At 66.0% G+C, this 48,275-nt stretch carries 43 protein-coding genes, 1 tRNA gene and 1 pseudogene (1 of these 45 only partly in view); 16 read left to right on the top strand and 29 right to left on the bottom strand.

Annotation, left to right across the window (positions count from 1 at the left end; all coding sequences use genetic code 11):
- Positions 1-134 (top strand): annotated as a pseudogene (locus BrevBR_RS16240) (5-aminolevulinate synthase); the annotation flags it as partial.
- A gap of 46 nt (positions 135-180) precedes the next feature.
- Here BrevBR_RS16240 and BrevBR_RS16235 read toward each other — a convergent pair.
- From BrevBR_RS16235 to BrevBR_RS16195, 9 genes are all read right to left on the bottom strand, one after another.
- Positions 181-765: an alpha-ketoglutarate-dependent dioxygenase AlkB gene (locus BrevBR_RS16235; protein WP_340001640.1), complete on the bottom strand. Its 585-nt coding sequence runs from the start codon at positions 763-765 to the stop codon at positions 181-183.
- Positions 766-772: 7 nt separating this feature from the next.
- Positions 773-979 (bottom strand): hypothetical protein, encoded by a 207-nt coding sequence (locus BrevBR_RS16230; RefSeq protein ID WP_340001639.1) that lies wholly within the window; start codon positions 977-979, stop codon positions 773-775.
- Between the two features lie 4 nt (positions 980-983).
- Positions 984-1,196 (bottom strand): hypothetical protein, encoded by a 213-nt coding sequence (locus BrevBR_RS16225; RefSeq protein WP_340001638.1) that lies wholly within the window; start codon positions 1,194-1,196, stop codon positions 984-986.
- 2 nt (positions 1,197-1,198) lie between these two features.
- Positions 1,199-1,378, bottom strand: a complete 180-nt coding sequence (locus BrevBR_RS16220) for a hypothetical protein (RefSeq protein ID WP_340001637.1) — start codon at positions 1,376-1,378, stop codon at positions 1,199-1,201.
- Between the two features lie 33 nt (positions 1,379-1,411).
- Complete coding sequence (locus BrevBR_RS16215; RefSeq protein WP_340001636.1) at positions 1,412-1,555, bottom strand: hypothetical protein; 144 nt, start codon at positions 1,553-1,555, stop codon at positions 1,412-1,414.
- 2 nt (positions 1,556-1,557) lie between these two features.
- Complete coding sequence (locus BrevBR_RS16210; RefSeq protein WP_340001635.1) at positions 1,558-1,716, bottom strand: hypothetical protein; 159 nt, start codon at positions 1,714-1,716, stop codon at positions 1,558-1,560.
- The gene (locus tag BrevBR_RS16205) at positions 1,716-1,895 is read right to left on the bottom strand and encodes a DUF3606 domain-containing protein (protein WP_340001634.1); all 180 of its coding nucleotides are present in this window, start codon (positions 1,893-1,895) and stop codon (positions 1,716-1,718) included. Before BrevBR_RS16205 ends, BrevBR_RS16210 begins: the two co-directional genes overlap by 1 nt.
- 234 nt (positions 1,896-2,129) lie before the next feature.
- Positions 2,130-2,888 carry a Crp/Fnr family transcriptional regulator gene (locus tag BrevBR_RS16200; RefSeq protein ID WP_340001633.1) on the bottom strand — a complete coding sequence of 253 codons (759 nt, stop codon included), beginning with the start codon at positions 2,886-2,888 and terminating at the stop codon, positions 2,130-2,132.
- Positions 2,885-3,190 (bottom strand): hypothetical protein, encoded by a 306-nt coding sequence (locus BrevBR_RS16195; protein WP_340001632.1) that lies wholly within the window; start codon positions 3,188-3,190, stop codon positions 2,885-2,887. Before BrevBR_RS16195 ends, BrevBR_RS16200 begins: the two co-directional genes overlap by 4 nt.
- 406 nt (positions 3,191-3,596) lie before the next feature.
- On the opposite strand from BrevBR_RS16195, the gene BrevBR_RS16190 reads away from it, so the two are divergent.
- Both BrevBR_RS16190 and BrevBR_RS16185 read left to right on the top strand, forming a co-directional pair.
- A complete protein-coding gene (locus BrevBR_RS16190; protein ID WP_340001631.1) occupies positions 3,597-3,821 on the top strand; it encodes a hypothetical protein in 225 nt (74 codons plus the stop codon).
- Between the two features lie 185 nt (positions 3,822-4,006).
- Positions 4,007-4,082, top strand: a tRNA-Thr gene (locus tag BrevBR_RS16185).
- Positions 4,083-4,268: 186 nt separating this feature from the next.
- On the opposite strand, the gene BrevBR_RS16180 is transcribed toward BrevBR_RS16185, so the two are convergent.
- Both BrevBR_RS16180 and BrevBR_RS16175 read right to left on the bottom strand, forming a co-directional pair.
- On the bottom strand, positions 4,269-5,951 hold the full coding sequence (locus tag BrevBR_RS16180; protein WP_340001630.1) for a recombinase family protein: 1,683 nt from the start codon (positions 5,949-5,951) through the stop codon (positions 4,269-4,271).
- Between the two features lie 7 nt (positions 5,952-5,958).
- Positions 5,959-6,399 carry a DUF2924 domain-containing protein gene (locus tag BrevBR_RS16175; protein WP_340001629.1) on the bottom strand — a complete coding sequence of 147 codons (441 nt, stop codon included), beginning with the start codon at positions 6,397-6,399 and terminating at the stop codon, positions 5,959-5,961.
- Positions 6,400-6,951: 552 nt separating this feature from the next.
- On the opposite strand from BrevBR_RS16175, the gene BrevBR_RS16170 reads away from it, so the two are divergent.
- Both BrevBR_RS16170 and BrevBR_RS16165 read left to right on the top strand, forming a co-directional pair.
- Positions 6,952-7,305 carry a hypothetical protein gene (locus BrevBR_RS16170; RefSeq protein ID WP_340001628.1) on the top strand — a complete coding sequence of 118 codons (354 nt, stop codon included), beginning with the start codon at positions 6,952-6,954 and terminating at the stop codon, positions 7,303-7,305.
- 134 nt (positions 7,306-7,439) lie between these two features.
- Complete coding sequence (locus BrevBR_RS16165) at positions 7,440-8,039, top strand: hypothetical protein (RefSeq protein WP_340001627.1); 600 nt, start codon at positions 7,440-7,442, stop codon at positions 8,037-8,039.
- A gap of 126 nt (positions 8,040-8,165) precedes the next feature.
- On the opposite strand, the gene BrevBR_RS16160 is transcribed toward BrevBR_RS16165, so the two are convergent.
- Genes BrevBR_RS16160 through BrevBR_RS16145 form a run of 4 tightly spaced genes read right to left on the bottom strand, consistent with a single transcriptional unit; the run spans position 8,166 to position 11,402 of the window.
- Positions 8,166-8,987, bottom strand: a complete 822-nt coding sequence (locus BrevBR_RS16160; protein WP_340001626.1) for a hypothetical protein — start codon at positions 8,985-8,987, stop codon at positions 8,166-8,168.
- 39 nt (positions 8,988-9,026) lie between these two features.
- The gene (locus tag BrevBR_RS16155) at positions 9,027-9,485 is read right to left on the bottom strand and encodes a very short patch repair endonuclease (protein ID WP_340001625.1); all 459 of its coding nucleotides are present in this window, start codon (positions 9,483-9,485) and stop codon (positions 9,027-9,029) included.
- A 32-nt stretch (positions 9,486-9,517) separates the two neighbouring features.
- Positions 9,518-10,390, bottom strand: coding sequence for a NaeI family type II restriction endonuclease (locus tag BrevBR_RS16150; RefSeq protein ID WP_340001624.1), 873 nt, complete (start codon positions 10,388-10,390; stop codon positions 9,518-9,520).
- 46 nt (positions 10,391-10,436) lie between these two features.
- Complete coding sequence (locus BrevBR_RS16145) at positions 10,437-11,402, bottom strand: DNA cytosine methyltransferase (RefSeq protein WP_340001623.1); 966 nt, start codon at positions 11,400-11,402, stop codon at positions 10,437-10,439.
- Positions 11,403-11,593: 191 nt separating this feature from the next.
- Between BrevBR_RS16145 and BrevBR_RS16140 the strand changes: the two genes are divergently transcribed.
- The 3 genes from BrevBR_RS16140 to BrevBR_RS16130 all read left to right on the top strand — a co-directional run bounded on the left by BrevBR_RS16140 (position 11,594) and on the right by BrevBR_RS16130 (position 21,996).
- Positions 11,594-14,665: a hypothetical protein gene (locus BrevBR_RS16140; RefSeq protein ID WP_340001622.1), complete on the top strand. Its 3,072-nt coding sequence runs from the start codon at positions 11,594-11,596 to the stop codon at positions 14,663-14,665.
- Between the two features lie 117 nt (positions 14,666-14,782).
- On the top strand, positions 14,783-20,047 hold the full coding sequence (locus BrevBR_RS16135) for a DEAD/DEAH box helicase (RefSeq protein ID WP_340001621.1): 5,265 nt from the start codon (positions 14,783-14,785) through the stop codon (positions 20,045-20,047).
- Positions 20,044-21,996 carry a hypothetical protein gene (locus tag BrevBR_RS16130; RefSeq protein WP_340001620.1) on the top strand — a complete coding sequence of 651 codons (1,953 nt, stop codon included), beginning with the start codon at positions 20,044-20,046 and terminating at the stop codon, positions 21,994-21,996. The genes BrevBR_RS16135 and BrevBR_RS16130 overlap by 4 nt, the downstream gene beginning before the upstream one ends.
- A gap of 104 nt (positions 21,997-22,100) precedes the next feature.
- Here BrevBR_RS16130 and BrevBR_RS16125 read toward each other — a convergent pair whose 3' ends face one another.
- The 5 genes from BrevBR_RS16125 to BrevBR_RS16105 form a co-directional block, all read right to left on the bottom strand.
- A complete protein-coding gene (locus BrevBR_RS16125; RefSeq protein ID WP_340001619.1) occupies positions 22,101-23,123 on the bottom strand; it encodes a hypothetical protein in 1,023 nt (340 codons plus the stop codon).
- The gene (locus tag BrevBR_RS16120; RefSeq protein ID WP_340001618.1) at positions 23,116-25,236 is read right to left on the bottom strand and encodes an ORC-CDC6 family AAA ATPase; all 2,121 of its coding nucleotides are present in this window, start codon (positions 25,234-25,236) and stop codon (positions 23,116-23,118) included. Before BrevBR_RS16120 ends, BrevBR_RS16125 begins: the two co-directional genes overlap by 8 nt.
- Positions 25,236-26,489, bottom strand: coding sequence for a metallophosphoesterase family protein (locus tag BrevBR_RS16115; RefSeq protein WP_340001617.1), 1,254 nt, complete (start codon positions 26,487-26,489; stop codon positions 25,236-25,238). The genes BrevBR_RS16120 and BrevBR_RS16115 overlap by 1 nt, the downstream gene beginning before the upstream one ends.
- Before the next feature lie 331 nt (positions 26,490-26,820).
- Positions 26,821-27,120 carry a hypothetical protein gene (locus BrevBR_RS16110; protein ID WP_340001616.1) on the bottom strand — a complete coding sequence of 100 codons (300 nt, stop codon included), beginning with the start codon at positions 27,118-27,120 and terminating at the stop codon, positions 26,821-26,823.
- Between the two features lie 6 nt (positions 27,121-27,126).
- Complete coding sequence (locus tag BrevBR_RS16105) at positions 27,127-27,363, bottom strand: DUF2188 domain-containing protein (protein WP_340001615.1); 237 nt, start codon at positions 27,361-27,363, stop codon at positions 27,127-27,129.
- A gap of 299 nt (positions 27,364-27,662) precedes the next feature.
- Between BrevBR_RS16105 and BrevBR_RS16100 the strand changes: the two genes are divergently transcribed.
- From BrevBR_RS16100 to BrevBR_RS16090, 3 genes are all read left to right on the top strand, one after another.
- Complete coding sequence (locus BrevBR_RS16100) at positions 27,663-28,595, top strand: HEPN domain-containing protein (protein WP_340001614.1); 933 nt, start codon at positions 27,663-27,665, stop codon at positions 28,593-28,595.
- 730 nt (positions 28,596-29,325) lie between these two features.
- Positions 29,326-31,062 (top strand): hypothetical protein, encoded by a 1,737-nt coding sequence (locus BrevBR_RS16095; protein WP_340001613.1) that lies wholly within the window; start codon positions 29,326-29,328, stop codon positions 31,060-31,062.
- 453 nt (positions 31,063-31,515) lie between these two features.
- Positions 31,516-31,962 carry an RNA polymerase sigma factor gene (locus BrevBR_RS16090; RefSeq protein ID WP_340001612.1) on the top strand — a complete coding sequence of 149 codons (447 nt, stop codon included), beginning with the start codon at positions 31,516-31,518 and terminating at the stop codon, positions 31,960-31,962.
- 224 nt (positions 31,963-32,186) lie between these two features.
- On the opposite strand, the gene BrevBR_RS16085 is transcribed toward BrevBR_RS16090, so the two are convergent.
- The 3 genes from BrevBR_RS16085 to BrevBR_RS16075 form a co-directional block, all read right to left on the bottom strand.
- Positions 32,187-33,509, bottom strand: coding sequence for a tyrosine-type recombinase/integrase (locus tag BrevBR_RS16085; RefSeq protein ID WP_340001611.1), 1,323 nt, complete (start codon positions 33,507-33,509; stop codon positions 32,187-32,189).
- 242 nt (positions 33,510-33,751) lie between these two features.
- A complete protein-coding gene (gene feoB / locus BrevBR_RS16080; protein ID WP_340001610.1) occupies positions 33,752-35,623 on the bottom strand; it encodes a ferrous iron transporter B in 1,872 nt (623 codons plus the stop codon).
- Positions 35,623-35,931 carry a FeoA family protein gene (locus BrevBR_RS16075; RefSeq protein WP_340001609.1) on the bottom strand — a complete coding sequence of 103 codons (309 nt, stop codon included), beginning with the start codon at positions 35,929-35,931 and terminating at the stop codon, positions 35,623-35,625. The genes feoB and BrevBR_RS16075 overlap by 1 nt, the downstream gene beginning before the upstream one ends.
- Positions 35,932-36,078: 147 nt before the next feature.
- On the opposite strand from BrevBR_RS16075, the gene BrevBR_RS16070 reads away from it, so the two are divergent.
- Positions 36,079-36,588, top strand: coding sequence for a c-type cytochrome (locus BrevBR_RS16070; protein WP_340001608.1), 510 nt, complete (start codon positions 36,079-36,081; stop codon positions 36,586-36,588).
- A gap of 131 nt (positions 36,589-36,719) precedes the next feature.
- On the opposite strand, the gene BrevBR_RS16065 is transcribed toward BrevBR_RS16070, so the two are convergent.
- The 4 genes from BrevBR_RS16065 to BrevBR_RS16050 all read right to left on the bottom strand — a co-directional run bounded on the left by BrevBR_RS16065 (position 36,720) and on the right by BrevBR_RS16050 (position 42,777).
- Positions 36,720-39,944 (bottom strand): efflux RND transporter permease subunit, encoded by a 3,225-nt coding sequence (locus BrevBR_RS16065; RefSeq protein ID WP_340001643.1) that lies wholly within the window; start codon positions 39,942-39,944, stop codon positions 36,720-36,722.
- The gene (locus tag BrevBR_RS16060) at positions 39,944-41,095 is read right to left on the bottom strand and encodes an efflux RND transporter periplasmic adaptor subunit (RefSeq protein WP_340001607.1); all 1,152 of its coding nucleotides are present in this window, start codon (positions 41,093-41,095) and stop codon (positions 39,944-39,946) included. The genes BrevBR_RS16065 and BrevBR_RS16060 overlap by 1 nt, the downstream gene beginning before the upstream one ends.
- A gap of 127 nt (positions 41,096-41,222) precedes the next feature.
- A complete protein-coding gene (locus tag BrevBR_RS16055) occupies positions 41,223-42,002 on the bottom strand; it encodes a hypothetical protein (protein ID WP_340001606.1) in 780 nt (259 codons plus the stop codon).
- 10 nt (positions 42,003-42,012) lie between these two features.
- The gene (locus BrevBR_RS16050) at positions 42,013-42,777 is read right to left on the bottom strand and encodes a class II aldolase/adducin family protein (RefSeq protein WP_340001605.1); all 765 of its coding nucleotides are present in this window, start codon (positions 42,775-42,777) and stop codon (positions 42,013-42,015) included.
- Between the two features lie 127 nt (positions 42,778-42,904).
- Between BrevBR_RS16050 and BrevBR_RS16045 the strand changes: the two genes are divergently transcribed.
- From BrevBR_RS16045 to BrevBR_RS16035, 3 genes are all read left to right on the top strand, one after another.
- The gene (locus BrevBR_RS16045) at positions 42,905-44,047 is read left to right on the top strand and encodes a DUF2336 domain-containing protein (protein ID WP_332638949.1); all 1,143 of its coding nucleotides are present in this window, start codon (positions 42,905-42,907) and stop codon (positions 44,045-44,047) included.
- A 55-nt stretch (positions 44,048-44,102) separates the two neighbouring features.
- The gene (locus tag BrevBR_RS16040; protein ID WP_332638988.1) at positions 44,103-44,861 is read left to right on the top strand and encodes an NAD kinase; all 759 of its coding nucleotides are present in this window, start codon (positions 44,103-44,105) and stop codon (positions 44,859-44,861) included.
- A 65-nt stretch (positions 44,862-44,926) separates the two neighbouring features.
- Entirely contained in the window at positions 44,927-45,403 is a 477-nt protein-coding gene (locus tag BrevBR_RS16035) for an Hpt domain-containing protein (RefSeq protein ID WP_332638950.1), read from the top strand.
- Positions 45,404-45,460: 57 nt separating this feature from the next.
- Here BrevBR_RS16035 and BrevBR_RS16030 read toward each other — a convergent pair whose 3' ends face one another.
- Together BrevBR_RS16030 and BrevBR_RS16025 are read right to left on the bottom strand one after the other, a co-directional pair.
- Positions 45,461-46,603, bottom strand: a complete 1,143-nt coding sequence (locus tag BrevBR_RS16030) for a DUF2336 domain-containing protein (protein WP_340001604.1) — start codon at positions 46,601-46,603, stop codon at positions 45,461-45,463.
- A gap of 75 nt (positions 46,604-46,678) precedes the next feature.
- Positions 46,679-47,476: a transglycosylase SLT domain-containing protein gene (locus BrevBR_RS16025; protein WP_340001603.1), complete on the bottom strand. Its 798-nt coding sequence runs from the start codon at positions 47,474-47,476 to the stop codon at positions 46,679-46,681.
- A gap of 194 nt (positions 47,477-47,670) precedes the next feature.
- Here BrevBR_RS16025 and BrevBR_RS16020 point away from each other — a divergent pair, with 194 nt between their 5' ends.
- On the top strand, positions 47,671-48,275 hold the 5' portion of the coding sequence (locus BrevBR_RS16020; protein ID WP_332638953.1) for a TonB family protein. It continues 121 nt past the right edge of the window; only the first 605 of its 726 coding nucleotides appear in the window; its start codon is at positions 47,671-47,673; its stop codon lies off the right edge, out of view.

Below are 48,275 nucleotides of genomic sequence, written 5' to 3'. Positions count from 1 at the left end.
TGCCCAAGGGCACCGAGCGGCTGCGCTTCACCCCCTCGCCCAACCACACCGACGCCATGATGGACGACCTCGTCCGCGCCATGGACGCCCTGTGGACCCACTGCAACGTGGCGCGACTGCCTGTTGCTGCCTGAGGCGTCAACAGACCGGGCCAGGATCGAGCGACTGAGCGGACGACTGTCAGCGCAGCGTCCGGAAAGTTACGGAGTATCGTAGCCGGTCCCCCGGCATGATGCTGTGCTGCCAGTGCTCGCGCACCTCTCCGTCCAGCAGATAGACTGAGCGAGGCTGGAGCAGGACGCTCTCTCGCCGCCAGCCATCGCCGTGCGGGCGGCGGAACCGGAGGATGCAGGCGCTCGCGAACGAGATCCCAATGACCTTGCCGTATTCGGGCCGGTCGCGGTGCCAGCCGATCCCCGCGCCCGGCGGGTATTCGGTGACCAGGGCCTGAACCAGGGCGTCGTCGTCAATGTCCGCAACCGCCGCCGCGCGCGCCTTGAGAGGCCGCAGCCACTCCGGAACGGTCTCGGCCGTCTTCACGCGACTATGAGTGAAATCGTATCGGGAGCCGAACGCCACAGTCTGGCGGTTGCCCTTGAAGCCGCGGAAGTCGAACGGCTCGAACGGCAGCTTTTCAAACCGCCCCACAAGCGCTGCCTCCTCGTCCCGAGAAACCAGATCGGGCCGATAAACGAACCCCGGGGGCGCACGCGCCGCATCCTCGAACAGGGGGAGGGTCGCGGCGGATTCCGATTCCGGCGGCATGCGCGGTTCAGGCGTGGGGCCGACCAAACGGAGCAGGCGCCGCTTGGCCGCTCCCGGCCTCGGCCTTGTGCTCGATCCGCCCGGTCTCGACCTCGGTCCGTGAGAAGACCTCCTCCTGGCCGTCCTCCAGCAACTCCTTCCGTGACCCGCCCTGACCCCCGACCACGAGGCCGGGGGTGTCGTCGACCGGGGATGTCTTCCGTTGGTCCGACATGGCGTCAGACAGGCTGATCGGGGTGGGTCTGAGTGCCGGCCGGCAAGGCGTCGACGTCCTGATACGGGTCGTCGGTCTCTTCGATGGACAGGATGGTCTCGCCTTCCGACATCCGGGTCATGGCGGCGTCGCCGGCCTGGACGTCGGTCTTCGAGGGAACCTTGAGAAGGCGGGTTTCACCGCCGGGACGCCCGACCGTGACTTCGTAAATGCGCATGGTCATGTCCCGAACCCACCGGGCCCGCCGGCTCCCGCCGCGCCCTCCCCGCCCGTAGCCGGTCCCTTGTCGGTCCGGGCGGGCGCGGGGGCGCCGTCCGATCCCTGGTCCGGGCGGCGTTGTCCATCGCCCTGCTCGCCATCGCGTCCGATGGCGTCGGACCGGGGTTGAGTGTCAGTCATGGGTTGCTCCGTAAGTTTATTGCTCGTTTGAAGTCACCCTCGCCGCCGGCCGAGCAATGGCAGGCCGAACAGGAGAGGCAGGGCGAAGAAGACGAGATGCCCACCGGTCGCCAGATAGACCAGGACACTGATCAGAATGGCGGCGAGAGCGACCAGCAGCAGGGTCGTGCCCCTCATTTTCAGTGGTGTCCCGTCATGCCCTTGGAAGGGTCGTCAGAGGGGGTGTCGGGGTCGAGCTGGTCGTCCGCCTTGCGGCTGCGCAGCCACGCCCAGATGGCCACCGCGAAGATGAGCAGCGGACCGCCGACGGTGACCAACGCCCAGGGAAAGGCCTCCATCACCGACCCCGCAGCTCGCGTTCGACGTCGTCCGCCATATTGCCGACCTTGCCGACGGCTGCGCGCAGACGCTCCTCGCTGACGCCATACTTCTGGCTCCAGTCGCGGACCTCATAGTCGTCGGACAGGCTGATCCGCTGACGGTCCTGGCCTCCGGTCTGGTTCTTGTCATCGCTCATGGCGAAGCCTCCGATCGTGTAGATTCCGGCCATCGCATAGACGGGGACGCGGGCATCGTGTTCCGGGACGGCCATGGGACTGAAACGGGCGGGAAGCGTGCCGGTTCTGTCGCAACCCGGACACAAGGTTCGATTCATTGGGTCCGGGCAGTCCGCTTCTGTCGCGTACGGGACGCAGGAATCGTCGATCCGGTCGCCCGGCCCGAAACGCCGCCCGGATACTGAGGCCCGCGGTCAGGCCGGGTCCAGTCCGAGCGCCCGCGAGCGATTGCGCTGCATTTCGTAGCATTCACACGAGGTCCGTTCGAGGAGTGTCCGGTCCGTGATGCGGATCGCGCCTCTGAGATAGTCGATCGCGCCGGCGGCCTTCAGCTCCCCGGCGGCTTGATTGATCGTCGTGCGCTGCATTCCCATCAAGGCGGCGAGATCCTGCTGGGTGATCTCCAGCCTGGTGCCCTGGCTGCGATCGTCGAACATCAGAAGCCACCGCGCCAGCTTGGCCGTCGAGCGGTGAACGGTGTTGCATGCCGCCGTCTGCGCCGACTGGGCCTGGTAATCGTGCACCAGCCGCACCAACAGGGCGCGCAGATCGGCGCTTTCCCGGGCCTGGCTGCGCAGTACTGCGGCGGGGAGCGCCAGAGCCGAGCCAGGGATCTGGACGACCACCTGCCAGGCGCACGGCGCATCCGCGAGAAAGGGCGCCAGACCCGACATGCCCTCGGAACCGACCACCGCGGTCTCGACGCTTCGCCCGTCCGTGAAAATGGTCAGGTTGCACAGCTGTGCGGACAGCGGAAAATGCACCTCCTCGACCGCGGACTCCTGCTCGATGAGTACCTGACCCTTGCGCAGTTCCACCTCCCGCATCCGGGGGAGCATGGCGGCGAGGTCTTCCGGCGCGATAGCCGAGAGGAATTTGTTTCTCAGGACGGCGGCCATCAGTGAACCTTCCGCGTCCGCGGGGACGGACTCCATAAAGCGTGACAGCTTCATGGGTTGCCCATCGGTCCCTGCGCGGTGAACCCGGCGGCGCGGTCCGCAAGGCCCGGCACGCCCGGAGGCAGGACGTCGTCGTCCTCGCCCGCGGGCGGCACGCACAGGAAGCAGCCGGCGCAGACGCCCGAGTGGAGTCCGAGTTCCAGCTCGGCCGTCTCCCCGGCTTTCGCCCGTCGGCGCGCCAGACCCTTGCCGGCGTCTTCCGCCGCGCGGCCGGATCGGAAGACCATTGGATTGTCCGCGCCGGGTGTCTCGACGGCCCAGCCGTCAGCCAGCGGTCTGACCAGTATTTTGTCCATCGCTCACTCCGCCGCCGAATTTGAGCGAGCGCCCATGCAGGTCGCCGCCGGAGACGCGCAACGGAGGCATGGGGGCGTCGCTTGACCGCAGTAGCGGGTCCCGGATCAGGCGTAAGTCCGGACTCCGACAGAGCCTGCGGGAACGCCACGTTTGAATATCAAGCCGACCATGTGAATTCGGCGCGCGGCGCCATGTCGGGCGACCAGCCGGGCGGGACGCCCGTGTCGCGGCCGCGCGCCCCCGTTCAACTGGCGGACTGATCGGCGTCAATTGTATGTGCGCTGCCCGGTCAACAGCTGAGCATCGCGCCGCGCCAACGGCTGGGCCAGTGTCCGAATCCCGGCAGACGACAATGCGTCAGGAGCGGTTGATGACAGCGTCAGCCTTGACGGACGGAGAGGGGATGTGACGTATTTTTGCTTTATCGAATCATCGATCCTGTCAGTGCCGCACATGGAGCCGCTGGCGGCCGAAGATGCGGACGCTGCGACAGAAGAAGCCGGGGCGCTGCTCGCGCGGCACGCCAGCGGATATGCCGCTCATGTCTTTGTCGACGGCCAGAGGGTCGTGACCGTGCGGCGCGAGCAAGACAGCCGGCCGCCAGACCCCGGAACAGTGGCCCCCGCCTGATCCGCAACACCGAACGATTTCACAATCGACGGGTGACCAGGACCCGCGTCAGAGACGGGGCCATCCTGACCCTGCGCGCCTGTTCGCCGTGAATGTGATCGACAGTGAGCGACCTGAGTGCGAACGAGAACGCGCCTTGACGTCCGTCACGCCGCCCCAGCATAAGGGCGCCCGTCGCGACGGCGGCCGGCTTAGCTCAGTTGGTAGAGCGCCAGTTTTGTAAACTGGATGTCGCGGGTTCGATTCCTGCAGTCGGCACCATCAAATCAATAACTTACGCCTACGCCGCAAGTCTCTGGTGCATTCCGGGGGCACACCGGGGGCACAAAAGTGGGGTGCATTGGTTGCTTGTGCAGGCGGCGCCACCCCGTTTCAGGATAGTCCAAAACTGCTATGGCTTGGCACCGGAACGGACGCCCTCGCTCTGAAAAGGCGACGCGTTGCCTGCTAGGACGGTATGTCCGGAGTTGATGCTCCGGCATGTGGCGGATCTGGCTGCGCCTTCGTTTCGAAAATGGCCCGTTGACGCTCCCAGTCTGACGGAAGCGGACACATTGCCAGAAGCTCGCGCGCCGTCAGGCCCGACGGCTGGCGACCACGCAGGATCTGGAGCTGGAGATCCGGCGCGAGAAGTCCGAGTTCGATAACCTGTTCCACGTACCGGGGCGTCACACCGACCTGACGTGCGAGGTCGGCGATGGAGCTCGCCTCACCGTCCAGCAGGCGCGCCAGCCACCCGGACGCCTTCGCAAGCAGCCGAACCAAAGCAGGGTCCGGAGCCGCGGCTCGGAACCCGTCAGTGTCGAGCATCACCGCATAGTTCAGCCGCAGGCGGCGTAGATTGATGGCGCAGCCGATCTCGTGGATTCGGGGCGACGCTTTCGGCTCGCCAACCAGCGCCACCAGGTCAAATCTGATCCGAAGGGTCTCGCGCGAGTAGATCACCGTCACGGCAAGATCCGCGAGCGCTGTCCTGACGATCGAAGGAGTCGAGGCTTGCAGCTTCTCCAGCCAGACGGACATCCGCTCGGAGGTGACACTGAGGTCACCGGCCCCCGACGCGCGAAACAGCGCGATGCGATGGTGGGGTTCGATCAAGTGCCGGACCAAGGTGTTGATGACGGCCCCCTCCAGACCCTTGGCGGGCAGGTAGACGCGGGGACGCCCGGCTTCGCGCGGGGCCATATAGTAGCGATAGCGCCGACCGTGCCGATCAGCGCCGGTTGGAGTGAACCTCTTGCCGCTCTCATCGAACACGCGTCGCGGGAGCAGACTGGGTTCCTTCATCGTCTCGCCTGTCCGCCGGAGGCGGCGCTGCCGGGCGAGGACGGCGGCGGCCGCTTCGAACTCGGCGGTCTCCACGATCGCTTCATGCCGCCCTGGGTAAAGCACGTCCTTATGGCGAACGAGGCCGACGTATAGAGGGTTGCCGAGCAGGTGGTAGAGGCCGTTTCGGCTGAGTGGGCCGCCGCCGGATACCCCCCTGATGCTGTGCCGGCGCTTGCTCAAGAGGCCAAGTCGGGCCGCTTCTTCCTGAAGCCGTTCGACACTTTTCAGTTTCAGATAGAGCTGGAACAGCTGTCGGACCGTTCGCGCTTCGGACGGGTTCACCACCAGCGAGCGGTTGGAGACGTCGTATCCCATAGGAGGCAGACCGCCCATCCACATGCCCTTGGCCTTGGACGCCGAGATCTTGTCCCGGATGCGCTCCGAGGTGACCTCTCGCTCGAACTGGGCGAACGACAGCAGCATGTTGAGAGTCAGCCGACCGACCGACGTCGTTGTGTTGAAAGATTGGGTGACGGATACGAAGGACGCTGACCGTGCATCGAGCGCCTCGACAATGCGGGCGAAATCCATGAGCGAACGGGTGAGGCGATCAATCTTGTAAACGACAATGATGTCGACGAGCCCATCCGCCACGGCCTGTAGGAGCCTCTGAAGCGCTGGACGACGCATGTTGCCGCCGGAGAACCCGCCGTCGTCATAGGTCGTATCCAGAAGACGCCAGCCTTCGTGACGCTGGGACTCAACATAAGCCGCGCAGGACTGCCGCTGCTGATCGAGAGAGTTGAATTCCTCTTCGAGCCCCTCATCAGTGGATTTGCGCGTGTAGATGGCGCAGCGCATGCCGTGCTCAGGACCGATCGAGGCTTGGGTTGGCATAGACGCTGGTGCGGCTTCGCAGACCGAAGAACATGGGGCCGTTCCAGTGGGTGCCGGTAATCACCCTCGCGACCCGCGTGAGCGACCTGAAGACGTCTCCGCGGTACTCGAACCCTCCCTCGCACGCGGTCACCTCGTAGACCTCCCCCCGCCAGACCCGGACGAGACGGACGCCGGGCGCGAGCATCTCAGGCTCGTTGCGCCGCCTTTTCGCAGGGGAAGGCGCCCAGGCTGCGAGATCTCGGAGGACCTGTGGGTCGAGGCCGCCGTGCGCCCGGGCCTGAGTTTGATGACTCAGAATCCGGGCGAGAAGCTGGCGCGCAATGTCGGCAGGAGCGTCGTGGCCAAAGAGCCCCCGCCACTCCTCCTCCAGCTGCGGGCGGCTGAGCTGGGCGATGGCTGCGCTGTCCATGAAGTCTCAAGATTCCGGCCGGGATGCACCGGCGACTCTAGAGACCGATGAAAGGCGGGATTACCCTTGATCGAGGTGCCCGAAAGCTGTGGATCGTCGGCCGGACGCCTATTCCCTGACCCGCAAACAGCCAGTGCCGCAGGCCGACGCCGTAGTGATTATCCCCGAGGCCCGGGATCGGTGTCAGGGCAATCGGCCGGTCATCGCCGAGACGCGCGCCTGCACCGTGTTAAGAGTCCCCAAAGCGCCAGGATCGGACATCAGTGGTCACCGGATTTTAGATGCCCATAAGCCAACCAAAGTCCGTATCTGCCCGGTGGCGGACTCTCTGTCCGCCACGCGCTTTGTTTTTATTGGTGTTTTGAACCCAATCCGGCCTCACCCACCTAATTACCCGCCATTTCTCGTGTGCCTGGGGAGTCGGTTTCTCGCTGTTTCAGAGCGGTTCATCACTTTCCGCTGACTCACGTCCTTGGCGCCAGCCGCCATCCAGGATGGCTTCAACCGTGTGTTGGTCCTATCAACACGGGATGGGCCAAAAAGGCGCTGAGGATGATGCGGATGACTGCACCGAGCAAGGCAGGGAAGCGGCTGTATGTGGCCAGCCTCCAAGGCGGAAACAGTCATCCGGAGTGGAGCAGCTTCTACCACAACGTCAGCCACCTGAACGGGAAGTCGCCTGACTATGGTGGGATAAACAATGTTGCCGTGTTCTCGTCTCACCACGATCCGGCAACGGCGCTGTTCTTGTGCCGGGAAGATCTCACTGACGAAAAAAGCGTAGAGGTGCACGAGATTACCGCGGCCACTCTGCTTTCGGATCACTGGTTCTACCGCCAGCTCGTGCAAGACTATTTCCTGCCTCACGGGACATACCCGGCGATAGGCAAATCGCTCCCGGAATAACTCCGCCGGGTGTGGTTCAGGCATGTGCGCAGATGCGTCAGTTTGAGAACTTCGGCGACCAGAGGAATGCGGGTCATTGCGTTCACTGCGGTGGCGATGACGCCACGCGGGACCACGTTCCGTCGAAGGCCTTCTTGGACCGCCCGCTGCCGGACAACCTCCCCGTCGCTCGCGCCTGCCTCAAGTGCAACAACGGCTTTTCGGAAGATGAGGAGTATCTCGCCTGTCTGCTGGAGTGCGTCATCAGCGGATCAAGTGATCCCAGCCAGCTAGGCCGTCCGTCGGTTGCTCGCGCACTCGAGCAGAACGGCAAGCTCCAGAAGCTGATTGAGTCTGGCCGCAAGGAGTCCGGCTCGGGACCGGTGTGGGATTTCGACGTCGCACGCGTCCGGAGAGTTCTCCTTAAGCAGGCGCGGGGTCATGTGGCACATGAACTGAACGAACCTCAGCTTAGTGAGCCTTCGGGATTTTGGTTCGGACCATTAGAGAGCTTGAATGACGCACAGCGCCAGCCATTCGAACTGGGTGAACCCGACGACTGGGAAATTGGGGGTTGGCCGGAAGTTGGCTCCCGAGCGATGCAAAGGCTGCTGATTTGTGGTGATCAGGCCTATTCGGAGCCGTGGCTCATCGTTCAAGACGGAAGGTATCGCTACCAGGCCTACGGCGAAAATGGTTGGACCGTCCGCATGGTGCTTAGCGAATATCTGGCCGGCATCGTGGTCTGGCAGTAGTCGCCGCGGACCTTAGATCTAGAAACAGCGAGCGCTCTATCGGACGCCGCCCCCCCCTGCTGGAGAGGGGCTATCCCACCCCATAGGGAGCGAAGACCTTGGCAAGCGGGCCATTGGGTAGCGGGTCTATTTCCAGCCGCTCGTTTGATCGATCAGCCAAGCAAGTGACTTTAGCTGGCCTTTCATCTCACGTTCCTGAAGGCCCTCGGTGATCAGCCGCGGCTCGAAGTGGACACAGGCGGCGAGAGGCGGGTTCGGGTGATTTGGGGCCGTATGCGCCAGGACCTTCTCCAGCCGGGCAGGCATGAACTCACCCACCCATGCGTACTGCTGGCAGTGCGGGTTTACCCTCATTGCCGCAGTCATGTAGGCCATAGCCTCTTCGACCACGTCGACGCGGTCGTGCCGGAACCGCCATCTCGATGAAATCAGCGCGACGGTGGCTGGTCCCCTGCGGGCGACGATGTCTATCCGGGAGTTCGGTGATCGCGTTGAAAACGCGTGGCCGCGGAACTCCAGCTTCGGATCGACTTCTTCCTCGTAAGAGATGTCTGCGTCGCCGAAGAGCGTCAGAGCTTCCACGAGCATGCTGCGGAACGCGTGGCCTACCAGATTATGCGGCTGAGCGAACCGGAACCTTTCGTCGGCCCAATACAGGCCGATGTGACTGCATAGCTCATCCCGGTCGAAACCCAGTTCGGCCGAGAGGAAGTCACCAAGCTGACCGCCGCGCCGCATCGCGGCCGATCCGGCGCGGAACTCGTTGGCTTCCTTGAAGTAAACAGCGTCGTTGCTGACGATCCAGCCCTCGGCCTTGCTCCGCCAGGCTCCGCAGGCCAGCAGAAGCGAGGCGATCGGCTTCCAAGCGTCCGCTGCGCCATAGCCGTGATGCTCGATCTGCGCCCGGTACATCCCCGCAGCAGCTTCAGCATTCTTCGAGCGCGCCATTCACCGTTCCATGCTGGCCGCGGTGCAGAATCGGGGCCGTCATCCCGACATATCACCCGAACCGGCGCCCGTCCTCCGGGCTGGGAGACCAAGAAACAGCTTAAGGGTTTCAGCGAGGTCGGCGCCCCGCCCGATATCGCACTCCCACAACGTCAGCACCCGCCAGCCCCGCCCTTCAAGCTCCGCCTTGCGGAGGGCATCGCGCGCGACATTGGCGTCCAGTTTGGGGTTCCAATACTCCGGCCGGGACTTGGGGCGGCGGCCGTCGGGACAGGCAGGATCGGGGTGCTGATGCCAGAAGCAGCCGTGAACGAAGATCACGGCCTTACGTCCGGGAAAGACCAGGTCGGGCTTCCCCGGAAGATCCTTGCGGTGGAGCCGGTACCGGTAGCCGAGCGCGTGAGCGGCACGGCGCACCGCGAGTTCAGGCGAAGTGTCCCGGCTGCGGATTTTCGACATGTTCGCGCTGCGGCGCTCTGGCGTGATCTTATCGGTCAAGTGCTTCGCTCCAGGCGGGCGTGCCGGCTGCGTCAGCTCAGCTGGCCTGCAGCGGTTAAGAGCGCCAGCTCTTCGTCCGTTTCCGGCGTCAGGGAAATGAACTCCTCAACGCTCACCGGACCGAGCCGCAGGGCGGTGATCAAGGCTGCGTCGGTTCGCCCGGAGAGAAGGGCGATGCGCTCGCCGAGCAGGAGGTCCCGCGCGCCCCCGTTGCGCCGCAGCCGTTTCATGTAGTCGTGCTGCTGTGCAACGGCCTGGACCTGCAGCCGTGACACCGGCTGGCGCTGGAGCTTGGCGAACAGGAGGGCCAGCCGGGCGCTTGCGCTGCCGGCGGCGAATATCTCTTGCCGGGCCGCGGCCGGGAGCACTTCCCAGAAATTAGGCGGATACGGATGGCGCCGGAGGAGCCACCAGATGTTGAACGTCCCCGCAGCGGACAGTGTCTTCTTCGCGTCCCGGTTCTGACCGGCGTTGAGGTAGGCGGGACGCACGACAACCAGCCCTGCGTCGCAAAGCGCGGCCGTCTCGTTCAGGCGCAGCAAAAGGGCCGGATGGCCATGGCTTTCCAGTGGGATGGTCCATGCCCGCTGCATGGTGTTCTTGATATCGACCTCGACGCCATCGATGGAGAGGTCCAGAATTTTGCCTTTCGGCAGTTTGAGAAAGTCCCGGAGCAGGATCTCGATTTTGGTGCCCAGGTAGGTCTTCTCGGTCTTCTCGAGCTCGCTGATCGTAAACCGGTTGGTCCGCGGCGCATCGATCACTTCATCGACGGCCTGCCGGAACAGGGGCGGCAATCCGCTCTTCAAGCCCGCGGCGCCGCCCGCACGGTTTTCGATACCCGCCGCGAGCGGCGCGAGGATGGCGTAGTCCGGGTGCGTGTCGGGAAGCGGAAAGGCGCTCATGGAGCGAAGCTTGCAGCGGCTCCGCTTCCGGTTTGCTTAACGGCCGTCAGCTTGCGAGGCGATGGATCTTGCGGGTCTCGATCGCTGTGCGCAGGCTCGCCGCGACCGCGCGCGCCACGGGCGGCGGGAACGCGTTGCCGACTTGACGGTAGGCCGCAGTCTTGCGGCCGTGGAACCGCCACGCATCATCGAAGCCCTGGATCCGCGCGGTCATCGGCACCGTCAACCGGGGCATGCCGACAAAGTCCCTCTCTGGCGCCTCATCGGCCAAGCTTATGCCGTTCACGCCCAGCGCGGCCCACGCCTTTCTCGCGCGTGTTGGCCCCAGATCGGGACCTCCATGCTTCTTCGAGCCTCCGACGAGGGTTGGCGCGATCTCGTCGGCGCCCTGCGCCCAAGCCTTCGCGCCGCGCCAGCCGTTGGCGGCCATCAGATCCTTCAGGGTCTCGCCGACTGTGGGCGCGTCGAAGGGCGAAGGCGCGGGCCATTCGAAGTTGTCTTTGTACTGGTCCTCGATCGCAACGATGACCACGCGCGGACGGAGTTGCGGCACTCCGTAGTCGGACGCATTCAAGAGCCTCCAGTGCGCCTCGTAGCCAAGCGCCTTGAGCTCGTTCTTGATGAAGCCCCGGTAGTCCTCGAACACCGCATCCAGAAATCCGCGGACGTTTTCAATCATGATGGCCTTCGGCCGGATTTCGTCGACCAGCCTGATGGCGGCCGGAAAGAGGTTGCGTTCGTCGTCCCTCCCGAGCTGCTTCCCGGCCACTGAAAACGGCGGGCAAGGCAACCCGCCCGCCAGAAGATCCACGCCCTTGTAGGGGCGGCCGTCGAAGGCCGACAGGTCCTCCTCGTGGACCGTCCACTCCGGTCGGTTCAGCCGCAGCGTCTCGCAGCAGTTCGGATCAATCTCGACCACCCCTTCGTGCCCGAAACCGGCAAGCTCCAGTCCGCGGGCCTGACCGCCCGCGCCGGCGCACATTTCGAGCGATGTGAGATTGCCGCTGCTCATCGGAGACTCCTGATTCGTTCTCTCAATGTACCGCACTGCTCGCGGCAAATCTCAATGGGAAACGCTCCCGGATACGCGGGCGGAGCGGCCGCACGACCGGATTTGACGGAGGGGCGCGCGTAAATGCCGGGGTGAGCCGAGTGTTGACGCACTCCCGGGGATCGAGTTCATTCAACCTTCGGGGGAAGGGTATGACGGCGTTCAGCGTAGAGAGTGTCACGCCTACTGCAGCGGCAGCGGGGGGGAAAGCGGCGGTCAGCTATCAGGCCGTCAACGACGCGATCAACAGCGTGCTGTTCGACGGGCGGCACAAGCTGGCGCCGGTCTATCTCGACATCGAAGGCGAGGCCGAGGAGGAAATCGCCGCGCTTTTGAACGTACCCGCTGCTGATTGCGGCCGGGTGATCGCCGCCGGCGCGGCCTCAAGTCTCAAGTGGAACGCTGGCGATCCCTTCTCATGGCATCTGGGAGAGCTGGACGCCTGGGACGAGCTCGACCGGCCCGGGGCGCCCCCGTTCACGGCGCTCCTGGCGGCTCTGTCGCTCGCCGCCGAACGGATGCGGGCGGACGAGGAATACTCCGCGCAGAACTATTATGAGCGCCTGTTTGAAGTGCTCGGCGTCACCAGCGAGAGCCGCAAGACCAGTCTGCGGGCCAATGCGAAGTCCACCCGGCCGCTCTGGCTCGCTCTGAACTTCTGGCTCCAGGAGCACGATTTCGATTTCGGGCGTCCGACCGCCAAACGCATCAACGACTGGGCATACGCAAGCTACGCCCTGTCCCAGGCGCTCGTGCGGGACGCGGACCGTAAACGCTTGCACGGTCTCTTCGCCCAGTTCGGCTTTGCGGCGCATGAGACGCTCACCGACGCCGAGATGACGCTCTATCTGCATGAATGGATGGGCGGCGCGTCTCCTTCGGCCTGGCTCAAACGGATCTGGAACACACCGGACCTGAGACCGCGCGTCGCGGCCGCCGCCTGTGCCGAACTCGAGGCCTGGGAGGGCGACAACGCGGTCCAGTCGGGCCCGCAACGGCGCCGGTTGAGCTGGGCCGCCTCCCTGGAAGTCTTTCCGCGGCCGCGCCTCCGGATGTTTCTGTCCGCGGCCGGCGAAGGGGGCGGCGAGACGATCGGCCTAGCCCTGTCCCCGGACGCCCCGGCCGCTGCGCGGGCCGCTTTCGAGGATTGCGGCGATGGTCTTTGGCTGACGCCGTCATCGAGCGGCGAGGTGTCGATCATCGAGCCCGTCCAGGACATCGCTCTCAGCCCGCTGATGCTTGCCGCCTTCGAGCTTCGCTCCCCCGCCGGCGAGTTCGCTTTCCACAGGGCGGCGCGGTCTATTGTGCCGCTCGTCAAGCTGGATACCGGCGCCTTCTACCGGGAGGTGTCACGGGTCTCGTTTCTGCGGCCGCACCTGGTTCTATGCCATGAGAAGTGGACGGAACGGGTCACCCAGCTGCTGACGCTCAACGCCCGGAAAGGCTTCCGCTGCTGGACCCCTGAACTTCTCCCCGGTCTCCCGGAAGACTGGGTTCTATTCAGCGGCGTCGAGATGCTGAGGGCCTCCGCGTCCAGCGTCGGAGATCTTCAGGCGCTGATCCCGCTCGCCGAGGGCGTCGCGCTCGAGATGGCCGGTGGACTGAAGCTGTCTCAAGGCATCTGGCACACCGGCGCGCCGCCCGAGATCACGGCGACGGCCGCCGCCGGGCCGTTCCGGCTGGAACTGACGGACCCGCACGGGACCGTTGGGGACGCGAGTGAAACGGCCAACGCCTCGTGCCGCCTGACGCTTGAGGCCCGTCCAGAGCGTGACGCCGCCAACTTCACGGTGACAGCCCTGGCTGGCGGAAGGGCCCGGCGTGACACCAGCCTCTCCCTGCGGTCAGCCAGCCATCCGCGCCGCCTGCCTGACGCAAGCCAAGTCCGGTTCTACCGCGCCGGCGACGGCCCTGCCGGATTCCTCGGCGCGGGGGCGATTGCTGATCCGCTGCGGCCGGGCCTGGATGTGCTCGGGCTTCATCTGCGCGGCCCGTGGCCGGCCGCCATTGAGACAGCAGCGGGGTTGGGTCCGGACCAGGGCGACCTGGCCGCCGGCGAGGATGAAGTCCCCGCGGAGCACACCTCCGTCTATCGCCTGGACAAGGCCCTGGGCCTTCAGGAAACATGCGTTCTGCGCGGGTATCACTCTTGGGACTGTCAGCCGTTCAACTCAGGTGACGACCGCGATGGCGACATGTGGATGCGCTGCACCACCTGCGAATACCGTGTGCTCACCCGTAACAGGGGGCAGCATAAGAAAGGGCAGCTCCGGAAAGGCGCGGGCAAGACCACGACAGCCGCCAAGCCGCCCGGAATGGCGCCTCGCGCGGGCGCGGCGGCCGGCCCGGACCTCATACTCGACGCGCTCTGCTATCTGGGTGCAGGTTCTTGGCGCAAGCTGCAGGATCTGGCCGGATCGGACAGTCGCTCCCCACTTGAAGTGCAGAGGTTCTGCGCCGCGGCCGTGGCGCTCGGCCATATCGATGTCAGCCTGGATCCCCGGCTTCGCGCGCCCCTCAGCTGGATCGTCGCCCCTCCCGTACTGGCCTTCAACGGGACGGGTCAGGCATTCCTCGCGGGGTTCAGAAACACCGGGCTTGTCGCCGCTCTTGACGACCGGCTGGGGGCCGCGGGCGGCAAGCTCACGCGGATGGATCAGCCCGATGCCCCAGCGGCGCTGATGTGGGGCGGGCTTACGCCGGCCTCGGCCCGGGACGCCGTCGCCGGCCTGTCGGATCCCCACGGCCGCCCCATCACCGTATCCGCGGGCTTTACTGCTGCGATCGCGAGCCAGGGCCCCGATGCGGACGCGCTGGCTTCGGCGATGCCCCCGATCCGTCTGGAGAGCGTGAGAGATCTTCAGCGGTTCGACCCCGGATCCGGATCCTGGCGGAAGGCTCCCGCGATCGATCAGCGGGGAGCCTACCGCGGCGACTACGGCGGGCGCCGGTACGTGTTCGCCGATGAGAATGGACAGCAGCGCGAAGGATCCTTCGCCCTGGTCAAGCTTATGGCCGCCCGGGCGGCCGGCCTCCGGCTTCATGGATACAACGCGAGTTCGCGCGTGTTCCAGGCTGTACTCGGCTGCGAACCTCCCGGTCTCTATCAGCGGGCCCTTGTCTCTGCGTCAGGGCTGATGCCTGAAACCGCGGGCGGCCGGCTTTCCTATCGCGGCGTCGCTCCCGCCGACGCGGCCCTCATCCTGTCCAAGCTTTACACCTAGGTTCCCATGACCTCTCCGACGCCCGGCAACGTCCTGAGCTATATCCAGGATGCGTATCACCGGTACTATGACACCGCTTTCTGGCTTCGGGATCACCGCCTGCTGGCCGAGCGGGACATGCTGCTGCGCGAGACGGGCGCGACAGTGCAGGACGTCCTCCTTGAGGCGGTTCTGCCCTATCGCTCAACGCTTTCGATCGCCGAGGCGGGGCAGAAGGCGGGTCTGGCTGCGCCCGAAGCCGCAGCACTGGCCCAGATTCTCTTCGGCAAGCCCGAAAATTTCACGCTCCGAAAGCATCAGGCCGAAGCCCTGATCACCTCCCTCGCGCCCGCTTCAGCCGCGAGGCGCAACGCTGTCGTCACCTCCGGCACCGGCTCCGGCAAAACCGAGAGCTTCCTTCTTCCCGTACTGGCGCGGCTCATCCAGGAGCGCGGCGGCGCCGGGCGCGGCTACGCACTCAACCGCTGGTGGGAGGCGAACTGGGACAGCAAGACCGAGTGGACCGGACTGCGCGCTGCGGAGCCGGCGCAACCCGCAGCGGCGGTGCGCACGCTCGTGCTTTACCCGACCAACGCGCTGGTCGAAGACCAGATCTCACGCCTCCGCCAGGCCGCCTTCCGCGCCCACTCGCCAGGCCAGGCGCCGCTGTTCTATTTCGGACGGTATACCGGGGCTACCCCGGGAGGCACGCTCATGCCGGGAGAAGGGCTCGACGCCAAGGGCCGCAAGCGGGTGCGGGACGCCGCCCGCGACCTGCTGGGGATCGCCCGGGAAGCAGACAAGCTCCGCGGGCGTCCGGATGAACTCCGCGCACAGTTCTCGGACCCGCTCTGCGGCGAGATGATGACTCGCTGGGACATGATCGACAGTCCGCCGGACGTCCTGATCACGAACGTGTCCATGCTCAACATCATGCTGATGCGCGAGCTCGAGGAGCCCATCTTCCGCAAGACGCGGGAGTGGCTGGCGGCGTCTCCGGATCACTGCTTTTCCTTCGTGGTCGACGAGCTTCACAGCTACCGGGGCACCCAGGGCACTGAGGTCGCGCTGGTCGTCCGCAACCTCCTGGCGCGCCTCGGTCTGTCGCCGGAGAGCGCTCAGCTGCGTTGCATCGGCACGTCCGCATCGCTCGATGGGGAAGAGGGACTGGCCTACCTCGAACAGTTCTTCGGCGTGAGCCGGAACACCTTCGCAATTTCGCCGGGCGAGACGATCAAGCCCGAGGGGGCGCTGCCGCTGGATCCGGCGGAGGTCCTGGAGTGGGATGCAGCCGGCCGGACCGGCCCGTTCCCCGGCGGATCCCCGCGCCAGGCGCTGGGCGCCGCCTGCCTTCAGGCAGGCGCCGGGCCTGACGGCGGCCACCGCCCGGCGCGGCTTCCGCTGGTGTCAGAGGCCCTCTTCGGCCCGGCCGCCCCGCAGGATGCCCTTGATGTCACCCTCGAAGCTGCGGGCGCCGAGGAGGCGAGCTCGGCTGACCCCAAGCCCGCGTTCAGGGCGCACATGTTCGTGCGCCGGATCCAAGGCATGTGGGCGTGTTCGAACCCGGAGTGCAGCGAAGTCGACGAGGCCTTCCGCGGGGAGAGCCGGGCGATCGGCAAACTCTACAGCGCGCCGGCCGCGAAATGCGGATGTGGCGGGCAGATCCTTGAGCTGCTGTACTGCTACGAATGCGGCGAGGGCTATCTGGGCGGCTTCGTCACGCCCCCACCGGAGGGCACCAGCGCTGGCGACTTCTACCTCGACTCAGGTCCTACCGACCTGACGGTCCAGGACCCCGGCATGGTCTTCGAGCGCTCCTACGGCCAGTACATGTGGTACTGGCCGGGCGGGAGCCGGTCGCTCGAATGGGGCCACAAGGATCCCGGCTCCGGAAAACGGGTGTCCTTCCGGTTCGCCCCGGCTGTTCTGTATCCGCAGTCATCCCTGCTGCGGGCGGCGGCGCCGGGCGACAAGGCGACAGGCACCATGCTCTGTACGGCTTTGCCCACCACGGCCCCCGCCCTGCCGGAACGCTGCCCCCAGTGCGATGCGGACCGGCACCAGTTCGAGCTCCCGGCCTTCTTCTCCGGCAAGGTGCAGACGCCGATCCGCGGTCAGCGGACCGGCACCAACGCCGTCACCCAGCTGATCGCCGATCGCGCCGCGAGCAAGCTCGGGAGCGGCGCCTCCGCGGCGCAGATGATCGCGTTCACCGACAGCCGGGACGACGCCGCCGATGTCGCAGGCGGGCTTGAGCTCAATCATTTCCGGGATCTGATCCGTCAGCTGGTCTTCCAGAAGCTGACCGAAGGCGCAGGCGGCGGCGGCGCCCTCGCCCGCGCCGCAGCCGCCAAGAGCGGAGCCGGCCTTACTCCGGCGGAGGATGGAGCCTTCAAAGCTGTCATGGCGAAGGACCCGGGCCTGTGGTCGGCCTACCTGCTCCAGGCCCATAACGCCGCGACCGGCGATCAGCTGGCGGCTATCGCAGCCTATGAGGCGTCGCTGGAGGGCGGCGGCGTCTCGTGGCCCGCACTTATTTCATGGATGGAACAGACCCTGGTGGCGCTTGGCGTCAACCCTGCCGGCCCCGACGCGTCAAAACAGCGGCGAGACGGCACCGACTGGTGGTCCTTCTACCCGCCGCCCCCGGGCGCGGACTGGCCGCAGGCTGACGGCGCAGCCCAAGACGAGGGCCGCAGCTACCTCCGCCGCCAGCTCGCGCGCAATGTGGCGGCGGCACTCTTCGATCGCGCCGGCCGCGATCTGGAGTCGCTGGGAGCCGCGACAGCAGGCCCCGCTGGAGCGTACGGGGCGGCGCTGGGACTCCCTGACGCCCAAGCCTCGGGCATTCTGGACAACGCGATCCGGATTCTCGGCCAAGCCAAATTCTACGAGGACAGTGGAAAGAACGGAAACGGCGAGGCCCCTCCCGCCCTGAAGCGCTATTTCGAGAAGGCGGCCGCCGCGCTCGGCCTGGAAGCTGGCGAGCTGCGCGAAGCCGTGTTCGACGCCCTCAAAAACACCGGGGTCGTGGGTGACGACTGGTTCATCAGAACCGGCAGCACGGCAAAGCTCAACCTGGTTCTGCAACCGGGCAAGGCGGAGCATTTCCGCGTCTGCAGCAGCTGCGCGCGCGGGCACCTTAATCTGCCGGTCCAGGTCTGCACCTCGCCCTACTGCCAATCCGGCTCCTTCGCGGAGGCCGAGCCCGCCGACGATGACTACTACCGCTGGCTCTCCCGCGAGCCTGCTCACCGGCTTCACGTCGAGGAACTGACAGGGCAGACCAAGCCGCTCAGCGAGCAGCGCCGGCGGCAGCGTCACTTCAAGAAGGCGTTCCTCGACAAGGAGAGCGCGCTCGCCCAAGGCATCGACGTGCTGAGTGTGACGACCACGATGGAGGTCGGCGTCGACATCGGTTCGCTGAGCATCGTCATGATGGCCAACATGCCGCCGCAGCGGTTCAACTACCAGCAGCGGGTCGGGCGCGCCGGACGGGCCGGGCAGGCCTTCTCATATGCCCTGACGCTGTGCCGCGGCGGCTCGCACGATGACTTCTATTTCAACAATCCCGAACGGATCACCGGCGATACGCCGCCGCAGCCGTATCTCGACCTGCGGCGCCGGGAGATCATCCAGCGTGTCGTCAACTCCGAAGTCCTGCGGCGCGCCTTCCTCGCCCTGCCCGACACGATTCGTCCGTCCGGCCGCGGCGACAGCACGCACGGAGCGTTCGGACCGGCGGCGGACTGGAATGGCGTGTTCCGGGAGCCGGTGTCCGCATGGCTGGCTGCCTCTCCGGAGGTCGATGAGGTTGCGGAACGCCTCTGCGTCTTCGCTCCCCTTCCGGAGGACGCGCCAGCCGCGATAGCCGGGTGGTGCCGGACAGGGCTGGCCGATGCGATTACGGCGGCCGTTGGGTCCGGCGTCTTCATCCAGAGCGCGCTCAGCGAACGCCTAGCTGCGGCCGGGCTGATGCCGATGTTCGGCTTCCCGACCACGGTCCGGGCGCTTTATGGGCGCCCCGACGGCCAGACCAAGGTCAGCGATCTGGCGATCAGTGACCGACCCCTCGACTATGCGATCTGGGCCTTTTCGCCGGGGGCGGAGACGCCGAAGGACAAGAAGATCTTCACCTCCTACGGCTTCGCGCACTGGCAGGAAATCGGCGGACGTCTCGTCGCCGACCCGGACCCGATGGGCCCGCCGGTGCTGTTCAGCCGGTGCATTGACGAGACGTGCGGGGCCATACGGTCGGGAGAGGCCGGGACCTGCGCCGTCTGCGAGTCCCAGTCCCTGACCTTCAAGCTGTTCCAGCCGAAAGGCTTCCGCACGACCTACAAGGAACGGGACTACGACGACATGCGGGCCCGGGGGCCGAACCTGCCTCCCCCCGTGCTGGCTTTTGAGCCGGACCCGGCCGGTGCCCGTGCGGAAGGCGGCGCGGTCATCAACCTGACCGGGGGCGAGCCGATCGCCCTCATCAACGACAACAACCGTCAGCTGTTCAGCCTGTTTAGGGATCGCGACACACTCGTCGTTCCTGATCCGCTGCTCTTCCCCAATGGTCTGCCATGGAAGAACCAGGACACCCAGACGCCGGAAGACACGGGCGCCATCGGAGCGATCTTCAAGACCGACGTGCTGACGATCGACATGACGGCTCTGCCCGGCGTCGGCCACAACGGCGCCCTCGACGTCCGGAACCAGCATTCGGCCGAAGCCGCACTGGCCTCCTTCAGCGAGTTCCTGAAGACCGCGGCCGCCGTCGAGCTTGATGTGGATCCCGGCGAGTTCCGCACCGGGCGCCAGGCGCTGGGGCTTACCCAGTGCGTCACGGAACGCCTGTTCATGGCCGACACTCTCGAGAACGGCGCGGGGTACGTCCGTCAGCTGTTCGAGGGCGACGGCGTGCTGCGCCGCGCCGTCGCAAAACACTACGGCACCCTGCAGGCGCAGTGGAGCGAGCCGCGGCATGCATCGCGGTGCGACCGGTCCTGTCCCGACTGCCTCCGGAACTATTCGAACCGCAGACAGCATAAGCTTCTCGACTGGCGCCTCGCACTGGACATGGCTGAACTCTTCCTCGGCCTGCCGCTGGACCATGGCCGCTGGCTGGCGCGAGCGCCGGAGCTGGCGGAACAGTTCGCCCGTCAGTGCGAGACGTCCGGCGTCAGCGTCTCGGTGTCGAAAGCAGCAGGCCTCACGGCGGTCACGAGCGCGGGCCAGGCCCTCGTTCTCGGCCACCCGCTGTGGCATGTCCGCGATGGTCTGGCGACGGACGAGCAAGCCAATGCCAAGCACGCGCTCGGGGACGGCGTGAATTGCCGGTTCACCGACATCCGGGATCTGGCCAACCGGCCCAACGAATACATCTTGAGCCTGATGGTGGCTGCCGGATGATCGTGATCACGGGCTCGCAGGAGTCACCCGAGTATGAGGCGGCTCAAGCGGTCGCGTCGGCGCTCGCCACACTCTGGCCGGGCCTCGCCGCCGCCACGGGCGAAGAGGAGCTCGTCAGCATTGCGGCAGGCGTCAAGATTGGCGGCTACCGGGTGTCAGACATCGACATCGTGATCGCCGCCCGGCTCCGGCCCGGCCGGGCCTTTGCGCCGCGCCGTGTGATCAGGACCCATGACGGCCAGCGGGTCACTGGAGCGGTGAAGGTCCAGAGCTTCATCGCCGTTATCGAGGTGAAGGATCACGATCCTGCGCGATGCCAGATCACGGGCGACAGTATCCAGGTCCGCTACAACACCGACGGTCCCGGGAAATGGAGCAGCGCCACCGATCAGAACATCAACCAGCTTCATTCCCTCAAGGCCTACTTCAGCGACCAGCAGACCGATGTGTTCGTGAACCGGGCGGTCATGATGCGGGGCTTTGACCAGCCGCCCTGCTCCGGTTCGCTGGGCGGGACTTTCGACGGGGCAGGCGTGATGACCGCGCTTTGCGAAATGTCGCCCGTGCTCAAGGCCGGGAAGGATGCGGTCCTGAGGGCCGCGCCTGCCGAAGCGATGGACAGGGTGCTCGCCGCACCGATCTTCCGGCAGATGGCCGCGACGTCGCTCGACCGGCGGCGGATGGATCGCATCGTGACGCGCAATCCGGACATCGACGTCTACCTCGCACAGCTTGGCAGCCGGATGCTGCGGTTCCGCGGGCGCGGAGGCACCGGAAAGACTGTGATGCTTCTCCAGCTTGCGTGGCGCGCCTTCGACCAGCGGGCGGCGCGCTCACTGGTCCTGACCTACAATCATGCTCTGACTTCGGACATCCGGCGCCTGCTCGCGCTCATGAACGTCCCGTCCGATCCCGCCGAAGGCGGTATCGGAGTGAGGACCGTCATGTCGTTCGTGACGGGCTGGCTGGGACAGCTCGGACTGGCGGACGGCTCCGGCGAATGGCTGGGAGACGCTTATGAGCGCCAGTGCGCTGCGGCGCTGGAGATGATCCGCGCGGGGGCGCTCACCCCGGCGGACATCGAGGCCGTGAAGCTGTCGGAGCCCGACCGTTTCGCTTTCGACTACATCATCGCGGACGAGGCCCAGGATTGGCCCGCGCCCGAACTGGAGTTGATCAAGGCTCTCTATTCCCCGGAACGGCTTTGTCTCGCTGACGGCGTGGACCAGCTTGTGCGGGGCGGCTCGGCTGACTGGGAACGCGGCGTGCCTGAAGCCAGCCGCGTCACCATCCCGCTGAAGAGATGTCTGCGGATGAAGGCCAACTTGGCCGTATTCGCCAACACCCTGGCCGACCGGGCCGGCGTGAACTGGAAAGTGGAGCCGAACCGCGAAGCCGGCGGCGGGCGGGTGATCATCACCACCGGTCCCCTGTCGGCCCGCAAGAATCTCATCGGGACAGTCTTGGCCGACGCGGCCAGCGCAGGCAATGCTCCCGTCGATTGCCTGGCCGTTGTGCCCCCCGGCGATGTCACCCGGACCGCGGACGACCGCGAGAGCCGGTCGGCTCTGCTGCTGCGCGACTGGGGCTACGAGGTCTGGGACGGGTCAAGCGAAGTGGCGCGGCGCGATTTCCCGAGGAGTGCCGACTCCTTGAGGGTTGTTCAATATGCCTCGTGCCGTGGCCTCGAGGGCTGGACAGTGTGTCTAGAAGGGCTGGACCAGTTCTGGCTCGCCAGCCAGAACGGGACTGGCGGCCCCGCCGGATCCGGGTCTCGCAACCCCCAACCTGGAGAAGCTGCGGCCGCAGCGTGGCGGCAGGTCCTCATTCCGCTGTCGAGGGCCATTGATACGCTGGTGATCCACTTGGCGGATCCGGAAAGCGAGGCTTCGGCGACTATTCTCGGCGCCGCCCGCCAGCATCCGGACTTTGTCGAGATCACTTTCTAAGCTGGCCAGCGCACCGGGATATCCGGCTGTAACTCGAGGCGGCCGTTAGGAGCGTCGGCTCTGGGTGCCGGCCAGTTATCTCGCAGTCGCATCTGAAAGCTTCATCAGCGTGGCTCGAATCGATCCTCCACCGCGTAGACGAAGGTTCGACCCGTCGCGACTACATCGCCCGACAGATACTGAGAGGGCAGGCGGCACACGATCTCTAGATTGGGCGCGGCTAGAGCGGCCAGTCCAAGTCCCAAAGCATGGGGCTTTGACCCGATTGCCAAACCGGTCACGGCCATGTCCGGCCGGTCGTTGCAGAACGACCGGCACAAGCGCGCCACGCCGAGTACATCCTCAAGCGCTGCATCGACCGACGTGGTGATGGGAAGGGTTTCCAGTTCCCGCAGCAGCCGGCGTTCCGCCTCTATCGCCACTGGGTCGATGCGCGACTCCTCGTCCTTCACAGAAACCAGTGAGATCTGTAGGGGCTCATAACGTTCGATGAAGGGCACGGATGCGCTGATCTCGGCTCCTAGGGAAACGATTAGGCCGCGCGCGTCCGGAATGAAGTTGTCGGCCTCGAGATAGGGTACCTGCACCGAGGACCAGTCACCGTCGCTGCGGCTCCAAGTCATAGGGCCATGAACCTCCTCGGTCATCGGGGCGCGATATCGACCTTCTGAATAGACGAAGTCGATCGCCCGAACGAACTCGTTCCGCAGTGCCATGCCCAGCACGAACAGCATGTATTTCTTCGGCAGGCAGGTCATATCGAGCAATACGTCGAGCGGCCCGCCCTTGGCTTGGCTGCGGCTCCGGAAATAATCCTCCATCAGCTGGAAGTTCCGCTCGTATTTGAGAGACCCAGCCAGCTCAATCTTGGCGAGCGAGCCGTTCCGTGCCGACTTGAGCCGATCAAAACAAGCTGCTTTGGCTTGGGTTTTGTCAGCATCTCCGGATGCAAACGACCAGACCTCCCAAGCGCCCTGGACTTCCGCCACTTGCTCAAAGGCGGCGCTGGCCCGGGCCTCCCAGCTGCAGACAGCGATACACAGATCGTAGGTATCGCGGAGGGAGCTCGAGGCTAGCTGGCCTTGTCGGACCCTCAGCGGACCGAACGAAGCGCGGTCGTCAGTCATCCTCGACTCCATCGAACGGAAGCGACAGCTGAAACTCTTGGACTGGCGAAACCTCGGCCAGCTCGGTTGCCCACTGACGCGGAGCGATCCGGGAGCCCGGCATGCACAGAGCCGCCAAGTCGATCGCGTCGATGCCGATCGCCTCATAGGCACCCCGATAGGAGAACATAAAATGCGGCGCCAAGCGTCTATGTAGCCTGAAAGCGATGGTGCGAGCGGCGCTTGAGGCGTGTGCTGGCAGATCAAGGTCCTCCTCGTCCCGCTGACGCACCGGCACTTGCCGGAGGTAGCCAGCCAGCTCCGCTTGTCGGATGGTTTCGCGCAAATACTCTAAGGCCTTGCTCGCCACCCCGTCCTGGCGACCCCCGCGCATCACGAACACACCGCGTTCGGACCTGCCGAGCACGCTGGCGTCATTGGGATTGCTCTGGAGGATGGAGGTATAGATGCCCAGCCCCTCCACAAGCCGCGTTACGGCGTTAGGCTCGATGTCGATCCGGTTGGCGATCCCCTCGAAATAGGCCTCGCTGGCCCGGTAGATCCCATCAGTTTGGTTTGCCGCGGAGATCCGCGATCCAGACGCGATGAAGCGGGCAAGCTGGCGCGGATCGGCTGGATCGCCGCCCCGCACCTGAGCTGCATAGATCTCGCCCATGATCTCCAGGAAGTCGCGGATCGATCCATCGGCGAGGGTGACAATGATGCTGCGGCCGGCGAGCGGAAGCTTGCGGAAGCCGAGAGTGGCGCTGAGATGGAGCAAGGCCCCTACCTGTTTGCGACGTATCCAAGCTTGGGTGCGTTTGAACCGCAGACCCTGGACGTGGATTTCCAGCTGCTCCAGCGCCTCAGGCGCGAGCCGGGCGATAAAATTATCATGCCGTCCTCGCCAGTGCAGGAGGATCCAAGCCTGGTACCAAGGCAACCATTCCGGCACGCCCGGAGGGGCCAGCTCGATCAGCTTGGGCGCGAACCGCTCCATGGCCTCTCGGACTCGCCGGGCGGCGATCCGCAAGATTTCGGCCTCAGGGCTTGTTGAACGATTGACGATGACGCGGATGGTCTCGTTGACATCCTGTTGGCCGAGACGAATGTCCATGGGGAAGACGCGCTCGACGTCCCGTCCCTTTTCGCCCCGTGCGTCGGCCGGTAAAGCGTAGAGCAGGCGCAGCCCCACGACCGCTTGGCAGAGCTGGCGGAAGTCCTTTGGCTCCCTGTCGTCAAGGGACACGACCCGTCTATCGGCGTCCGTTAGCTGCTGCTGGGGGATGTAGGTGCTCCGGCTCTCTAGAAAGGAGCCAACTGAGCTGACCACCCAAGAAATCGGAAACCGCGCCTTGCGGACCAAGGAGTTGACGGAACGCTGCTGCGCCGGGCTCAGCACCTCGCAATCGTCAAGACAGAATTTAAACCCCGGCGGCTTTTCGCCGAATCGGACAGTGCGAAGACGGGCGCACTTCGAGAGGCGGCTTGTGACGAAGCTCAGGAGTTCGTTTGGCTCACGGGCTGGCAGGGCTTCTATAAATAGCTTCAGCGCGCCCCGGCCGCTGGCCTCGTTCATTCTCCGGACCACCTCGCGGAATAGCCGCGCCGTTGCCACGAAGGTCTTCGGCACCACCTCGGCGAACGCCGCTAGTTTGGGGAATTCCTCGAAGAGCTCAGCGACTAGGGCCAGTTCCTGTCCGGCGGCGAGGGCGACCTGACCGGAGAGCCGCAACTCGTGACAGGCTGTCAGCGCACGCTCAAGGCAGGACAGCTCAACCGCGAGCGAGAAAAAGCGGTAGAACTCCAGCTCTGGCTCCGGTGCCTCCGGGAACAGCGCCGCCCAGTCGACTAGCCCCATGGAGGAGGAGATGTGGTCGGGGAAGCGGAGATAGACGCCGATGTGCTGGAAGTCCCCGATGACGTGCTGCATCTGGAGCGATTCGTTGTGCGCCAAATCATCCCAGCAGATACTCTTGAGCAGCGTCGTCTTGCCGCTGCCGCGGCTGCCGCGCACGAAGGTCGACTTCTCTTGGGCGAGGTTTTCTGCGGTTGGCGTGAACCAAATAAGTGGGCGGCCCTCGCTGTGATGCTCCCAGCGCGTGGGACGGAACGGGTTGATCTGGCTGGCCATCAGACGACTGCCTTCACGATCCATGCGTCGATCGCCAGGTCGCGGTTTTCGACGTGGAAACGGCCGTCAGCGGCCAAGAGTTCGACCATTTCGGCCAAGGTATCATCGTCGGGAGCAGTCGACAGGGTCTCGGCGAAGGCTTTCAGCTCGCCCCAATAGACCTCGCCGGCTCCCAGCACATGAGCGTAAACCTTGGCCATGTTGCGGTCGGTGGACCGCCGACGCTCGCCCATCAGAGGGATGGACTGGCTGGCACCGCGCCGGATCGAACCGGCCTCGTAGCGGAAGGGAATGACCTCGCACGTCAGGGGGAGACCGCTCCTCATGAAAGAGACCTCCACAATGTTGAACCCGGCCGAAGCTTCGGGAGCCGAGATTACGACCAGTGGGGGGTCGCGGCCGATATGTACGATCTCGACAGGATCCTCATGAATATGGCCGTGCAGGTACAGGCAGGGCCGGCCGCTGCTCACCAAGGCACCACGCAGCGACCCGGAGTTGACCAGCTCCGTATAGGGGGCGAGGCGCGGCGTCCGCTGCGGCAAAAGATTGTGGTGGGCAACAAGAACCGAGAGGGAGGTCGCCGGGGAGTCGCTCACTGCTGAGGCCACCGTAGTGATGGTCGCCGCATCGAATGCGGGCGTATCCAGCTGCCTGTCGTAATAAACCGACGCCGCTTGGGGATCGGCGACGATGACGCCATCGATCGCCGCCTTGATAGCATCGCGGAACTCAACTGGGATATTCTCAGGCTCCCCACACCCCCAGCAGCTGTTGAGCAGATGCACGGTGGCCGATGCCCGAGGCTCGCCTATGGCGAAGGATAGAGGCACGGCCGTGGGGAAATGGGTAGCACCCGCTGCCGCCATGGCAGCCTCGAGAGGCTTAAACTTGGCATCCAGACCGGCCGTTGTAGCAAGGGTGCGATCGATATCGTGGTTTCCCGGAACGAAGCCAACCGGCAGGTCGGCGAACCGCTCGCCCGTCCCCAGTTCGAGAGCAGTCATCAGCCAGTTGGCGCAGGTCCTGAACCCTGCCAGATCTCCCTGATCTGTCAGGTCCCCCATGAAGATCAGGGCGTCGATCCGGCCCGCAGACAGCTCTGAGTGGATCCGCTGGATGACCGCCTTGATAGGAAGAGACGACAAAGTGCCCTTCAGATTGGCAGGAAACTTCACGTCCTTGTCGTCGATCGCCCGGTTGGCCTTCGTGGCAGTGGGATAGTGGACATCCCCAACCTGCAGAATGCGCAAACGTGGAAGCATGGACTCGCCGCCGATTGAGAACGGAGGCGACTGGCCACCCGAAGTTGAAGCTTCACTCTAACGACCCGCTTCGCGGGTTAGAAGGGTATAACCGCGACCCCGCATCCGGAAAGACGCGCTCGGCGGAAGTCACGACGCTTCGCTAGCCTCCGACCAGCTCAGACCAAAACGCAGCCCGGCGGTGAGCCCGCGGGCGGCTGGCAGGGCGCATCGCCTAGCTGCGCCTTTCAGTGCTGGCGAAGCCGCTCGAATGTCCGCTTGAGACGGGTCCGCCAATGTCCGGTCATGGCGCCGAGGAGCCAGCCTGCGCCGTCACCGCTCATCGAGCTGCAAGCAGGGCGTTCAGTCGATCAGGCATCGCCGTGCCGCCAAACTGGGAGTCCTTGGCCGACAGGTTGAGCACGACCAGCGCGTCGCGCCGCATGTCGAGGTCGGAACCGGTGACAAGCGCGTTCCAAAGCGAGTCGGCGGAGGCGTTCGCCTCAAGGACGTAGAATGATGTCGTTTCGTCGAACGGCGGGCCGGCAGAAAAGCGACGGACCGCGGCGTCGACCGACTGCCATCTCCGCGCGTAATCAGGACCCTGATCAAGACGGAAACTGATCGCGAAGACTGCCATCGTCCGCTAGCCCTTCGACCCCTTGGGATCCTTCGATCGCGGGTAGGTACGCTCTTCTTGGATCGTATTATCGACTTTCCGGATCCTCACGGAGCCGCCTGACGGGCCCACCGCGTCCCGCAGCCCCTTCACGGCTTCGTCCTTGTTCTCGAACACGCGCTTTGCGCGGTCTGAGCCTTCCTTCTCAAGCCGCCACTTCTCAGTCTGTGAGTCGCGGTGGAGGGTGTATTTGTCGATCGGCACGTTCAGCTCCTGCGCAAAGTGATCTTGGTTTGTTCCTCCCAGATGGGGTGCAATGGCGCAGCTTCAAGGGCGTTCTCCGAACAACGATCACCGGACAGACTGCCGGTCGAAACGAGCCCAACCTAAGCCCCCCAAGGTCGTTCTGCTTTGATTGTGGCGTCTACCTGGTACCGCTTTCCGGCACCCTGTGAATGTCCGCTCCTGGCGCCGAGCGGCCTTGCAGCGCGACATCTGCGTATATTTACGACAGCTCCACTGTTCGCGGATGCGACGTGCGGTTTTTCGGCTAGACTCACCAAATGCGGTCAGCCCTCGACCATCTGCCAGAGCGCCAGCAGCGCGAACTCGCTCGCGTTCGCGACACGCTGCTCGCCGGCTTCGAAGCAGCCAAAAACGGTGGAGGCGGAGGCACTCAGCCTTGGCGCCGTGGCGGCATGGTCCTCAAGGTCGTGCTTTTCGGCTCATACGCCCGGACGGACTGGGTCGATGAACCGGAAAACGGCTACCAGTCAGACTTCGACATCCTCGTGATCGTCAGCGACGAGAAGCTGACTAACATTGCCGATTACTGGTGGAACTCGGAAGACCTGATCCTCCGAGACCCCGCAGTCGGCCGCACCGTCAATCTGATCGTCCATCACCTCGAGGAGGTGAACGGCGCGCTTCGCCGCGGTGAGTACTTCTGGACTGACATCGTCCGAGACGGGATCGCGCTTTACGAAGTGCCGGGACATCCATTCGCCTTGCCGCAGCCGATGACATCAGCGAATGCTGCCGAGGCTGCCGAACGCTTCGCTACTTCGCGCCTGGTTGATATCGGCGCTTGGCTTGAGGATGCGGGACGCTGGTCTGAACGAGTGGCCGAAGGCCAGCACGCCCGCAAGCGTACCGCCTTCCATCTCCACCAGGCCGTTGAGACGGCCTACGCCTGCTTCCTCCTCGTCCACACCTTCTATTTCCCGCGATCCCACAACATCAAATTCCTCCGCTCCCTCGCGGAAGATACCGACACTCGGCTCGTCGAAGCATGGCCACGCGAGCAGCGCGCGGACCGCCGCCGGTTCGAGCTGCTGAAGCGGGCCTATGTCGAGGCCCGCTATAGCGACCAGTATGACGCATCCGCCGAAGACCTGGAGTGGCTGATTTCCGGTACCCGCCGCCTTCGCGATCTCGTCGCCGAGCTGTGCGAAGCGCGCATTAGCGAGCTCAGAGCGAAACCCCACACCGCCTGAACCCCGCGAAGAGCCGCTAGTGAGCGGTTACAGGGCCAGTAAATCCATGTCGCCGCTCAAGAGATGCGGGGTCGGCTTCGCGCCGTGAGCTGGACGCGGGGACGATGCGCCTAGCACCTGCTGACGGGTAACCTGCTCGCCGTCTCGCAAGAGATCAGCGTCGCTCGGAGGAGTGCTAACTGCTCTCGCAAGCCATGCGCAAATCGCCCTCAAAGGGCGCAAGTCATCACAAGTCGCGAGGCCGGTCGCCATCGGCCGCTAGTGCGTGGAAACAAAAGGACAAAACCGAAGCGACCGCAAACCTCCTTTTATCTTGCCCTCCCCACCCTTTTTGCCGGCGTTGTGCTCGCGATCGCCTTTTTAGCCCAGCCGAAACCGTACGCTTCGACGCCAAGCTTGCAGGCTCCCCACCCCTCCCCGCGCCCATATCCACAGCCGTCGCACGGTGGGGACAAGGGTCCCCCTGTATTCCGAACGTCTCTCCCCGGTCGCCGATATGTCGGTGGCGATTGATGGAGAGCGTATGTTTTCTTCCCCGAACCGTTCAGTCGGCCCCTCCATCGCCGACAAGTCCGGAACCGTGCGAAGACGTCCCGGCCGGCCGCCGAAGCCGGTCGTCGAGCATCCACCCGCCCTTTGGGACCAGATGAGCTCTCCTCATAGGTTTGGGGACGCTCTCGATGCGGAGATGAAGCGACACGGTGATAGCGCGTGGAGCCTCCACCGCGCGTTGATCGCAGCAGGCGGGACCGCGGACGTAACGACCATCCGGGCCTGGCGACGAGGCGTCAAGGAACCGTGCACACCCGCCAGTTTGCAACTCGTCGATCGTATCGAGCATCGCTATCGCCTGCCCGCAGCCTATTTGCACGCTTGCCTCGGCCGCAGTCGCGCCCTTTCCGGTCATCAGCCGGCGGGCGCCGATCCGGCAGAGCGGCGGCGGTTGGCGTGGCATCTCCCGGACGACTTCGGCACACGAAGTCAGAGTGAGCAGGATGAGATCCTCGCCTGGGTGCGGAGCCGCATCCTCTCGGGCGGCACGGCTTTTCACCGTTACCATGCCGAGGCCTCCAAGCATCGCTTCGCCATCCGGTTCGAAGGACTGGTGGAGGGCGTCCCCCTCCGATCTGGCCAACAGCTGGCCGCCCGACCGGAGTTCACGCCGCCGCCTCACCTAGCGCAGGAGATGGAAAGTCTACTTCGCTTCAAGACGCGTACCCTCACCGAGCCAGGCTTCGAACGGTCCGGCGTCTGGAACGCCGAGACGGCATCGCAAAAGGTCGAGCATCTGGGATTGATGTTCGGCGCGCTCGCTATGCCACCTGACACGGTGACCCAAGGATTTGGCGTACCGCGCGTAAGGCTGACCTTCGCCCTGCTGGTCTCGCCGGCGGTCTGGGACTGGTACATTCAGTGGCGGGAAGCGCGCCGCGGATTTTACACCCAATGGGAATCCGAGATGCTGCTCTTGGCGGCCGCCCTGGCGCGAAGCGGCACCGGCTGGCTAAGGCAGAACCCGGCGCTCGGCCTGAGTCTTCAGGCGGTCGACGGGTTGATCTCGGAACAGGACGTTCGCGTGATCCAGGATGACTGGGACGGCGCTTGCGAACGGCTCACCCGTCACGCCCTCTCGCGCGCCCGAGAAATCCAACGGGTCGCCCGGGTACACCGCGATCCGTTCGAACCGCTTCTCCCGGTCCTGGAAGCGGCCAGCCCGGTCGCCGAGTATCGCAAAATCACCGACGAGATCCTGCGGAGGATGCCGGACCAGCGACGCCATCCGCGCGCAGCGGCCGAAAGCGTCAGGAGCTTCCTGATGCTTCGCCTCGGCCTGCATCTCGGCCTGCGACAGAAGAACCTCCGTCAACTCCTGGTGCGTTTTCGGGGTGAGCCCCCCACCAGTGAACGCGACCTTGAACGGCTGAAGGCGGGTGAACTGCGGTGGCATGAGCGCGACGGCGGCTGGGAGGTTTTCATCCCCTGCGCCGCGTTCAAGAACGCCAACTCAGCGTATTTTTCCAAACGCCCGTTCCGACTCTTGCTGCCAGACTTGGGCGATCTGTACCGGTGGATCGACAACTACATTGATCGCTGCAGGCCTATCCTTCTGGCCGGCGCTCCAGACCCCGGCGTCTTTTTCATCAAGACCGTCAAAACGAGCAGCCGGGACGCGGCTTACAACCAGCAAACCTTCTATGAGTCCTGGCGGCTGACCATCCAGCGATATGGCATATTCAACCCGTGGACCGGACGCGGAGCCATCCCGGGCCTGCTCCCGCACGGACCGCACAGCGTCCGTGATGTCCTGGCCACCCACATCCTTAAGCAAACCGGAAGCTACGAGCAGGCGAGCTACGCGATCCAGGACACGCCGGCCACTGTGGCGGCGCACTACGGCCGCTTCCTCCCCCAGGACAAGGCGGCGCTCGCGGCGCAAATCCTTAATCAGGTCTGGCGGACAGTGTGAGGAACCGATCAACTTTGACCGGAGCCGGGTATGCGCTAGCGTCGCGTCGCCCGGGTGGCCGCCGCTATGTCCAGGCTTACGCTAAAGGCGGCGGCGCGTGGCTCAACCACGTTCTCAACGCCCGGCGCACCGCGCCTGGAGGTGATGCCGGCACACCGAGCGACCTTCACGCCACACTTGTCAGGGTTGCACGGGTGATTCATTGTATCGCTGCGTCGCGCTGCGGCGTCGAGGCGTGAGAACCTCGGTTGAGCCAAGACACTTCTACGGCGGGGCGTTCGCACATCACCAATGTGCATCCGCCTGCGCCCGAGCATTCGCGCTTCGCTCGACCCGATCTCGACGCCCGGACCAGATCCGGGTGGCCTTGTAATCGGAGGTGAAGCCTTGGCGTCTGGCCGGCGAATTAGGAACCCATCTTCGGCGGTCCTTGGCGGGACCGACCTCGAGACCATGTTCGCCGCCCATGAATCCTGGCTGCTCGGATCTTTGCGTCGCAGCTACGGTGCCGAAGTGGCGGAGGACCTTCTCCAGGACACCTACCTCCGTCTCCTGCGCCAGCGGGTTCCGCCCGAAATCAGGAAACCGAAGGCCTTCTTTCTTCAGGTCGCCCGAAATCTGTTTCTGGACGGCTATCGCAAGAACCTCCGGCGCGCCGAGGTCGACAGTTTCAGCCTCGTGAGCCAAGCGGGTGCGGAAAGGTCCAGCCAGGTCGAAGTCCTCGTTCTGAAGCAGATCGTCCTGGGTATGCCGCAGAAGCTCCGCGACGTTTTTGTGCTTAGTCGTTTCGGCGGCATGACCAATGAAGCAATCGCAGAACGTCTCGGCATCCGGCCAAAGACTGTAGAGGGGCGCATGACCCAGGCCCTCGCGTACTGCGCAGCTCAGCTTCGGGATTGAGCGGCAGTCGCTTCAGAAGAAGGGAATGGTTGACGCGGGCTCGAAGAGGCCCCGACACTTTCCGGGTGCCGAGAAATGACGCCGACTGGTGATGGGAACCGTCACCGGAGCATCGAGACCCGGTGTTCAACTAGCACTTTATCGGTGGGCAAGTGTCGTCCGCTTCGCGTCTGGTCGGAGCGAAAGTCACGTGACGACGACAGGGACTGCACCGTTGAGACCCTTCACGCCAAGGAACCCGCCGGTTCGTGTGCTTGCTCACTGTCGCGAACAATTCGGCTGAGAAGATCCGCCCAGGTTTCCAGCGCGCGGCGCTTCTCGCCGATATAGGTGTTGGAGTCGTAGTGTATCGATGACACCAGCGCTCCGCCGCCCGCATCGATATGGCCGAGCACCTTGGAGCGAATAAACGGCGACACGCCGCAACGCTCGCTGGTCATATTGGTGCTCATGGTGCGGCGTAGATCGTGCACGGTCGGCCCCTTGATCCCAAGGCCCACTTTCAGGCGGGTGATCGCATGGGTCACGCTGGCGGGCATGATGGCCTTGTCTGCAATCCTGTCGGTGGCGAAGACGTAGGCGGACGGTTCCGCCCGGCCCGCGTCGCTAAGCATGATGGCCCGCTCGATCAAAGGTATTGCCGCGTTCGGTAACGGGACCATGTGAGGGCGGCTTCCCTTCATGCGTCGCCCCTCGATCAACCAGGTCTTGGCCCTTAGGTCGAGTTCGCTTCGCTCCATTCCGATCACTTCACCTCGTCTTTGCCCAAGGAGGGCCAGCAGCTTGATTGCAATCCTCACTTGTTCGCTGACATGGATGGCCTTGCCTTCCTCGTCGAGAAGGTTTGCCGGATCATCCAAGGCCGCCCAGAGGCTCGCGAGTTCTTTGTCAGTCCAGATCCTTGACCGCGGGCGGGTATCAGCGAATGGCGCAAAACCCGTTGCAGGGTTCACAAGTACAAGATCGTCGCTGATCGCAAAGTTATAGATCTGGCGGATGATGGCTTGGGTCAGGTTGGTTTGGGCGCCGATCCCTTTGGCTGTCATCTTCCGAAGGAGGCTCTTCACATCGGGCCGCATGATGGTCGCGAACGGACGCTTCCCAAGCCCCGGACTGACGTGCAGCCGCACACGGTCCCGTTCGCCCCGGATGACATGCGGCCGTTTGCGCTTGCCCTTCGGCTTCCATTCTCCCGACTCGCAGGCGGCGAAATAGGCGTCGGCGAGCTCATCAAATGTCTTGGGCGCATCCTGAACGTTTCGGGCAGCGCGGCGCGCTGTGGCGGGATCTCCGCCGAGCGCCACCTCTCGTTCGAGTTTGGCTACCTGCTCTCGCGCTTCCTTCAATCCGATCGCAGGCATTTTGCCGATCGTAAAGCGGGGCTGCCGGCCGTCCGGCGTTCGATATCGAAAGATCCAGGTACGAACGCCCCGGCCCGTAATGCGAAGACAGAGGCCCGCGGTTCGCAGGTCCCAGAGCTCAAGGCGATTGCCGTCTGCTGGCTTCGCTGACGTGATCGCCTTGTCGGTCAGAACCACCTTCGGCATAGTCCATTTTCACCTCATCTGGGGGCACGCCGGGGGCACAAAGTGGTCGCCGGGGCACACCGGGGGCACAAATCATCGACACAGCCTGACACGAGAACGACAGGCGTGAAACCTCAGAATGCCTACCACCACTGGGTTTCCCGGGTTTGACGACCTCTCCTGAACAACGCTGAAAATGCTCGTTGAAAGTTTTTGTAAACTGGATGTCGCGGGTTCGATTCCTGCAGCCGGCACCATCCTCGTCAGCCGCCGCCCATGGCGACGGTGATCCGGTAGACGACGAAGGCCGCAAGATAGGCCAGGCCGAACATGTAGACGACCATCACCCACATCCATTTCCACGAGTTCAGCTCGCGCTTGACCACGCCCAGCGTCGCCACGCACTGCGGCGCGAAGACGTACCAGGCCAGGAAGGCCAGGCCCGTGGCCAGCGACCACTGCGCGGCCAGGGTCGCGCCCAGCAGGCTGGTGGCGCTCTCGGGATCGGCGACGGCGTAGACCGTGCCCAGGGCCGCCACGGCGACCTCGCGGGCGGCCATGCCGGGCACCAGGGCGATAACCATCTGCCAGTTGAACCCGATGGGCGCGAACAGCGGCTCCAGCGTATGGCCGATCATGCCGGCGAAGCTGTAGTCGATGGCCGGCCCCGTGGCGCCCTCGGGCGGATAGGGGAAGGTCGCGAGCGCCCAGACGATGATCATCAAGGGCAGGATGATCCGCCCTGCCCGCTCGAGGAAAATCCGGGCCCGAAGCCACAGATTGAACAGGACGCTCTTCATGTCGGGCGTCTTGTAGGCCGGCAGCTCCATCATGAAGGGCTCGACCGCGCCCCTCCAGAAAATCTTGCGAATGACGAAGGAAACGGCCAGGGCGCTGACAATGCCGGCGGCGTAGAGGCCGAACATCACCAGCCCCTGCAGGCTGGCGAAGCCCCAGACCTGCTGGTTGGGGATGAAGGCGGCGATGATGAGGGTGTAGACCGGAATCCGCGCCGAACAGGTCATCAGCGGCGCCACCATGATGGTGGTCAGCCGGTCACGTTTGCTGTCGATCACCCGCGCCGCCATGACCCCGGGAATGGCGCAGGCGAAACTGCTGAGCAGGGGGATGAAGGCGCGACCGTGCAGCCCCGCCCCGCCCATGATCCGGTCCATCAGGAAGGCCGCGCGGGCCATGTAGCCGAAGTCTTCCAGCAGGATGATGAACAGGAACAGGATCAGGATCTGCGGCAGGAAGACCAGCACGCTGCCGACGCCCGAGATCAGGCCGTCGACGATCAGGCTCTGCCAGATCCCGTCTGGCATGACGGTCGCGACCGCCACGCCCAGCGCCGCCAGCAGCCCCTCGATGCCGTCCATCAGGGGGGTGGCCCAGGTGAAGACGGCCTGGAACATCACGAACAGCAGGCCCAGCAGGATCACCAGCCCGCCGACCGGATGCAGCAGGACGGAATCGATCCTGCCCGTCAGTGTGTCGGGCCGCTCGGGCGGGCGAACGCAGGCCTTCATGATCCGCTCGGCCTCGCGCGCGGCGCTGCGCAGCGCGGCGGCGTCGGGGGCGGTCCAGGCGTTGGCGGCGGTCTGAGGCGCGGCGTCGACGACGCCGGCGACGGTGGAAATCAGATCGTCGATGCCGCGCTTGCGGGTGGCGGTTGTCGGAACGACCGGTACGCCCAGTTCAGCCGACAGCCGCTCCAGATCGATGCGCAGGCCCTGACGCTGGGCAATGTCGTACATGTTGAGCGCCAGCACCATCGGCCGGCCGACGGCCTTCAGCTCCAGCACCAGACGCAGGACCAGACGCAGGTTGGTGGCGTCGGCGACGCAGATGATCACGTCGGGCGGGGTCTCGCCCGCCAGCCTGCCGAGGACGGCGTCGCGGGTGACCTCCTCGTCGGGGCTGCGGGCGCGCAGGGAATAGGTGCCGGGCAGGTCGAGCACCGACAGGGTGCGGCCGTCGGCCGCGCGGATCAGGCCCTCCTTACGCTCGACCGTGACGCCGGCGTAGTTGGCGACCTTCTGGTGGGCGCCGGTCAGGGCGTTGAACAGGGCCGTCTTGCCGCTGTTGGGATTTCCGACGAGCGCAACGCGCGCGCTCCGCACCGCCATATCCATCAGGCGGTCGCCTCTTCCGGCAGGAAGCCGGCTTCCATGACGGCGACGGCTTCGAAACGGACGGTCAGGCTGGCGGCCTCGTGCCGGCGCAGGGCGACGCGCATGTCGTCCACCTTCATCGCGATGGGATCCCGGCCGAACAGGCCCTCGTGCAGCACCTCGACACACGCGCCCTCGACGAAGCCGAGCTCCAGCAGACGGCGTTCCAGCTCCATCGCGTGCTCGTCGTGATGGCAGTGATCGCCGACCTGGACGATGACGCCGCGGTCGCCCTGACGGGCCTGGCTCAACTTGAGGGTATCGGACATCACGCTCGCAGGGGTCGTCGCGGTCTCCCGCGCTTGTTGACAGTGATTATCAGGTGCGAACAGCCGCCGTCCAGTCCGGCATGACGCCGCACCGGTTGCCGGGCGCGGCGGTTCGGCTATCAAGGGCGGGTATCGCCGGAGCCGCCTATGACCCGCCTCGTCCTGACCGCCCTCGTCGCCGTGACCCTGGCCGGCTGTGGCCGGGGCGACGACGGGGCAGCTGCTCCGGCCGCCCCCGCCCGGCCCACGCCGACTGCGGCGGAAAAGGCGGCCCTGCTGGCCGCCCTGCCCGCGCCCTATAATCAGGCCGATCTGGAAAACGGCCGCCGCGTCTTCGCCCGCTGCCGTTCGTGCCACACCGTCACCGAGGGCGGGCCGAACATGACCGGGCCGAATCTGTACGGCGTCTTCGGACGTCCTGCAGGGAGTCATCCGCAGTTCAACTATTCGGCCGCCGTGAAGGGGGCCGGCTTCGTCTGGGACGCTGAACGTCTGGATCACTGGCTGGAGAACCCGCGGACCTTCCTGCGCGGCACCAAGATGAGCTTTGCCGGTCTGCCCGACGCGACGGATCGTCGGGATGTCATCGCCTGGCTCAAGGTCGAGACGGGCTACACGCCGCCGGCGGGCTTGCCCGTGGCGGCGCCCTCCAACTGAGTTGTCCGTTGTCCGCGAAAATTCGTGGGACACTTTCGGACATTTCGGAACGGCCGCAGGCGAAGGGGAGCGCGGGCGGCTGTCATTCGGACAGTCCAGCCCCACCGGAGACGGCGCCCGACAAGCGTGTTCTACTCCGCCGCCGCCGGCACAGCGTCGTTGGCAGTCGCCTCGGTGGCCTCCCACTCCTCGATCTTGCGGGCCGTGTACTCAGGCGATCTGGTGAAGCGCGCCAGCACGCCGTAGATCACCGGCACCACGAACAGGGTCAGCAGGGTCGCGAACATGGCCCCGGCGAAGATGACCACGCCGATGGTCTGGCGGCTGCCGGCGCCCGCGCCCTGCCACAGCACCAGAGGCAGGGCGCCGAAGGCGGTGGCGATCGAGGTCATGATGATCGGACGCAGGCGCAAGGTGGACGACTCGATGATGGCATCATGGATTGACCGGCCCTGGTCGCGCAGCTGGTTGGCGAATTCGACGATCAGGATGCCGTTTTTGGCCGCCACGCCGATCAGGATGATCAGGCCGATCTGGGAGTAGATGTTCAGGCTGGAGCCCGCCATCATCAGGCCGAACAGGCCGCCCGCGGCGGCAAGCGGCACGGTCAGCATGATCACCGCGGGGGTTATCCAGCTTTCGAACTGGGCCGCGAGCACGAGGAAGACCAGCAACAGGGCCAGGCCGAAGGCCGCGGCGACGGCGCCGCCCGCCTCCTGCTGGTCACGCGCGGCCCCGCCCCACTGGGTGGTGACCACGCCCTGGGGCTGTTCGCGCGACACCCGGGTCATGAATTCGGTTGCGTCGGCCAGGGTCGTGCCGGGGTTCAGGTCGGCCGAGATCGAGATGGCCCGTTGCCGGTCCAGCCGGCGCCGGTCGGGCGTGTCGCCCGACGTCTGGGTGGTGACCACCGCAGACAGCGGGACCAGCTGGCCCGATCCGGTCGCGACATACAGGGCTTCGAGGTCGCCCACGCTGCGCCGGTCGTCGCGCCGGGTCTGCAGGATGACGTCGTATTCCTGACCGCCGCGCAGATAGGTGGTGGCGCGGCGGGAGCCGAACATGGTCTCCAGCGTGCGGCCCACGGCCTGGGACGACACCCCCAGCGCGGCCGCCTTCTCCGGATTGACGTCGACGAGCAGACGGGGGGCGTTCGGCTCGTAGTTCAGGCGCGGACGCGAGAAGCCGGGGTTCTCCAGCGAGGCCGCGAGCACGGGCTGCAGCCAGTTGTAGATGTCCTCGTATTCGGCGCCGGTGACGACCATCTCGATCGAGTTGGAGTTGCCGCCGCCGCGCTGAAAGGCGCCGGGGACCGAGGCGTTGACCTGGGCGTCGGTCTGGCCGCGCAACTTGCCGTTCAGCTCCTGGGCGATCTCGTCGGCGGCACGGTCACGTTCCGACCAGTCGCTGAGAATCAGCACGCCGTTACCGGAGCTGAAGCCGCCGCCGCCAAATCCGGGAGCGGAGATCAGGTAGCTGTCGGCTTCGCCGCTGGCCTTGTATTCGGCGAGTATGGGTTCGATCCCCATCATGATCTTTCGCGTGTAGTCGAAGCCGGCGCCCTCGGGTCCCTGGACCCGGATTTGCACCCGGCCGCGGTCTTCCGCCGGAACCAGTTCATTGGGCAGGGCGAAGAACATCGCCGCCGCGCCGCCGGCGACCATCAGCACCAGGGCGGATACGCCCACAACCGCGATGCGCTTGCCGAGCAGGGCCTGAAGCGAATTCTGATAGGAGTTGCGCAGCGCCTCCATGGCGCGATCGACCCTGCGCGCCAGCCAGCCGCCGCCCGAAGCGGGTTTCAGGATGCGCGAAGCCAGCATGGGCGACAAGGTCAGGGCCAGAAAAGCCGAGAAGGCGACGGCCGCCGCGATCGCCGCGGCCAGCTCGATGAACAGTCGGCCGACATAGCCAGGCAGGAACAGCAGCGGGGCGAACACAGCAAGCAGGACGATGGTTGTCGCCACCACCGCGAAAAACACCTGACGCGTGCCGCGCTCCGCGGCCACCAGTGGCGGCTCGCCGTGGTCGAGACGGCGCTGGATGTTCTCGGTCACCACGATGGCGTCGTCGACCACCAGACCGATGGCCAGAACCAGCGCCAGAAGGGTCAGCAGGTTCAGCGAGAAGCCCAGCGGGGCCAGGACGATGAAGGTGGAGAGAAGGCAGATGGGCGCGACGATCGAGGGGATGAATGCCGCCCGCATGCTGCCGAGGAAGATGAAATTCACCAGCGCCACCAGGGCCAGCGAAATGCCGATGGTGATCCAGACCTCCTCGATGGCGTGAGAGGTGAAGACGGAGTTGTCCGACCCCACGACCAATTCGGCGCCCGCCGGAAGGCTGGGACGGACCTGCTCCAGCATGTCCCTGACGCCCTTTGAGATGGCGAGGTCGTTGGACTGGGCCTGTCGGGTGACGGCGAGTCCGATTTGATCCTGTCCGTTGCCACGGAACAGGCGGCGATCCTCGGCCGGGGCCTCTTCGATGCGGGCGATGTCGCCCAGCCGGGTCACGTAGCCGGACTGGCCCTGGATGGCGCCCGAGGCGCCGCTGGGCAGGGCGGTCGCGCTGGACGCCGCGCCGGTCGTTGTGGTCGCCGCCGTGCCGGAGCCGCGCGTGCCGATGGGCAGTTGGCGGAAGTCCTCGGCGCGGGCGTAGGTGCGGGCGACGCGGACGGTGTAGTCCTTCTGGCCCGACTCGAGCTGGCCGGCGGGCAGTTCGACGTTCTGGGCCGTCAGGGCGGTCTCGACATCGGTCACGGTCAGGCCGCGAGCGGCCAGCGCCGAGGCGTCCAGCCAGATGCGCATGGCGTAGCGCTGCTCGCCGTAGATCTGCACCTGCGCCACGCCGGGCACTGTGGCCAGACGGTCGATCAGATAACGGTCGGCGTAGTCCGTCAGCTCCAGCCGGTTCATCACGCTGGAACGCAGGAACAGGATCATGATCGGCTGGCTGTCGGTGTCGGCCTTGGACACTTCCGGCGGCTGGGCCTGATCCGGGAGACGGCCGACGACGCGGGACACCCGGTCGCGAACGTCATTGGCGGCGTCGTCGATGTTGCGGTCCAGCGAGAATTCGATCGAGACATTCGAGCGGCCGTCGCGGCTGGACGAGTTGATGCGCTCGACACCCTGGATGCCGGCGATCTGCTGTTCGATCGGCTCGGTGATCCGGCTTTCTATGACCTCGGCCGAGGCGCCCGCGTAGCTGGTGCTGACCGAGACGATGGGCGGATCCACGTCAGGCAGCTCGCGCACCGGCAGGAAGAAGAAGGCCGCAGCGCCGATTACGCAGAGAACGATGGCCGCCACCGCCGCGAAGACGGGGCGGCGGACGGCGAGGTCGGACAGCATCATCGGGCGGCGCCCTTTGCGGGAGCCGCGTCGCGTACGCCGCCCTGCCCTCTGCCGCCGCCCTGGCCGGCGACGCTGACCGGCGCGCCCGGCTGGATGCGGTTCAGACCCGAGCCGACAATGCGGTCGCCCGCGTTCAGGCCGGATATGATCTCGACGAAGCCGCCCTCGACCGAGCCGGTCTCGACCTCGACGCGCTGGGCGGTTGTGCCCCGCTCGCCCCGTGCGATGCGATAGACGAAGGCGCCGTCGCCTTCGTACTGGACCGCCGCCTCGGGCGCCGCCGGCGCGGTGCGCTGGCCCTGCTGGACGGCGACGCGCACGGCCATGCCGGGGCGGATGCGATAGCCGGGGTTGGGGATTTCGGCGCGGGCGGTCACGGCGCGGGTCTGTTCGTTGATGCGGGTGTCGATCAGGGCGATGCGGCCGTTGAAGACCTCGTTCCCATAGGCGTCGATGGTGGCCCGGATCGGCGTCCCGGCGCGCAGCACGCCCAGATAGCGCTCGGGGACGGGGAAATCGACGCGCACGACATCGATGTCGTCCAGAGTGGTAATGATCCCGCCCGGATTGACCAGGGTGCCCGCCGTCACGGAACTGAGGCCCAGAACCCCGGCGAACGGGGCCCGGATCAGACGGTCGCCGCGGCGCGCCTGGGCGGCCGACAGTGAAGCCTGCGCCGTCGCCAGCGCCGTCTGGGCGTCCTCGGCGGTGACGCGGGGGGCGATGCCCTGATCAGCCAGTGTCTTGAACCGGTCGTACTGCCGCTGGGCCTGGGCGACCTGGGCCCGGGCCTCGATGATGCCGGCGTCTTCCTCGCGCGCCTGCAGTTCGACGAGGGGCGCGCCCGCCGCGACCCGCTGTCCGTCGGTGAACAGGACGCGGGTGATCAGTTCGGTGGTCGAGGAAGTGATGTTTACCGAGCGGCGGCCGCGCGCGACGCCCAGCACCCGGATCTCGTCGGTGAAGGAACGGGCGCCGATCACGGCTTCGGACACCGTCTGGCCGCGTCCGCCGCCGGGGCCGCCGCGGCCTCCGGGACCGCCGCCAGCCTTCTCATCCCCGGCGAAGGCCATCTTCAGCACGACAGCCACGACCATCAGGCCCAGCAGGACCGCGGCGGCGGCGAGGAAGAAGTGGCGTTTGATCACTCGGGGCGCTCTCTGGCAGGCGGAACGAGCCGACTTAGCGGCTGACGCCGTCGACGCAAAACCAAAGTGATTGAAACGGGGACGGGTGCGGTTTCCGTCGCCGGAAAGGCGCGCTTGAATGTCGCGGTCAGAACCGTCGCCACAGGGCGATCACGGGCCCGCCGCTTTCCGGCGTCTCGCGGCCGGCGACCGCCTGGCGCCAGCCGGCCTGCAGGCTCCAGTCGCCCAGATCGCGAACCACCGAAGCCTCGACCGACAGCCAGCGCGGGCCGCCGTCGTCGGCCTGTCCGCCAAAGGCTTGGGCGAGGACCATCCAGTCGTCGCTGAAATGCGCCCCCGCCGTGGCGTCGATGCGGATTTCATCCGGCAGGCCCTGACGCATGCGGCGCGCGGCCTGCACCTCCACGAAACTGCCGGTCGGGGCCCAGCTTCCGCTCCAGCCGTCGAACGAGCGCCCGACAGAGCCGCGCACCTCCCAGTCGCTGTCGCCCTGCCCCGGCGCGGCATAGCCGGCGTTGCGGCCCTCGCCGCCGTCGGCGTAGCCGGCGTACAGGCTGGCGGCGGTCCGGTCGTCGCGCCATGCCTGCCATGTCACGCCGATCTCCAGCGGCCCGCGCCCGTCATAGTCGACGAAGGCGTCCTCGCCGGACTGCCAGTCGCCCTTGAACTGCAGGGTGAAACGCCCGGTCAGGCCGTATTCGGCGAAGACGCCGACGGAGGTGTCGCGCCGTTCAGCCGGCAGGTCCGCCAGAGAGCCGTCCGGATCGAAGCCGCGGTCGGCGCGCATGTCCTCATATTTCAGGATCACCTGCCCATGGCCCCTGGGCTGGGTCCATGGACCCGCCTGCGCCGCACCCGCCGTCGCGAAGGCCGCCAGTCCGATCAGCAGCCCCCCGGCCGATTTCATGGCATCCGGCTCAAGCGTCGTAGCCCGGGGATTTCCGGTCGAGCATCCGCAGGGCGCCGGGCCAGGCCAGACCCGAGATGAAGCCGATCCCCTTGCCCTGCTCCTTCGTCTCGGCCTGGGCGGCGTCGGGCGCCATCAGCACGTGCTCGCGCCCGCCCGACAGCGCCGCCACCTGCTGGGCGCAGGCGCGTTCGAGGAAGAACATGCCGACCCAGGCCGCCGCGGCCGTCTGGCCGACCGCCAGCGTTCCGTGATTGCGCAGCAGCATCAGCGGTTTGTCGCCGAGATCGGCCACCAGCCGCGCACGTTCGTCATGGTTCAGCGCGAGCCCCTCATAGCCGTGATAGGCGACCTGATGCTGCAGCAGGCAGGCGTTCTGGCCGATCGGCAGCAGGCCCTCCTGCTGCGCCGCCACGCCGACGCCGGCCACGGTGTGCAGGTGGATGACGAAACGGGCATCCTCGCGCGCGCCATGGATGGCGGAGTGGATGGTGAAGCCGGCCGGATTGATGAAACTGGTCGTCTCCTGGACGATGTTCCCGTCCAGATCGACCTTCACCAGCGACGAGGCGGTGATCTCCTCGAAATACCAGCCGTAGGGGTTGATGAGGAAATGATGCTCGGGGCCAGGCACGCGCGCCGAGATGTGGGTGAAGATCATGTCGTCCCAGCCGTGCAGGGCCACCAGCCGGTAAAGGGCGGCCAGCTCGACGCGGACGTTCCATTCCGCCTCTGACACCCTCGATTTGAGCGATGTTGTCGCACCGTCGGCCATGATCGTCTCCTGATTGAGCGCACGCTCGCGCCGGGCGAGGCCGACGTCAAGATTCAGCTTCCGTTAACCGCGTCTTAGGCCCCGCTGTCCCACGATGGATCACGTCATATCCTCATGGGAGAGGTCTGTGGTCCTCGTTCAACTGGTCCAGCCTGCCCGTCCCGAGGTCGAGCCCCCCACCCCCGGCGAGCTTCTGGCCCTTGCCCGGAACGCCAGTCCGGACGCCCGGCAACGGCTGCTGCTTGGCGTTGTGGCCCTGTGCGACGCAAGCCCGCCCGCGGGGGAGCTCTCGCCGGTTCTGGGTGAAATCTTCCTGACCCTGGCGCGTCAGGCCGAGCGCGAGGTGCGCAAGGCGCTGTCCGAGAAGCTGGCGCACGCCGACTGGGCCCCGGCGGCCCTGGTCAATGTGCTGGCGCTGGACGAGATCGAAATCGCCCGCCCCGTTCTGGCCGCCAGCCCCATTCTGCAGGACGACGACCTGCTGCGCGTGATGGTCCAGGCCTCGCTGGAGCATCAGATCGCCATCGCCCGGCGTCCGCACATCAGCGGGCGGGTCGCCGACGCGGTGATCGACCGCGGCGAACCGGCGGTGCTGACCGCGCTGGCCACCAACCGGACCGCCGACCTGAGCGTCGACGGGATTCGGCGGCTGGTCGAGCATTCGCGCCGTATCGCCGCTCTGCGCGCGCCCCTGACCCGTCACCCGCGTCTGACCGAGGCGTTGGCCGAGCAGATGTACCACTGGGTCGGCACAGCCCTGCGCCAGTCGATCACCGCCCGCTTCAATGTCGACGACAAGGCCGTGGGCGCGGCGGTCTACGACGCGGTCGAGGGCGTCATTCGCCAGGCCCGTTCGGACGATATCCCTCACGACGATCCCGCCCGGGACGGGATGGAACGCCGGCTCATCGACAAGCTCCAATCCGCGGGACAACTGCGACCGGGATTCCTCATACGCGCCATCCGCGAGAAACGCCTCAGCCTGTTCGTACACGGTCTCGCCGCCTTGGGCGGTTTCCCCGCCGACGACATCCGCGAAGCCCTGAACGCCTCCACCCCCGAAGCCCTCTACTACGCCTGCGCAACGGTCGGCATCGATCGTGCGGTGTTCCCGACCCTGCTGCTGGAATTGCGCAAGTTGAACCAGTCCCTGCCCGGCGACAGAGGCGAGGCGGTCTGGCTTCGGGGAGCATTGTCGTCCACCTCGGCGGCCCGCGCCTTCCGCGCGCTGATGGCCGACGCCCACAGCGAATTAAAAGCCGCCGTTTGACTTCGCCCGCCGGCTCGGCTTGCGTGGGCCGGTGAGCGATCTCCCCCTTCCAGACATGCGCGTGGCCTTCGTGGCCTCGGATCGCCCGGAGGCGCAGTCCGCCCGCGAGCGGCTCATTTCCCTCTACGGCTCGGTCGAGCCGGATCAGGCCAATGTGATCGTCGCCCTGGGCGGCGACGGCTTCATGCTGGAGACCCTGCATACCGTCATGGACCGGCGCGTCCCCGTGTTCGGCATGAACCGGGGCTCGATCGGCTTTCTGATGAACGACTATGAGGAGGAGGGTTTGCTGGAGCGGCTGGCCGGAGCGGGCCGGGCCGTGATCCACCCCCTGCAGATGGATGCCTGGACCGAGGCCGGTCAGGTTCACAGCGGGCTGGCCATCAACGAAGTGTCCCTGCTGCGCCAGACCCGGCAGAGCGCCAAGCTGCGCATCAGCGTGGACGGCCGCGTGAGGCTGGAGGAGTTGTCCTGCGACGGCTGCCTGTTGTCCACGGCGGCCGGATCGACGGCCTATAACCTGTCGGCGCACGGGCCGATCATCCCGCTCGACTCCCGCGTCCTGGCCCTGACCCCGATCAGCGCCTTCCGTCCGCGCCGCTGGCGCGGCGCTCTGCTGCCGCATCAGGCAAAGGTCTGTTTCGAGGTTCTGGAGGCGGACAAGCGGCCGGTCAGCGCCACGGCCGACAGTTTCGAGGTCCGCCGGGTGGTGCGCGTCGAGGTCCGCGAACGCCGCGACATCGCCCTGACCATGCTGTTCGACGCCGGACGCTCGTTCGAGGAACGGGTTCTGGCCGAACAATTCGCCTCCTGAGGCCGTGCACGGTTTTTTAGGGACACGGGCCCAGACTGCCTCCGGTCTGTCCTCAGGAGCTCGCCGTGACCAATCCCGCACAGGTCATCCGTCCGCCCAACACCCTTCGCATGAAGGTCGGCGGAGCTTTCGGCGGAATCGACGCCGGCGCGATCGCCAAGGCGGAAGCCGCCCTGAAGGCCATGTCTTCCCAGTTCGGCCAGTGGCTGCAGGACGAGATCGTCAAGCTGGACAAGGCCCAGGCCGACATCCGCACCCAGGGCTATAACGCGCAGACCGCCGAGGCCCTGTATTTCCGCGCCCACGACCTGAAGGGCCTGGGCACGACCTATCAGTATCCGCTGGTGACCCGTCTGGCCGGTTCCCTCTGCAAGATGATGGACGACCCGGCCAAACGCATGGCCGCCCCGCTCGTCCTCCTCGACGCCCATATCGACGCCATCAAGGCCGTGGTCCGCGATCAGATCCAGACCGACGACCATCCGGTGGGCAAGGTTCTGGCGGAGACCCTGGAAGGCCGGGTCGCCCAGCATCTGGGCTGACCGGCCTGCGCCAATCGATTCACGCCGACGCCCGCCTGACCGGCGGGCGTTGTGCTGTCAGGCGGCTGCGCTGAGCCGGGCCCTGGCCGGCAGCGGGTCGTGGTCCAGCCGTTCCATCAGCCAGGCCAGGTCCTCGCGCGGCGCGTTCGGGCGTTGAGTCAGGAACCGCTCGAGCATCCGGCGGCGGAACTCGTCGCCCGAAGTGTCCACGCCCTCGGCCTGAAGCTGGCGCCAGGTGTCGACCCCGGCGCGATAGGCCTGGAACAGCCGCGGCGGCAGGCCTGCCCGGTCATAAATGGCCTTCAGTCCCAGCGGACCGGCGTCGTGGATCATCAGCGAGGCGCGGGCCAGAGGGGTGCCGGCCAATTCGGCCATGCCATGCTCGAACAGCGTCATCTGCCCCCGGGCCAGCGCCCGAAGCAGCAACGACGGAGTCAGGGCGCGGCGCGCGTTCAGACTTTCCACGAACTGCGGCAGGTCGGCGTGGCTGGAAGCCTGATCGACCAGATCGACGGTGGCCCGCTCCCGCGCGAAGGTCGCCAGACGGATCGCTGTCTCAGGCGCCAGGGCATGACGCGTAACCAGATGTTCGCGCACGGCGTCCGAGGCCAGTTCGACCAGCCGTTCGGTCACTGTCAGGGGCAGGACCTGGCGGTAGGCCAGGGCCGCCACGATCTCGGGCGAGGTTCCGAACCGGTCGACGCAACGCCCCAGGGCGGTTTCGCCGACATCGGCGTTGTCATTGGCCGCCAGCGCCCGCACGGCCTGTTCGCAGCCCACCTCGGCCACGGCCTCGGCGACGTCCCGCCCGACCGTCGGGCGGCTGGCCACCGCGACCTGGCGCACGGCTGAGCCGGCGCGGACGATCTCGATCAGATCCCCGTCGGTGAAGACGGGCGAAAAATTGATCATCGGCAGGGCCACGCTGTCGACGTCGGCCGCCATGCGCCGCGCCACGTCGCGGGGAATGAGGTCCGAGGCCTTCAGCGTCACCGCCATGGCCCGGCGCACCAGTTCGGCCGCGTCCTGCGACAGCATGCGCAGAATCTTCTGCGCCGCCGCGCGGTCGTCGTCACCCAGCTGGGCCCTGTCCATGCTGCGGCACAGTTTGTGGGCCGCGGCCGCGCGCTCGTCTTCATCGGTCGCCTTGATCAGGCGATGGATGTCGATCTCGGTGAGACGGGCGCGATAGGCGGTCATGGGCGGATCCAGGATTTGCCGGTCAACATCGGCCCGTCATCCCTAACGGGCGGTTTACCATCACCGGATTCGGGATCAGATGCGCGCTTCTGCATCCGGGCCGAAGGCGCCGCCGAAGCCGCCGTTCTTGCCCTCCCCGTCCTGGCCCAGCAGCAGGGCCAGAAGGCTCTGGTCCTGTTTCAGCCGATCGAGGCGGGCGGCCAGCATCTGGTCGCGTTCGGACAGGTCGGGCGCCGTCTGGATCGAGCCCGAAGCCGCAGCCGGCGCCCCGTCGCCGGCGCTGCGCTGCAGATTGGCGTGGACCTCGGCCACGGTCGCAGGCCGGCCATCGCGGAAGAAGATGGAACGGTTGGCGGCGGCCGCTTCTGGAAACAGCGCCGCGGCGGAGCTGTTAGGGCGTCGCTCCATGGCGTCCATCAGCTGGGCCGCGCCCGCCGGCCCCAGGAAGTGGGCGGCGTAAAGGTCCCCCGCCCCGGGCTCGCGCCCCGACCGGCCGCGGAGATAGGCCGCATTGGAGGCCGTCAGTTCCGCCGCCATGGTCGAGGCGGCCTGGGGATCAAAACGCAGGTCCAGCACGATGTTGCGGGCCGAGCCCTCGACCCGCCAGCGGCCGTCGCCGCCGCGATAGATCAGGTCGGCGTACTGGCCATAGCCATGCTTGGCGCCGTGGGCCTTCACGGTTCCCAGCCAGGTCTGTTCGATGAATTGGAACAGACCCGCCGCCGACGACGTCCGGGCCTTTGCGGAGGGGTTCATCGCGCTTTCGCGGCGGGCCGTGCGGACCAGGAAGTCGGCGTCCACGCCCGTAGCGTTCGAGGCGCGCCGGATGGCCGCCTCGACTCCGCCAGAGGATGGAATCGCTCCGATGTTCATGGCTATGAGGCTGGGCGACCGTGGTTAATCAAATCCTAACGGCAAGGTTAACGTCCACAATCCCTTAACCTGCGCAGCAGCGGCGCGGTCCGTGGCGTTTCCAAGGCCACGCTCGTCCAAAACTTGCCGCAAGCCCGGCGCTCAACTTCCCCGTGGGACGCTGTGGGGACGGCGAGAGACAGGGAGTGACGGCCATGATGATGACGACCGCTGGCGGGCCCGGAATGGTGCATCCGCTGGATTTCAACGATCGCAAGCGACCCCGGTTTTCCCGCGCGACCTGGATCGCGACCGGGATCGTGCTGGCCGCCCATGCGGGTCTGGGCGTGGCGCTCTACTATCAGCGGTTCGAGATGCCGCTGGTGGTTGCCCCGCCGGAAAGGCCGCCGATCGACGTGACCTTCCGGCGGCTGCCACCCCCGGAACCGGTCGAGGCCAAGACGCCGCCGGCCCCGAATCCCAACGTCAACGACACGCCTGTCCCGCGCACGCCGGTCGAGACGCTGCCGACCGAATCCACCAATGAGCCGGTGGGCGAGACGACGGTCATCACGACGGACACGGTTGTCGACGTCTTCGAACCCCGCAGCACGACCACCGAGCCCGTCGTTGCGCCCGCGCCGGTGATCCGGAATCCGAGCTGGTCGCGGCAGCCTTCGGCCGACCAGATGATGGACGCCTATCCGAAACGTGCGCTTCAGGCCGATGTCGCCGGTTCGGCGTCGCTGAACTGTCTGGTCCTGCCCACCGGCTTCGTCACGGACTGCAACGTCACGCGCGAGACGCCCGGCGGCTATAA

The sequence above is a fragment of the Brevundimonas sp. BR2-1 genome, assembly GCF_037626195.1.
Classification (GTDB): Bacteria; Pseudomonadota; Alphaproteobacteria; order Caulobacterales; family Caulobacteraceae; genus Brevundimonas.
Note: the sequence above shows the minus strand (reverse complement) of the source record. Positions and strands in the feature narration are given on the sequence as shown.

Coding starts and splice junctions, on each gene's coding strand:
- BrevBR_RS16085 (WP_340001611.1), bottom strand. CDS start 33,509: ATGCCGAAGGTGGTTCTGACCGACAAGGCGATCACGTCAGCGAAGCCA.
- BrevBR_RS16180 (WP_340001630.1), bottom strand. CDS start 5,951: ATGCGCTGCGCCATCTACACGCGCAAATCCACTGATGAGGGGCTCGAA.
- BrevBR_RS16160 (WP_340001626.1), bottom strand. CDS start 8,987: ATGGCGCGCTCGAAGAATGCTGAAGCTGCTGCGGGGATGTACCGGGCG.
- BrevBR_RS16030 (WP_340001604.1), bottom strand. CDS start 46,603: ATGACCGCCTATCGCGCCCGTCTCACCGAGATCGACATCCATCGCCTG.
- BrevBR_RS16205 (WP_340001634.1), bottom strand. CDS start 1,895: ATGAGCGATGACAAGAACCAGACCGGAGGCCAGGACCGTCAGCGGATC.
- BrevBR_RS16050 (WP_340001605.1), bottom strand. CDS start 42,777: ATGGCCGACGGTGCGACAACATCGCTCAAATCGAGGGTGTCAGAGGCG.
- BrevBR_RS16200 (WP_340001633.1), bottom strand. CDS start 2,888: ATGAAGCTGTCACGCTTTATGGAGTCCGTCCCCGCGGACGCGGAAGGT.
- BrevBR_RS16120 (WP_340001618.1), bottom strand. CDS start 25,236: ATGGCCAGCCAGATCAACCCGTTCCGTCCCACGCGCTGGGAGCATCAC.
- BrevBR_RS16070 (WP_340001608.1), top strand. CDS start 36,079: ATGACCCGCCTCGTCCTGACCGCCCTCGTCGCCGTGACCCTGGCCGGC.
- BrevBR_RS16195 (WP_340001632.1), bottom strand. CDS start 3,190: ATGGACAAAATACTGGTCAGACCGCTGGCTGACGGCTGGGCCGTCGAG.
- BrevBR_RS16150 (WP_340001624.1), bottom strand. CDS start 10,390: ATGAGCGCCTTTCCGCTTCCCGACACGCACCCGGACTACGCCATCCTC.
- BrevBR_RS16055 (WP_340001606.1), bottom strand. CDS start 42,002: ATGAAATCGGCCGGGGGGCTGCTGATCGGACTGGCGGCCTTCGCGACG.
- BrevBR_RS16225 (WP_340001638.1), bottom strand. CDS start 1,196: ATGCGCATTTACGAAGTCACGGTCGGGCGTCCCGGCGGTGAAACCCGC.
- feoB (WP_340001610.1), bottom strand. CDS start 35,623: ATGGATATGGCGGTGCGGAGCGCGCGCGTTGCGCTCGTCGGAAATCCC.
- BrevBR_RS16220 (WP_340001637.1), bottom strand. CDS start 1,378: ATGACTGACACTCAACCCCGGTCCGACGCCATCGGACGCGATGGCGAG.
- BrevBR_RS16025 (WP_340001603.1), bottom strand. CDS start 47,476: ATGAACATCGGAGCGATTCCATCCTCTGGCGGAGTCGAGGCGGCCATC.
- BrevBR_RS16065 (WP_340001643.1), bottom strand. CDS start 39,944: ATGCTGTCCGACCTCGCCGTCCGCCGCCCCGTCTTCGCGGCGGTGGCG.
- BrevBR_RS16125 (WP_340001619.1), bottom strand. CDS start 23,123: ATGACTGACGACCGCGCTTCGTTCGGTCCGCTGAGGGTCCGACAAGGC.
- BrevBR_RS16090 (WP_340001612.1), top strand. CDS start 31,516: ATGTTCGCCGCCCATGAATCCTGGCTGCTCGGATCTTTGCGTCGCAGC.
- BrevBR_RS16100 (WP_340001614.1), top strand. CDS start 27,663: ATGCGGTCAGCCCTCGACCATCTGCCAGAGCGCCAGCAGCGCGAACTC.
- BrevBR_RS16140 (WP_340001622.1), top strand. CDS start 11,594: ATGACGGCGTTCAGCGTAGAGAGTGTCACGCCTACTGCAGCGGCAGCG.
- BrevBR_RS16130 (WP_340001620.1), top strand. CDS start 20,044: ATGATCGTGATCACGGGCTCGCAGGAGTCACCCGAGTATGAGGCGGCT.
- BrevBR_RS16210 (WP_340001635.1), bottom strand. CDS start 1,716: ATGGAGGCCTTTCCCTGGGCGTTGGTCACCGTCGGCGGTCCGCTGCTC.
- BrevBR_RS16075 (WP_340001609.1), bottom strand. CDS start 35,931: ATGTCCGATACCCTCAAGTTGAGCCAGGCCCGTCAGGGCGACCGCGGC.
- BrevBR_RS16170 (WP_340001628.1), top strand. CDS start 6,952: ATGATGCGGATGACTGCACCGAGCAAGGCAGGGAAGCGGCTGTATGTG.
- BrevBR_RS16040 (WP_332638988.1), top strand. CDS start 44,103: ATGCGCGTGGCCTTCGTGGCCTCGGATCGCCCGGAGGCGCAGTCCGCC.
- BrevBR_RS16235 (WP_340001640.1), bottom strand. CDS start 765: ATGCCGCCGGAATCGGAATCCGCCGCGACCCTCCCCCTGTTCGAGGAT.
- BrevBR_RS16110 (WP_340001616.1), bottom strand. CDS start 27,120: ATGGCAGTCTTCGCGATCAGTTTCCGTCTTGATCAGGGTCCTGATTAC.
- BrevBR_RS16230 (WP_340001639.1), bottom strand. CDS start 979: ATGTCGGACCAACGGAAGACATCCCCGGTCGACGACACCCCCGGCCTC.
- BrevBR_RS16175 (WP_340001629.1), bottom strand. CDS start 6,399: ATGGACAGCGCAGCCATCGCCCAGCTCAGCCGCCCGCAGCTGGAGGAG.
- BrevBR_RS16145 (WP_340001623.1), bottom strand. CDS start 11,402: ATGAGCAGCGGCAATCTCACATCGCTCGAAATGTGCGCCGGCGCGGGC.
- BrevBR_RS16215 (WP_340001636.1), bottom strand. CDS start 1,555: ATGAGGGGCACGACCCTGCTGCTGGTCGCTCTCGCCGCCATTCTGATC.
- BrevBR_RS16135 (WP_340001621.1), top strand. CDS start 14,783: ATGCTGCTGCGCGAGACGGGCGCGACAGTGCAGGACGTCCTCCTTGAG.